This window comes from Kaistella soli, from assembly GCF_019038595.1.
Lineage (GTDB): Bacteria > Bacteroidota > Bacteroidia > Flavobacteriales > Weeksellaceae > Kaistella > Kaistella soli.
Genome location: NZ_JAHOPF010000005.1, coordinates 173,014 through 230,684, shown reverse-complemented (window position 1 = coordinate 230,684; position 57,671 = coordinate 173,014). Strand labels below are relative to the sequence as shown.

Annotated in this window: 51 protein-coding genes and 3 tRNA genes (2 of these 54 only partly in view); 28 read left to right on the top strand and 26 right to left on the bottom strand. The window is 39.3% G+C overall.

Annotated features, from left to right (window positions below; genetic code table 11):
* The 10 genes from murC to mraZ form a co-directional block, all read right to left on the bottom strand.
* On the bottom strand, window positions 1–1,039 hold the 5' portion of the coding sequence (gene murC, locus KSK37_RS11465) for a UDP-N-acetylmuramate--L-alanine ligase (RefSeq protein ID WP_217201641.1). The gene continues 320 nt to the left of window position 1, outside the view; the window shows 1,039 of its 1,359 coding nt (coding positions 1–1,039); its start codon is at window positions 1,037–1,039; the stop codon falls past the left edge of the window.
* Between the two features lie 7 nt (window positions 1,040–1,046).
* On the bottom strand, window positions 1,047–2,159 hold the full coding sequence (murG, locus tag KSK37_RS11460; RefSeq protein ID WP_217201639.1) for an undecaprenyldiphospho-muramoylpentapeptide beta-N-acetylglucosaminyltransferase: 1,113 nt from the start codon (window positions 2,157–2,159) through the stop codon (window positions 1,047–1,049).
* A gap of 39 nt (window positions 2,160–2,198) precedes the next feature.
* On the bottom strand, window positions 2,199–3,428 hold the full coding sequence (locus tag KSK37_RS11455) for an FtsW/RodA/SpoVE family cell cycle protein (protein ID WP_088359168.1): 1,230 nt from the start codon (window positions 3,426–3,428) through the stop codon (window positions 2,199–2,201).
* A 24-nt stretch (window positions 3,429–3,452) separates the two neighbouring features.
* Window positions 3,453–4,778, bottom strand: a complete 1,326-nt coding sequence (murD, locus tag KSK37_RS11450) for a UDP-N-acetylmuramoyl-L-alanine--D-glutamate ligase (protein WP_217201637.1) — start codon at window positions 4,776–4,778, stop codon at window positions 3,453–3,455.
* 50 nt (window positions 4,779–4,828) lie between these two features.
* Entirely contained in the window at window positions 4,829–6,070 is a 1,242-nt protein-coding gene (mraY, locus tag KSK37_RS11445) for a phospho-N-acetylmuramoyl-pentapeptide-transferase (RefSeq protein WP_217201635.1), read from the bottom strand.
* Window positions 6,071–6,098: 28 nt separating this feature from the next.
* The gene (locus KSK37_RS11440) at window positions 6,099–7,559 is read right to left on the bottom strand and encodes a UDP-N-acetylmuramoyl-L-alanyl-D-glutamate--2,6-diaminopimelate ligase (protein WP_217201633.1); all 1,461 of its coding nucleotides are present in this window, start codon (window positions 7,557–7,559) and stop codon (window positions 6,099–6,101) included.
* Window positions 7,560–7,622: 63 nt separating this feature from the next.
* On the bottom strand, window positions 7,623–9,614 hold the full coding sequence (locus KSK37_RS11435) for a penicillin-binding transpeptidase domain-containing protein (protein ID WP_088359172.1): 1,992 nt from the start codon (window positions 9,612–9,614) through the stop codon (window positions 7,623–7,625).
* On the bottom strand, window positions 9,598–9,963 hold the full coding sequence (locus tag KSK37_RS11430; RefSeq protein WP_088359173.1) for an FtsL-like putative cell division protein: 366 nt from the start codon (window positions 9,961–9,963) through the stop codon (window positions 9,598–9,600). Before KSK37_RS11430 ends, KSK37_RS11435 begins: the two co-directional genes overlap by 17 nt.
* Window positions 9,964–9,986: 23 nt before the next feature.
* A complete protein-coding gene (rsmH, locus tag KSK37_RS11425) occupies window positions 9,987–10,880 on the bottom strand; it encodes a 16S rRNA (cytosine(1402)-N(4))-methyltransferase RsmH (protein WP_217201631.1) in 894 nt (297 codons plus the stop codon).
* Between the two features lie 64 nt (window positions 10,881–10,944).
* Window positions 10,945–11,412, bottom strand: a complete 468-nt coding sequence (mraZ, locus tag KSK37_RS11420) for a division/cell wall cluster transcriptional repressor MraZ (RefSeq protein WP_088359175.1) — start codon at window positions 11,410–11,412, stop codon at window positions 10,945–10,947.
* Window positions 11,413–11,657: 245 nt separating this feature from the next.
* Here mraZ and KSK37_RS11415 point away from each other — a divergent pair, with 245 nt between their 5' ends.
* From KSK37_RS11415 to KSK37_RS11390, 6 genes are all read left to right on the top strand, one after another.
* Window positions 11,658–12,422 (top strand): alpha/beta fold hydrolase, encoded by a 765-nt coding sequence (locus KSK37_RS11415; RefSeq protein WP_088359176.1) that lies wholly within the window; start codon window positions 11,658–11,660, stop codon window positions 12,420–12,422.
* A gap of 58 nt (window positions 12,423–12,480) precedes the next feature.
* Complete coding sequence (yihA, locus tag KSK37_RS11410; RefSeq protein WP_217201630.1) at window positions 12,481–13,101, top strand: ribosome biogenesis GTP-binding protein YihA/YsxC; 621 nt, start codon at window positions 12,481–12,483, stop codon at window positions 13,099–13,101.
* Window positions 13,101–13,553 (top strand): GNAT family N-acetyltransferase, encoded by a 453-nt coding sequence (locus tag KSK37_RS11405; RefSeq protein WP_217201628.1) that lies wholly within the window; start codon window positions 13,101–13,103, stop codon window positions 13,551–13,553. Before yihA ends, KSK37_RS11405 begins: the two co-directional genes overlap by 1 nt.
* 186 nt (window positions 13,554–13,739) lie before the next feature.
* On the top strand, window positions 13,740–15,086 hold the full coding sequence (locus KSK37_RS11400; RefSeq protein ID WP_217201626.1) for a T9SS type A sorting domain-containing protein: 1,347 nt from the start codon (window positions 13,740–13,742) through the stop codon (window positions 15,084–15,086).
* A 112-nt stretch (window positions 15,087–15,198) separates the two neighbouring features.
* A complete protein-coding gene (locus tag KSK37_RS11395) occupies window positions 15,199–17,337 on the top strand; it encodes a S46 family peptidase (RefSeq protein ID WP_217201624.1) in 2,139 nt (712 codons plus the stop codon).
* 93 nt (window positions 17,338–17,430) lie between these two features.
* Window positions 17,431–17,997, top strand: coding sequence for a DUF3267 domain-containing protein (locus KSK37_RS11390; RefSeq protein WP_217201622.1), 567 nt, complete (start codon window positions 17,431–17,433; stop codon window positions 17,995–17,997).
* Between the two features lie 28 nt (window positions 17,998–18,025).
* Here the strand turns inward: KSK37_RS11390 and msrA are convergent, their stop codons facing one another.
* Window positions 18,026–18,676 carry a peptide-methionine (S)-S-oxide reductase MsrA gene (msrA, locus tag KSK37_RS11385; RefSeq protein WP_217201620.1) on the bottom strand — a complete coding sequence of 217 codons (651 nt, stop codon included), beginning with the start codon at window positions 18,674–18,676 and terminating at the stop codon, window positions 18,026–18,028.
* A 207-nt stretch (window positions 18,677–18,883) separates the two neighbouring features.
* Between msrA and KSK37_RS11380 the strand changes: the two genes are divergently transcribed.
* On the top strand, window positions 18,884–19,369 hold the full coding sequence (locus KSK37_RS11380; protein ID WP_088359182.1) for a M14 family metallopeptidase: 486 nt from the start codon (window positions 18,884–18,886) through the stop codon (window positions 19,367–19,369).
* An 880-nt stretch (window positions 19,370–20,249) separates the two neighbouring features.
* Here KSK37_RS11380 and KSK37_RS11375 read toward each other — a convergent pair.
* The 4 genes from KSK37_RS11375 to KSK37_RS11360 form a co-directional block, all read right to left on the bottom strand.
* A complete protein-coding gene (locus tag KSK37_RS11375) occupies window positions 20,250–21,218 on the bottom strand; it encodes an ROK family protein (protein ID WP_217201618.1) in 969 nt (322 codons plus the stop codon).
* Window positions 21,219–21,321: 103 nt separating this feature from the next.
* Complete coding sequence (secA, locus tag KSK37_RS11370) at window positions 21,322–24,393, bottom strand: preprotein translocase subunit SecA (protein ID WP_088359185.1); 3,072 nt, start codon at window positions 24,391–24,393, stop codon at window positions 21,322–21,324.
* A gap of 118 nt (window positions 24,394–24,511) precedes the next feature.
* Entirely contained in the window at window positions 24,512–24,733 is a 222-nt protein-coding gene (locus tag KSK37_RS11365) for a DUF2795 domain-containing protein (protein WP_088359186.1), read from the bottom strand.
* Window positions 24,734–24,829: 96 nt separating this feature from the next.
* Window positions 24,830–25,858, bottom strand: a complete 1,029-nt coding sequence (locus KSK37_RS11360; protein ID WP_217201616.1) for a GDP-mannose 4,6-dehydratase — start codon at window positions 25,856–25,858, stop codon at window positions 24,830–24,832.
* Between the two features lie 66 nt (window positions 25,859–25,924).
* Between KSK37_RS11360 and KSK37_RS11355 the strand changes: the two genes are divergently transcribed.
* Both KSK37_RS11355 and KSK37_RS11350 read left to right on the top strand, forming a co-directional pair.
* Complete coding sequence (locus tag KSK37_RS11355) at window positions 25,925–26,722, top strand: DUF2797 domain-containing protein (RefSeq protein ID WP_217201614.1); 798 nt, start codon at window positions 25,925–25,927, stop codon at window positions 26,720–26,722.
* A 66-nt stretch (window positions 26,723–26,788) separates the two neighbouring features.
* Window positions 26,789–29,461, top strand: coding sequence for an AsmA family protein (locus tag KSK37_RS11350; protein ID WP_217201612.1), 2,673 nt, complete (start codon window positions 26,789–26,791; stop codon window positions 29,459–29,461).
* A gap of 15 nt (window positions 29,462–29,476) precedes the next feature.
* Here the strand turns inward: KSK37_RS11350 and KSK37_RS11345 are convergent, their stop codons facing one another.
* The 4 genes from KSK37_RS11345 to KSK37_RS11330 form a co-directional block, all read right to left on the bottom strand.
* On the bottom strand, window positions 29,477–29,818 hold the full coding sequence (locus tag KSK37_RS11345; RefSeq protein WP_217201610.1) for a hypothetical protein: 342 nt from the start codon (window positions 29,816–29,818) through the stop codon (window positions 29,477–29,479).
* Between the two features lie 107 nt (window positions 29,819–29,925).
* Window positions 29,926–30,009, bottom strand: a tRNA-Leu gene (locus tag KSK37_RS11340).
* A 9-nt stretch (window positions 30,010–30,018) separates the two neighbouring features.
* A tRNA-Gly gene (locus tag KSK37_RS11335) sits at window positions 30,019–30,091 on the bottom strand.
* Between the two features lie 7 nt (window positions 30,092–30,098).
* Window positions 30,099–30,180 (bottom strand) — tRNA-Leu (locus tag KSK37_RS11330).
* A 156-nt stretch (window positions 30,181–30,336) separates the two neighbouring features.
* Here KSK37_RS11330 and KSK37_RS11325 point away from each other — a divergent pair.
* The 8 genes from KSK37_RS11325 to KSK37_RS11290 all read left to right on the top strand — a co-directional run bounded on the left by KSK37_RS11325 (window position 30,337) and on the right by KSK37_RS11290 (window position 36,631).
* Window positions 30,337–30,714: a DUF3127 domain-containing protein gene (locus KSK37_RS11325; RefSeq protein WP_088359191.1), complete on the top strand. Its 378-nt coding sequence runs from the start codon at window positions 30,337–30,339 to the stop codon at window positions 30,712–30,714.
* A gap of 69 nt (window positions 30,715–30,783) precedes the next feature.
* Entirely contained in the window at window positions 30,784–31,434 is a 651-nt protein-coding gene (gene aat, locus KSK37_RS11320) for a leucyl/phenylalanyl-tRNA--protein transferase (protein WP_217201608.1), read from the top strand.
* Window positions 31,424–32,308, top strand: coding sequence for a DMT family transporter (locus tag KSK37_RS11315; protein ID WP_217201606.1), 885 nt, complete (start codon window positions 31,424–31,426; stop codon window positions 32,306–32,308). Before aat ends, KSK37_RS11315 begins: the two co-directional genes overlap by 11 nt.
* A gap of 171 nt (window positions 32,309–32,479) precedes the next feature.
* Entirely contained in the window at window positions 32,480–33,133 is a 654-nt protein-coding gene (locus KSK37_RS11310; RefSeq protein ID WP_088359194.1) for a CBS domain-containing protein, read from the top strand.
* 2 nt (window positions 33,134–33,135) lie between these two features.
* On the top strand, window positions 33,136–34,002 hold the full coding sequence (locus KSK37_RS11305; RefSeq protein ID WP_088359457.1) for an NAD kinase: 867 nt from the start codon (window positions 33,136–33,138) through the stop codon (window positions 34,000–34,002).
* Between the two features lie 72 nt (window positions 34,003–34,074).
* Complete coding sequence (gene fbaA / locus KSK37_RS11300; RefSeq protein ID WP_088359195.1) at window positions 34,075–35,145, top strand: class II fructose-bisphosphate aldolase; 1,071 nt, start codon at window positions 34,075–34,077, stop codon at window positions 35,143–35,145.
* Window positions 35,146–35,217: 72 nt separating this feature from the next.
* Complete coding sequence (gene accD, locus KSK37_RS11295; RefSeq protein WP_088359196.1) at window positions 35,218–36,066, top strand: acetyl-CoA carboxylase, carboxyltransferase subunit beta; 849 nt, start codon at window positions 35,218–35,220, stop codon at window positions 36,064–36,066.
* Between the two features lie 52 nt (window positions 36,067–36,118).
* Window positions 36,119–36,631 (top strand): DUF6973 domain-containing protein, encoded by a 513-nt coding sequence (locus tag KSK37_RS11290; RefSeq protein WP_217201604.1) that lies wholly within the window; start codon window positions 36,119–36,121, stop codon window positions 36,629–36,631.
* A 9-nt stretch (window positions 36,632–36,640) separates the two neighbouring features.
* Here the strand turns inward: KSK37_RS11290 and KSK37_RS11285 are convergent, their stop codons facing one another.
* Window positions 36,641–37,876, bottom strand: coding sequence for a PQQ-dependent sugar dehydrogenase (locus tag KSK37_RS11285; protein ID WP_217201602.1), 1,236 nt, complete (start codon window positions 37,874–37,876; stop codon window positions 36,641–36,643).
* 661 nt (window positions 37,877–38,537) lie between these two features.
* Between KSK37_RS11285 and uvrB the strand changes: the two genes are divergently transcribed.
* Window positions 38,538–40,526 (top strand): excinuclease ABC subunit UvrB, encoded by a 1,989-nt coding sequence (uvrB, locus tag KSK37_RS11280; protein WP_217201600.1) that lies wholly within the window; start codon window positions 38,538–38,540, stop codon window positions 40,524–40,526.
* 127 nt (window positions 40,527–40,653) lie between these two features.
* On the opposite strand, the gene KSK37_RS11275 is transcribed toward uvrB, so the two are convergent.
* The 4 genes from KSK37_RS11275 to KSK37_RS11260 all read right to left on the bottom strand — a co-directional run bounded on the left by KSK37_RS11275 (window position 40,654) and on the right by KSK37_RS11260 (window position 43,588).
* Window positions 40,654–40,914: a DUF3820 family protein gene (locus tag KSK37_RS11275; RefSeq protein WP_217201598.1), complete on the bottom strand. Its 261-nt coding sequence runs from the start codon at window positions 40,912–40,914 to the stop codon at window positions 40,654–40,656.
* A gap of 1 nt (window position 40,915) precedes the next feature.
* On the bottom strand, window positions 40,916–41,998 hold the full coding sequence (locus KSK37_RS11270; RefSeq protein WP_217201597.1) for an AI-2E family transporter: 1,083 nt from the start codon (window positions 41,996–41,998) through the stop codon (window positions 40,916–40,918).
* A gap of 62 nt (window positions 41,999–42,060) precedes the next feature.
* Window positions 42,061–42,795: a beta-carotene 15,15'-monooxygenase gene (locus KSK37_RS11265; RefSeq protein WP_217201595.1), complete on the bottom strand. Its 735-nt coding sequence runs from the start codon at window positions 42,793–42,795 to the stop codon at window positions 42,061–42,063.
* Between the two features lie 70 nt (window positions 42,796–42,865).
* On the bottom strand, window positions 42,866–43,588 hold the full coding sequence (locus KSK37_RS11260; protein WP_217201593.1) for a DUF2189 domain-containing protein: 723 nt from the start codon (window positions 43,586–43,588) through the stop codon (window positions 42,866–42,868).
* A gap of 77 nt (window positions 43,589–43,665) precedes the next feature.
* On the opposite strand from KSK37_RS11260, the gene KSK37_RS11255 reads away from it, so the two are divergent.
* From KSK37_RS11255 to KSK37_RS11245, 3 genes are all read left to right on the top strand, one after another.
* Entirely contained in the window at window positions 43,666–44,643 is a 978-nt protein-coding gene (locus tag KSK37_RS11255; RefSeq protein ID WP_246566533.1) for an aminodeoxychorismate synthase component I, read from the top strand.
* Entirely contained in the window at window positions 44,627–45,253 is a 627-nt protein-coding gene (locus KSK37_RS11250; RefSeq protein ID WP_217201592.1) for an aminotransferase class IV, read from the top strand. The genes KSK37_RS11255 and KSK37_RS11250 overlap by 17 nt, the downstream gene beginning before the upstream one ends.
* A gap of 84 nt (window positions 45,254–45,337) precedes the next feature.
* A complete protein-coding gene (locus KSK37_RS11245; protein ID WP_217201590.1) occupies window positions 45,338–47,887 on the top strand; it encodes a DUF5686 family protein in 2,550 nt (849 codons plus the stop codon).
* On the opposite strand, the gene menD is transcribed toward KSK37_RS11245, so the two are convergent.
* The gene (gene menD / locus KSK37_RS11240) at window positions 47,888–49,552 is read right to left on the bottom strand and encodes a 2-succinyl-5-enolpyruvyl-6-hydroxy-3-cyclohexene-1-carboxylic-acid synthase (RefSeq protein ID WP_217201589.1); all 1,665 of its coding nucleotides are present in this window, start codon (window positions 49,550–49,552) and stop codon (window positions 47,888–47,890) included. It abuts the gene before it with no gap.
* A 101-nt stretch (window positions 49,553–49,653) separates the two neighbouring features.
* Between menD and KSK37_RS11235 the strand changes: the two genes are divergently transcribed.
* The 7 genes from KSK37_RS11235 to KSK37_RS11205 all read left to right on the top strand — a co-directional run bounded on the left by KSK37_RS11235 (window position 49,654) and on the right by KSK37_RS11205 (window position 56,103).
* A complete protein-coding gene (locus KSK37_RS11235; RefSeq protein ID WP_217201588.1) occupies window positions 49,654–49,905 on the top strand; it encodes a hypothetical protein in 252 nt (83 codons plus the stop codon).
* The gene (locus KSK37_RS11230; RefSeq protein WP_217201587.1) at window positions 49,902–50,177 is read left to right on the top strand and encodes a type II toxin-antitoxin system RelE/ParE family toxin; all 276 of its coding nucleotides are present in this window, start codon (window positions 49,902–49,904) and stop codon (window positions 50,175–50,177) included. Before KSK37_RS11235 ends, KSK37_RS11230 begins: the two co-directional genes overlap by 4 nt.
* 44 nt (window positions 50,178–50,221) lie before the next feature.
* Window positions 50,222–51,169 carry an isopenicillin N synthase family dioxygenase gene (locus KSK37_RS11225; RefSeq protein ID WP_217201585.1) on the top strand — a complete coding sequence of 316 codons (948 nt, stop codon included), beginning with the start codon at window positions 50,222–50,224 and terminating at the stop codon, window positions 51,167–51,169.
* A gap of 109 nt (window positions 51,170–51,278) precedes the next feature.
* Window positions 51,279–52,241 carry a YpdA family putative bacillithiol disulfide reductase gene (locus tag KSK37_RS11220; RefSeq protein ID WP_217201583.1) on the top strand — a complete coding sequence of 321 codons (963 nt, stop codon included), beginning with the start codon at window positions 51,279–51,281 and terminating at the stop codon, window positions 52,239–52,241.
* A gap of 306 nt (window positions 52,242–52,547) precedes the next feature.
* The gene (locus KSK37_RS11215; protein ID WP_217201582.1) at window positions 52,548–54,671 is read left to right on the top strand and encodes an elongation factor G; all 2,124 of its coding nucleotides are present in this window, start codon (window positions 52,548–52,550) and stop codon (window positions 54,669–54,671) included.
* A gap of 90 nt (window positions 54,672–54,761) precedes the next feature.
* Window positions 54,762–55,532, top strand: a complete 771-nt coding sequence (locus tag KSK37_RS11210; protein ID WP_217201580.1) for a CE1 family esterase — start codon at window positions 54,762–54,764, stop codon at window positions 55,530–55,532.
* 85 nt (window positions 55,533–55,617) lie between these two features.
* Window positions 55,618–56,103 (top strand): hypothetical protein, encoded by a 486-nt coding sequence (locus KSK37_RS11205; protein WP_217201578.1) that lies wholly within the window; start codon window positions 55,618–55,620, stop codon window positions 56,101–56,103.
* A 1,338-nt stretch (window positions 56,104–57,441) separates the two neighbouring features.
* Here KSK37_RS11205 and tnaA read toward each other — a convergent pair.
* Window positions 57,442–57,671: the 3' portion of a tryptophanase TnaA gene (tnaA, locus tag KSK37_RS11200; protein WP_217201577.1), read on the bottom strand. The gene runs 1,147 nt beyond the window's last position; 230 of the gene's 1,377 nt are visible here — the last part of the coding sequence; its start codon lies beyond the right edge, outside the window; it ends in the stop codon at window positions 57,442–57,444.

Sequence of the window (57,671 nt, the reverse complement as noted above, 5' to 3'; positions counted from 1 at the left end):
GCTGCGGATAAAAAGTTTTTATTGAACCGATCACCGCATTCAGTTCGGTGGGATGATGTGCGTAATCATCGATATAAATTTTTCCGTTTTCGAAACTGTGCTTGGTATATCTTCTTTTAATTCCTTTAAAATTGGCGATTCCGCGTTTTAAAGTTTCGAAATCAACGCCTAAATTATTGAGGATAGCAATAGCAACCGTCGCGTTTTCGACATTGTGGATTCCCGGGATTTCCCAAACAAAATCATCAACTTCCTCTTTTGAAGTATGGAAATCGAAATAGATTTTATCCCCGATTTCCCGGATATTATCTGAATAATAGTCGGCTTCTTCGTTTACAGCGTAGGTTTTTGCGTCTCTTCCAATGCTGATTCCTTTACGGACAAAAAGCTGGTTGTTCGCCGGAACCAAATCTGCAAAATCTCTGAATCCCTGTTCTATGGTTGCTTTATCACCATAAATATCGAGATGATCAGCATCAGTTGAAGTAATTGCCGCCCAATCAGGAGAAAGGTTTAGGAAACTTCTGTCGTATTCATCGGCTTCAACAACGGATATGTCGCTTCCGTTAAAATGGAAATTTGATTTAAAGTTTTCAGCAATTCCTCCGAGAAATGCGGAAAATGAAAGATTGGCTTCTTTGCAAAGATGTGCCACGAGCGACGAGGTCGTTGTTTTTCCGTGGGTTCCCGCGATCGCTATGCAATCGGTGTTTTCGGTAATCATTCCGAGAACTTTTGCTCTTTTAAGGACCGTGAAACCATTATCATTAAAATGATTTAAAATATCAAGTTTCTTAATCGCAGGGGTGAAAATAACAAGCGTATTTTGTTTGCTTAAATTCTGAATCTTTTCTGACAGACTATCTTCAAACACAATATCGATTCCTTCCGAGATTAAGGCTGAGGTTAATTTGGTTACGGTTTTATCATAACCCAGAACATTTTTCCCGGATGCTTTGAAGTAGCGTGCGAGAGCACTCATTCCGATGCCGCCGATGCCTACGAAGTAGAAATTCTGATATGTTGATAAAGGGTTCATCTTTTGGTTATGATTTGATGTTTAATGCTGATAATATTTCTTCTACAATTTCTTCTGCAGCTTTTGGTTTTGCAAAAAATTCCAGGTTTGCAGACATTTCCTTTCTTAGGTTTTCGTTTTCACAGATTTCTGTTAAAGTCGCCCAGAATTTTTCTTTCATTTCGGTATCTTTTACCATTCTTGCGGCATTTTTTTCCACCAGGGTGAGCGCGTTTTTGGTCTGATGATCTTCCGCGGCAAAAGGAAAAGGAACCAAAAGCACTGGTTTTTTAGCGACCGCCAGTTCAGAAATTGCGATTGCTCCTGCTCTGGACACAATAATGTCCGCCGCAGAATAGGCCATTTCCATGTTTTTAATAAATTCAACGATCTGCAGATTTCTGCACTGTTTCGTCTCTGTCTCGCTGATGATATTTTGGTAATCAGTTTTTCCGGTTTGCCAGATGAGCTGATAATCTTTTTCTAAAAACTGATTGAGGTTTTCTTTCCAGGCGTTGTTCAGTGTTCTTGAACCTAATGAGCCGCCAACGGAAAGCACAGTGAGTTTATTCGGATCTAAGCCGAGTTTTTGCTTTGCTGATGCAGTATCTGTTAAATCGGTTATAATATTTTTCCGGATCGGATTTCCAAGAAACATCGTTTTTGTGCGGTGGAAAAATTTCTCCATCTCAGGATACGCGGTGAAAACGGCTTTTGCTTTTCGCGAGATAAACATATTGGTTTTTCCGGGCAGCGAATTCTGTTCCTGAACAAAAACAGGGATTCCTAAATTGGATGCAACATACAGTGCAGGCCCGCTTGCAAAACCGCCGGTTCCAACAGCAAAATCCGGTTTGAAATTTTTAATCGTCTTTCTCGCTTTTGCCAGACTCGTAACCACTTTGAAAGGCAGCCCGAAATTATTCATCAGGTTTCCTCTGTCGAAGCCCGCGATATTTAATCCAACAATATTATAACCTGACTGCGGAACTTTTTCCATTTCCATTTTTCCGGTGGCACCAATGAACAGAAACTCAGCATCCGGAAATCTTTTTCTGATTTCATCGGCAATGGCAACCGCCGGGAAGATATGTCCTCCTGTGCCGCCTCCGCTTAATAGTATTTTTAGTTGTCTGTTCATTTTGTTCAGTTATTTGTGTTTTGAATATGCTGAAGTATTTTATGCGATATCGTTTATTTCTTCCAGATCCTGTTTCTTGCCGATGCCTTCTTCATCGTAAACCTGAATTCTTGAGCTTACACTTAATATTATTCCTAACTGAATATAGGTTACCAACATGGATGTTCCTCCATAACTGATCAAAGGAAGCGGCTGTCCTGTTACAGGAATCAGATTTACCGCTACCGCGATATTCACGGAAAGCTGCACGAAAATCATAATTCCAAGACTCAGCACCAGTAAACTTCCGAAAAAAGCGGGCATTTTACTGGCGATCATTACGATTCTGATGATCATTATTAAATAGAGTGCTATTAAAAACAGTGCGCCAAAAAAGCCATATTCCTCAACGATAATGGCAAAAATAAAATCGGAAGCAGATTGCGGAAGCATTTGTTTCAAAGCGCTTTTTCCGGGTCCCATTCCGGTAATTCCGCCGTGAACGATGGCTGCTTTTGCCTGCATGACCTGATAGTTTTTGGCTTTCAGGGTTTCGTCTTCTACTTCTGTAGTTTTTTTAGAATTGGTAAATGTTTCCACACGGCTCATCCAGGTATGGACACGGTTGCTGCCAATTAAATCGGTTTTTAAGGCCAGAAACATGAATATTCCTATCGCTACTCCCGAAAGACCTACAAACCCGAAAATGTACTTCTTGTTAAGCTGTCCCACGAGCATTATGGCAAGGGAAACAATAAGAATCATTAAAGCTGTGGAACCGTTATCTTTTGCCACCAGTCCGAAAACAATGAGCACCGGTCCGAAAATGTACAGTATGTTCTCAATCGGAAGTCTTTCTCTTTTAATGCTTTTGGTTAAATATCGGCAGAGATAAACGACCAGAAGCAAATAAGCGAACGAGGAAGGCTGAAATGAAATCGGAGTTCCCGGAATTTTCAGCCAGCGTGAGGCCGAAGCTCCGTCAATTTTCTGTCCGGTAAACATCGTGAGTACAAGAAGAAGTACCATTACGCCCAGCAGAATACTGCTGAGTTTTCCGATGTATTCATATTTAACAACACCTACACCGCGCATAATTGCCAAGCCAAGCACTACGAAAAACAAATGCTTCAGAAGGTGAGAAGTAGTGGTGCCGTTGTTTACAATATACTCCAGATTAGAACTTGCGGAATACACTGGAAACACGGAAAAGAACGAAATCAGTAAGATTACGCTCCAAAGCACTTTGTCGCCTTTCAGTAATTCGAATTTGTTTTCTGTATCCTGCATTTTGTGTTCCTTCGTTTCTGGTTTTTATTTTAAAACTTCTTTTTTAAACTGATTTCCGCGGTCTTCATAACTGTTGAATAAATCAAAACTTGCACAACATGGAGACAGAAGTACAGTATCTCCTTTCTGGGCAAGAGATTTTGAAACCCTTACCGCTTCTTCCATGCTTGACGTGCTGTAAATGAGGTCTTTTTTCCCCTGAAAGAAATCGATGATTTTTTGGTTGTCAATTCCCAGACATACAATTGCTTTTACTTTTTTCTTTACCAAATCTTCAATTTCGGTATAGTCGTTTCCTTTGTCTTTTCCTCCAACGATCCAGACTGTTGGCTGTTTCATACTTTCTAACGCATAATAAGTTGCATTCACGTTAGTTGCTTTGCTGTCGTTGATGAATTTTACTCCATTTATTTCTGCAACCTGCTCTAAGCGGTGTTCTACTGCCTGAAAAGTCATCAACGAATTCCTGATGCTTTCATTTTTGATATTCAGTATTTTACCCGCAATGGAAGCGGCCAGGCTGTTTGCAATATTGTGATTTCCAACCAAAGAGAGTTCGTCAAGTTTCATTGAAAATTCGTCGTTGAAATTAACCACCATGTTATCACCATTTATAAAACCGCCTGTTTTCAGTTTTTCTTTAATGGAAAAAGGAACCATTTGCGCTTTAATATTAAGTTTCTGCAAAAGATCCATACTCATTTCGTCATCTTTATTGTAGATGAAAAAATTGTCGTTTTCCTGGTTTTCAGCAATCCTGAATTTTGCCAGCGCATATTCTTCGTAATTGTAATTATACTGATCTAAATGATCCTGACTTAAATTCAGCAGCATTGAAATGTGCGGTCTGAAATTCTGAATATCATCCAACTGAAAAGAACTCACTTCCAAAACATAATAATCGAAATTTTCGTCAGCTACCTGTTTTGCGAAGCTTTTCCCAATATTTCCGCCTAAACCAACTTTCAGATCATCATTTTTCAAAATATGATATATAAGAGAAGTGGTTGTGGTTTTTCCGTTGCTTCCGGTGATGGCAATAATTTTTGCATTCGTAAATTCCGCTGCGAACTCGATCTCAGAGGAAAGTCTTATTCCCTTCTGATTGATTTTAAAAATAATATCGGCTTTCTTCGGGATCCCGGGAGATTTTATTACCCAATCTGCAGCAAGAATTCTTTCTTCATCGTGGTTTCCTTCTTCAAACTCAATACCGGCATCATTCAAAAGTTTTTTATAGTCATCCTTAATCAGACCTTTGTCTGACAGAAAAACATCCATCCCTTTTTTCTTCCCTAAATATGCTGCACCAAAGCCACTTTCTCCGCCTCCTAAAACAACTATTTTCATGCTTTCTTTTTTAATTTTACCGGAATATTTTCCAATTCCTGCGGAACTTTTTATCTTACTTTCAATGTGATTAAACAGATAATCGCAAACAAAACACCCATAATAATCATCCGGTTTACGATTTTGCTTTCATGGTAACCTTCTTTCTGATAATGATGATGAAGCGGGGACATTTTGAAGAGCCTGTTATTCTGAGCGTATTCCAGCCCGAATTTTTTCTTCCTGTACTTAAATACTGCCACCTGTAACATCACGGAAACATTTTCGATCAGGAAAATTCCGCACAGCACAGGAATCATCAATTCTTTTCTTAAAATAATAGCTAATACAGCGATCACACCGCCCAGCATTAAACTTCCGGTATCTCCCATGAAAACCTGTGCCGGATAGGTATTGTACCAGAAAAATCCGATCACAGCTCCGACCAGCGCGAGCGCGAATATTGTAGTTTCACCCATATTCGGCAGGAACATAATGTTGAGGTAATCCGAAAAGATGATGTTACCCGAAATGTACGCGAAAAATGCCAGCGTAAGTAGGATGACGACGCTGGTTCCGGCAGCGAGACCATCAATTCCGTCCGCGATATTGGCACCATTTGAAACTGCTGTCACAATAAAAATGACGATGGGAATAAAAACAACCCATGCCCATTCGTGTGCTTTTTCGGGAGTCATCCAAAATAAAATACCGCTATAATCGAACTCATTGTTTTTCACAAAAGGAACAGTGGAAACGGTTGATTTCTCTGTAGGCATAAAATTTTTCTCTACATTATTTCTGCTTACTTCCGTTGCGTCAGCGTACTTTCTTTTCACGGTAACGTAGGGATGGAAGAACATTGTGATTCCCACAATCAGACCTAAACCAACCTGACCGATTACTTTGAATCTGCCGCTTAAACCGTCTTTATTTTTTTTAATTTTCTTTAAATAATCGTCTATAAAACCGATGGCTCCCATCCAAATTACAGAAGTGATCAGCAAAACGATGTAGACATTGAAAATTCTGGTAAAGAGCAATACCGGAATCAAGGTTGCCATAATAATAATGAGGCCTCCCATCGTTGGCGTTCCTTCTTTCTGTTTTTGGCCTTCAAGTCCTAAATCGCGAACCAGTTCGCCCATCTGTTTTTTCCTCAGATAGTTGATGATTTTCTTTCCATAGACCAATGCGATAATCAAAGAAAGCAAAACTGCCATTCCTGCACGGAAAGAGATAAATCTAAACATACCGAGGCCGGGAACGTGAATTCCGTGGCTGGTGAAATATTCGTAGAGATAGTATAACATAGCTGATGGTTTAGTTTTTAATTCAAGATTATTTAGACATTAATCTGGCCAGTTCAATAATCATTTCTTTGTCATCAAAATGGTGTTTTACGCCATTTATTTCCTGATAATCTTCGTGCCCTTTTCCGGCTACGAGGATAATATCTTTTGGCTCAGCAAATTTGATCGCCATTTTAATTGCTTCTTTTCTGTCCGGAATTGAAGTGTATTTGCTGAAATACTGCGGTTCCACGCCGGCTTCGATTTCTTTGATGATATCTGCCGGATTTTCCGTCCGCGGATTATCAGAAGTAATGATGGCAAGTGTAGATTTTCTTGTAGCAATTCTTCCCATTTCAGGGCGTTTTGCATGATCCCGATCGCCTCCGCAACCGAAAACTGTAATCAGTCTTTCGTTTTTAGTACGGATTTCGTTAATGGAATCTAAAATATTTTCTAATGCATCAGGCGTATGCGCATAATCGACAACGAAGAAAATTCCGCCTTCGGATTTCAAAGTTTCGAATCTTCCTTTTACTCTTTTCAAATTCGAAATGGCTTTCAAGATATCTTCTTCATGAAAACCGCATTCCACTGCAATTGCAAAAACCAAGAGCAAATTATATACGTTGAATTTCCCCGTCAAAGTTGTCCAGAATTCTTTTCCGCCGAAGTTGAGAAGCATTCCGTTGAAGTCGGCTTCCATAATTTTTCCATGGAAATCAGCCATTGTTTTCAAAGCGTAGGTTTTCTTTGCCGCTTTGGTATTCTGAAGCATGACGTTCCCGTTTTTGTCATCAATATTGGTGATGGCAACGGCTTCGGGATTCAGTTCATCAAAAAATCTTTTTTTGGTTTTGATGTATTCATCAAAAGTTTTGTGATAATCTAAATGATCATGGGTAATATTGGTGAAGCCTGCAATTTTAAACTGCAGACCTTCGGTTCTATTCTGATGGATTCCGTGGGAAGAAACTTCCATGAAAGCATATTCGCAGCCTTCTTCCACTGCTTCTGCCAATATCTGATTCAGGCGAATCACATTCGGAGTGGTATGCGTGGACGGAATGCTTTTCTCTCCAATCCGATATTCAACCGTTGAAATTAAAGCAGATTTAAAACCTAAGTTTTTGAAAACATCAAACAGCAGCGTCGTTACAGAAGTTTTCCCGTTGGTACCGGTAATTCCTATTAAATTCAGTTTTTCAGACGGGTTTTCGTAAAAATTAGAAGCAAGCTGGCCTAAAGTTTTAGAAGCGTCTTTTACTTTAATATAGGTAACGTTTTCATTTAAATTTTCATTTAAATTTTCACAGACAATTACGGAAGCGCCTTTTTCAATGGCGGAATCAATAAAAGAATGTCCGTCAGAAACCGTTCCCTTAATCGCTACATACAGGGAATTTTCAACACTTTTACGGCTGTCGAAAACAATTTCTGAAACTTCACGGTTTTCAGGTCCGGAAATTTCTAAAACTGGGATTCTGTTTAATAATACTTCTAAATTCATTTTGTATGTCACCAGGATTTTCTCCTACTCTTTATTTTAGCCGCCCCCTGCGGCACTTTGTTTCTAATTCTGTAAGCTCAGATAAATCCTTTGATTTTTACCAATAATGGCACCTTCCAGAGGAAACTGTTCTTTAATTCTTCCAACACCTTTATAATCCACGCGATAACCCGAGTTTTCCAACTGCGGAATCACATTTTTCCCAATCAGGCCAACAACATTTGGCATTTGTCTGCCGTTAACAGCGATTTTCACATTGGGTTCCACCATTTTGCTTAAATCCACTTTTTTATCAACCAACATTTCGTGTTCTACGTTTTGCGGGGTTTTAAGAAATGTTTTACCTGCAATTTCTTTGAAAACCGGAGCTGCTACCGTTGATCCGTAAAAACTTTTGGAATTATCGGGCTGGTTGATCATCACAATACAGGTGTATTTGGGATTGTCAGCGGGATAAAAACCTGCGAAACTTGCCTGGTATTTTGCCGGTCCCGGTTTCCAGTATTCGAATCTTGCGGTTCCGGTTTTGCCGGCCATTTTCAGATTCGGGGTGAAAATACTTTTTGCAGTACCTTTTTCAACGGCTTTCGTCAGCGCGTTGGTCATCATCGTAATCGCTTTTGTTGAAGCCATTTTGCTCACCATCACTTCCGGTTTTGCAGTGTATAAAACCTGTCCGTCTTTCATTATTTTATCAATGAAAAGAGGTTTCAGCATTTTTCCTTTATTTGCGATACCGTTGTAGAAAGTGGTCAGCTGCAAAAGATTAAACCTTGACGAATAACCATAAGCGAGTGAGGCCAGAGTTGCTGCATTCCATCTTTTGCTTTCAGGAGTTACGATAAAAGGTTTGGTAATTCCTGGGAGTTCAATATCCATTTTATCGAACATTTTCCATCTTTTCAAATGATCCAGGAAAACCTTTGGTTTATCTGCATAATACTGTGTAATCAGCTTAGCTGAACCAACATTACTCGATTTTGCCAAAACATCAGCAATTTCATAAATCCCCCCGCCATGTCCGTCGGAAATTCTCTGTTTAGCGTAAGTCCACACGCCGTTTCCTACGTTCACTGTGGTGTTTTCATCAATAAAGCCGTCGTCCATCGCTGCAAGAAGAGAAACGGTTTTGAAGGTTGAACCCGGTTCTGTAGCATCTTTCAGTGCGTAATTGTAGGCATCCACGTAAATTCCCGGCTCCGTTCTGCGGAGATTGACCATTGCTTTTACCTTTCCTGTCGCCACTTCCATCACCAAAACGCAGCCATGATCACCGTTGAAATTAATCAGTTGTTTTTCTAAAGCAGAGTGTGCAATATCCTGAATTCGTAAATCAATTGTAGTGTAAACGTCCTGTCCATCGATAGGTTCATTTACTTTCCAATAATCGATTGGTTTCCATTGGCTGGAGTTCACCCGCTGTTCTAAGCGTGTTCCGTCCGTGCCGGTCATATATTTCGAGAAAGCACCTTCCAGTCCTGATTTTGTAACGCCGTCATCCATTCCGATCGTTCCGGAACCAATTTGTGTGGTGGCGAGTTCTCTTTTAAAATTTCTGTCGATAATGAAGCCCCCTTTATTTTTACCTTTTTTGAAAATCGGGAATTTTCTGATTCTGTCATAGTCATCAAAATCAAGACCTTTAACCAACGAATAATACTGGTTATTGGCTTTTTTCTGCTGATCGAGCCGGTCCCTGAAGTAGCTTCTCGGTTTGCCGAACATTTTCGATAACGAATCGGTCAATGGACCGATATTATTGCTGTAAACAGTATCTTTTATCGTTTTGAAATCGAGATATACATCATAACGCATCACGGTTGTTGCCAAGATAGATCCATCTGAAGCGTAAAGATTTCCGCGGGCAGCTTTTAATTTAGCTTCGCGGTAATTTTTGTTGATATAATCATCTTTAATTTCCTGAACGTTAGTATTCTGTAAAATAAGAATTCTTCCTAAAAAAACCACAAAAAGGATGAAGGCCGACCCTGCAAAAAGGTAGCCCCATCTCAATGTTTTTGAGCGTTTATTTTCGAATTCATTTTGAACCGCCATCTGTGCTGTCTAATTTTATCAATAATTTGTGCGGATGATTTTCTAATGATAACAAGGAGTCTTCCACCATTTCCTTGCCCAGTTCCGATTCCAGTTTTACTTTTATTAACCGGCTTTGTGCGTACGCATTCCGGGATTTATATTCTTCCGTCTGTTCTTTGAGGTCATTTACCTGTTCAATTTTTTGGCTGACCAGGTGATTGCTGAAAATCATAATCATCAGCAAGAAAAACACCAGCATAAAATATTTGTAATGAATTTTTACTTCATCACGGTTTAGAAAATTCCCTTTTATGATATCAATAAAAGTGAGTTTCTTCTGTGGACGGTATGTCTGTTTTTTTGCCAACGGCTTATTGTGTTTTACTCTCGTTAATTTTTAATTCCTACCCGCATTTTTGCGCTTCTTGCTCTTGAATTTTCAGCGATTTCCGCATCATCCGGAATAATTGCTTTGCTCTGAAGAAGATTAAATGCTTTCGGGTAATTTCCATAAATATCTCTCGCCGGTTCGCCCTCGAACATTCCGTTCTTTAAAAACCGTTTTACCAGACGGTCTTCCAGGGAATGGTAAGAAATTACCACCAATCTGCCGCTAGGCTTTAAAATGTTATAGGACTGAAGAAGCATTTCCTTTAAAACCTCAAGTTCCTGATTTACTTCTATTCTTATAGCCTGAAAAACCTGAGCAAAAAATTTATTCTGCTTAAACTGCGGAATATAACTGAACAGTTTTTTCAGATCTTCCGTGGTTTCGATAGGTTTAAGCTTTCTGTGATGAACAATTTCTCTCGCCAGTTTCCGCGACTCGCGCAGTTCGCCGTAGTAATATAAAATATGAGCTAACTGTTCCTCTTCATATTCATTCACGATTTTTTTGGCGTCCAGGTGCTGCATCACGTTCATTCGCATGTCGAGAGGCGCATTGCTTCTGGTAGAAAATCCGCGTTCTGCAGCATCAAACTGATGAGAGGAAACTCCGAGGTCAGCTAAAATCCCGTCCACCTGATTCACTCCGTATGCCATGAGGGAATTTTCTAAAAACCGGAAATTCTGATTAATCAATGTGAATCTTGTGTCCTCAATTGTATTTTTAAGTGCATCTAAATCCTGGTCAAAACTGTAGAGTTTTCCCTTCTCTGAAAGTCTTTTCAGAATTTCCCGGGAATGGCCGCCACCGCCGAAAGTTACGTCCACATAAATTCCGTCAGGATTTGTCACCAGATCATCTACACTTTTCTTCAGCAAAACAGGATTGTGATACATTATTTTATTATTTGTTGATGTTTTGAAAAGGACTCTGTTAAAAAGTTCCTCTTTACACTAAGGATTAATTTTCATCATCAAAACTGATGTCGCCCATCACTTCTTCGGCAAGCTGTGCAAAATCTTCTTCAGAAGTTGCAATCACCATTTCGTAATCGTCTTTATCCCAAATCTCAAAGAGCTCTCCCGCGCTGGTAATAACAATGTCTTTCTTAAGGTTTGCAAAGAGCGTAAGATCTTTAGAGATTTGTAGTCTTCCGGCATTGTCAGGTTCCACGGTTTTTAAGCCTGCCGTAAAACGTCTGATAAAATCTGCATTTTTCTTTTGGAAGCGATTCAGCCTGTTGATTTTCTCCATCAGTTTTTCCCAGCCCGTCATTGGATAAACCTCCAGACAGGACTGAAAAACAGAACGCTTTACCACAAAGGAGTCACCGCCAAAATTCTCCATCTGTTTTACCAGTGATGAAGGCAGTTTTATGCGACCCTTGTCGTCTATTTTGCATTCGTATGTGCCGATGAAATTCTTCATTTGGGACAAATTTATATAAAAATTTCTAAAACCTCCCACTTTTTCCCACTTTTTGACTTAATGTTAATAAGTTTTGATTTTAAGCATTAAATATTTGATTAAAAAGCAGTTATGATTGCTTTATCATTTTTTTAAAAAAAGTATTTGAAGCATAATTAAAATGCTTAATTTTATTGAAAATTCAATCAATATAAATTAAAGTTGGTCTTTAATTTGTATTTTTGCAAGGCTGATAAAGCAATTTTATGAGATTTATTACGAAAAAAGAAAAGAAATTCTCTTTCATTGAGGCTGGAGAAGGGCATCCGTTGATTTTATTACACGGATTAATGGGCGGTTTGAGTAATTTCGACAAAACAGTAAACTTTTTTTCCGAACGTGGATATAGAGTTTTTGTTCCCGTGCTTCCCATCTACGATTTACCGATTCTTAATACCAACTTAACAACAATTGCGAAATATGTTGCGAAATTTATTGAAGAAAAAGTTGATGAGCCTGTAACTGTTGTTGGAAACTCAATGGGAGGACATATCGGTTTGATTTTGACTTTAGCAAGACCTGAACTTGTATCTGATCTTGTGTTGACCGGGAGTTCCGGGCTTTATGAGAGAACATTCGGAGACAGTTTCCCGAGAAAATCCGATAAAGAATATATCAGAAAGAAAACAGAAGATGTTTTCTATGATCCGAAAGTGGCAACTGATGAGCTGGTGGATGAGGTTTTTTCTGTTGTGAACGACAGGATGAAAGGAATTAAAACGGTAATGCTTGCACGAAGCGCCATCAAACATAATATGTTGAATGATTTGCCGAAAATTACAAAACCCGTTTGCCTGATCTGGGGAAGACAGGATAATGTTACTCCGCCGGAAGTGGCGATAGATATGAACAAATTTTTACCGAACTCAGAACTTTATTGGATTGAGCATTGCGGACACGCTGCCATGATGGAAAAACCCGATGAGTTTAATGAGATATTATATAGTTGGTTAAAGAAAATCGAAAAATAAGTGAATGGAAGTTTAAGCTTCCATTTTTTATTTAATTAAATTTGAAAAAAATTCAGAAATGGTAATCAAAACAGCAGAATTTGTCAAAAGCAGCGGGAGATGGCAGGAGTGCCCGGAACCGAATTTGCCCGAATATGCATTCATCGGACGGTCGAACGTGGGAAAATCATCCTTAATCAATGCGATGCTGAATCATAAAGATTTGGCAAAGACATCGCAAACCCCGGGTAAGACACAGCTCATCAATCATTTTCTGATCAATGAAAAGTGGTATCTTACCGATTTGCCAGGTTACGGTTATGCAAGGGTCTCCAAAAGTATGCGGCGGGATTTTGAGAAAATTATTACAAACTATATATTGAACCGGAAAAATCTGGTTAATCTGTTCGTTTTGGTGGATGCCCGTCACACTCCTCAGAAAATTGATATTGAATTTATAGAGTGGTGCGGTGAAAACGGCGTTCCGTTTTCAATTGTATTTACGAAAGCGGACAAGCTGAAACCGAATACCGTTATCACGAATGTGGAAGATTATAAAAATGAACTTCTTAAAACCTGGGAAGATTTACCTGAAATTTATATTACCTCTGCAGAGAAAAAGGTTGGAGGTGATGAGATCTTAAAATTCATTTCAACAACTAATCAGTTTCTGTTTGAAAACAAAGTGAACTTTGAATAATGAACGGTATCATTTGGAAGATAAAATCTTTCCCTCAGCTTTCTACTGAAGAATTATACAGCATTCTGAAAATCCGTCAGGAGGTTTTTATTGTGGAGCAGACCTGTTATTATCTTGATGCGGACGGATATGACGAAAAGGCAGTGCACATCTGGGCTGAAAAAGAGGGGGAGGTTTTGGCATATTGCCGGATTTTTAATCTTGGAATTAAATATCCTGAAGCTTCAATTGGCAGAGTCTTGACCAATCCTAAATTCAGAAAATTAAAGTTGGGGAAATTCTTGATGACAGTCGCTTTAGATTCCATTGAAACGAGATTTGCCAGCCGATCCGTGCGTATTTCAGCGCAGGATTATCTTTTGAAATTTTATTCAGAATTTGGCTTTCTTGATACTGGACTTAAATATCTGGAAGATGATATTCCGCACACCGAAATGGTAAGAACTATTTAATAAAAGCTTTTGACTTTTTTAAAATGAATTTTAATCTAATTAAAGTTCATTTTTTTTTGCCTCATGTTTTATTTAAAATCCCAATTCGTTATTAAATCACGTGTTTAGTTAAAAAAATGATAATATAGTTTGCATATTATTTTTGAATTATATACTTTTACCGAAAATCATTAAACTTTAAAGATTATGAAAAAACTTTTACTTACTGGCGTGGCGCTGGTTTCAATGGCGACTCAGGCCCAGTCTTGGACCCCGCAGGGCACTAAATTCCCCTTAAATTTTGGGGTAGACGAAATAGCAATTGTTGATGCAAATACCGCCTGGACATTCGCATATGATGGTTCCGGAGCAGGGACTTATCCAAAGATTGTTTCAAGAACTACAAATGGAGGAACGACTTGGACAGCTTCTACAGTAGCTGGACCCGGTTCAAATGCGCTAATTTCTGATATTGCAGCTGTTGATGCAAATACTGCATGGATCATCACTGCTCCGTATGCGGCAGGAACAAACGGAAACAGAATCTGGAAAACGACTAATGGAGGCGCATCTTGGGCTCAGCAAACATCTGGATTTGCTTCAAGTTCATTCGGTAACCAGATTTACTTTTGGGATGCAAATAATGGATGGGCATGCGGAGATCCAGTTGCTGACGGAAAATTTGAAATGTATAAAACTTCCAACGGAGGTACAACCTGGACTGCTGTTGCAGGAAGACCTGCTGCTGCAGGGGATTATAGCTATGTAGCTATGAAAGAAGTTGTTGGGGACAATATCTGGTTCGGAACGGATTTGGGGAGAATTCTTCACTCAACTGACCGAGGTACCACTTGGACAGCTAACGTTTCTCCTGTGATCGATTTTGGGGGAGTAACTACCTCCGGATCTTCCGGAACTTTTGCATTTAAAGATGGAAGCAATGGTCTTCTTATAGCCGTGGATGGTGCTGGTTCTCCAGCAACAACAACTGCAGGATTGTATTCAACCAATGATGGTGGCGTAACATGGCTTCCTGTATCAACAACAGGAACTTGGTACTTTGGTGATGTTACTTATGTGCCTGGTACGCCTAATACCTATGTGTCTACAGGAATTAATTCAGGAAGCCCAGGATTCATGGGATCTGCATATTCCACAGATGGAGGTGTAACATGGACAAGCATTGATGCTGGGAATCAGAGAGGTAAAGTTGCTTTCCTTAATCCTACTACAGGATGGGCTGGTCAATTTAGCGATGGGCCTTCTGGATCAACAGGTATCTTAAAATTCAGCGGAAACCTTGCTTTAGGAACTTCTGATAATGCATTGAAAGCAAACTTAAAAGTATATCCTAACCCGGCTACCGATGTTGTAAACATCTCTGCTGATAAGAAAATTGAAAATATTACAGTTATTGATATGACTGGGAAGAAAGTTCAGTCATTCAAATCAGGTAACCAAATCAATGTATCTTCTTTAGCAAAAGGAACTTACATGCTTCAGGTGTACTATGGCGGAGGCGCTGTTGAAAATACTAAACTTATCAAAAAATAGTTTTAAGTTTAATAAATAATCAAATGGATGAGAGTTTCTCATCCATTTTTTTTTGGAAAAAGCCGTATATGAAATGATTTTCTTAAATTAGCCCCTATAAAATAATTTATAAATGAAAAGAATATTTTTACTGCTCACATTCATGCTGAGCTTTCTACAGATCAAAGCCGATGAAGGTATGTGGCTTCTGATGATGGTTAAAAGACTCAACGGAGTTGATATGAAAAAAGAAGGTCTTAAGCTTACTCCTGAAGAAATTTATTCAGTGAATAACTCAAGCTTAAAAGACGCAATCGTTCAGTTTGGCGGTGGCTGTACTGCAGAAATGGTTTCTAAAGAAGGTTTACTTTTTACCAACCACCACTGTGGATACGGAAACATTGCAGCATTATCAACCCCTGAGAAAGATCACTTAACAAACGGTTTCTGGGCAATGAAAAAAAGCGAGGAACTTCCGGCAAAAGGTCTTTCTGTGAGATTTTTGGTAAGAATGGATGATGCTACACAGCGTATCAATTCCAAATTAAACAACAGCATGTCTGCTGACGAAAGAAAAGCAGTTATCGATGCTGAATATAAAGCTATCCAGGCTGAAAATTCCGAAAACGGAAAATACAGCGTTGTGGTAAGAGATTTCTTTAACGGAAACGAATTTTATTATTTCGTATATCAGGATTTCAAAGATGTAAGATTGGTAGGTACGCCTCCTAACTCTTTAGGTAAATTCGGTGGAGATACTGATAACTGGGAGTGGCCGAGACATACTGCAGATTTCTCTGTGTTCAGAGTATATGCCGATGCCAACGGTAACCCTGCAGAATATTCTCCTAGCAATGTACCAATGAAGCCGAAGCACGCGCTTCCTATTTCCCTGAAAGGTTACAAGCCTGGAGATTTTGCAATGATTCTTGGTTTCCCGGGAAGAACTAACAGATATCTTACTTCTTACGGTATCGAGCAGATGGTTAACAAAGACTATCCGGCTTGGGTTGAGGCTTCCAAAGTTGCCATGGACGTAATGAAAAAATATATGGACAAAGATCAGGCAACCAAACTTGATTATGCTTCACAATATGCATCCGTAGCTAATTACTGGAAAAACAGACAGGGAACCATCGATGCCGTTAACAAAAATGGAACTATTGCGGACAAGAAAGCCCTGGAAGAAAAGTATATGGTTTGGGCACTTTTACCTGAAAATCAGGCTGCTTACAGCGGAGTTTTAAGTGATATTAAAGCCAACTACGCGCAGTTCTCCAACAGAAATGTTGAAAGAAACTATGCTTCTCAGCTTCAGAGAAATGCAAAATATATCTCGGTTGCATACCAGTTAGGTTCTTTATTGAAAACTTACGCAGATCAGGATGCGAACGGACAGGTTGCGATGAAAACCAAAGTTACCGATGCGATCGATAAAATGTACGACGGTTTCAATACCAAACTTGAAGGTGAAATGCTGAATTCAATGGTTAATCTTTATCAGCAGAGAGTAACCAAAGGAGATGCTTCCCCAACTTTGTTGGCAGCAGACGCAAAAAACCTTTCTACAATGGCCTTCTCTTCTGTATTTGCTACAAAAGAGTCTGCAATGAATTTTGTAAACAATCCGGACAGATTGAAGATTGATGCAGATCCATTAATGAAACTTGCAAACGGATTCATCAATGATCAGAAATTAGCAGGGGAGAAATATGCTAAAGTTGACGAAGCTTTCGCTAAAAACAGCAGAATATTCCTAGACGGTTTGAGAAAATCAATGCCGGGGAAAGATTTCTATCCGGATGCCAACTCTACCATGAGACTTACTTACGGTAAAATAAGCACCTTGCCGGAAAGAGCTGACAGAAACTATTACGGTATCAAACCTAAAAACAACTATTATACAGACGTAAACGGAATGGTTGCCAAATACAAAAAAGGCGACGAAGAATTTGATTTGCCACAGAGATTTATCGATTTGGTGAAGAAAAAAGATTTCGGTCAGTATAAAGACAAAAAAGGATTCATGCCTGCCAACTTCCTTTCGGATAATGACATTACAGGAGGAAACTCAGGATCTCCGATTCTTGACGGTCAGGGTAACTTACTTGGTTTAGCGTTCGACGGTAACAGCGAGGCGTTAAGCGGAGATATTATCTTCGACCCGAAAATGCAGAAAACAATCAATGTTGATGTAAGAATGGTTCTTTGGATTATTGAAAAGTACGGTAAAGCAGGTCACTTGATCAGTGAAATGACTTTAGTAAAATAAATATTTTCCGAATATGACAAAGCCCGCTGATTTTTCGGCGGGCTTTTTTTATGACATATATTTTAGTATTTTTGAGAAAACTGAAACTAAAACATGAATCTTGAAAACTTAGATAAAGAGGAGAAAAAAATCGATTTGGTGAAAGCTAATATTGTTGCATTAAAATATTTAGGCTTTTTTGCACTTATTTTTGCCGTACCGTTCTTCTTACTTTGGCAAACTGGTTCCTCAAAAAGTATATTCCAAACCGATAATGTTTTTATCAAATTACTTGCACCTGTTGTGGGGATGATCTTAGGAATTGTGGTTCATGAATTCATCCACGGAATTTTCTTTGCAAAGTATGCCTCAAAAGGCTTCAGATCCATCAAATTTGGCATCTTATGGAAAACACTCACGCCTTATTGCCATTGTAAAGAACCTCTGAAAATCAGGCATTATATCATCGCTTTACTGGCTCCGTTTATTTTCCTTGGAATTATTCCGGCAGTCATCAGTTTATTCACCGGAAGCCTTATGCTGCTCATTTTCGGAATCATATTTTCCGGGGCAGCGGCAGGAGATTTAATGATTTACCATTTAATTAAAAAAGAAAATCCTGAAGATTATGTTCAGGATCATCCATCGGAAGCAGGATATTATATTTACAGGCAAAAATAAAGCGGAGAATCTTTCTCCGCTTATTTTATTATTCAGTTTTCGTTTCCAGCATTCCCAGTTCGCCATAATGCTTTTTGAATTTGGCAATTTTAGGTCCCACCACCGCGCTGCAGTAAGGCTGGGTAGGATTTTCTCTATAATACCCCTGATGATACTGTTCCGCCGGCCAGAACTTCTCAAACTTCACCACTTCGGTTACATATTTTCCGTGCCATCTTCCGGAAGCTTCAGAAGCCTTCAAAGCTGCTTCTGCTTTCTGTTTTTCGGCATCGTCTTTATAGAAAATCACCGACCGGTATTGGGTTCCGATATCATTTCCCTGTCTGTTCAGTTGTGTAGGATCGTGCAGGAAAAAGAAAACATCCATCAGCTGTTCGTAAGAAATAATTTTCGGGTCGTAGGCAATCTGTACTACTTCGGCATGGCCGGTTTCTCCGGTACAAACCTCTTCATAGGTCGGGTTTGGCTTATGTCCGCCTGAATATCCCGAAACAGCTGCATCCACCCCTTTCAGCATATTGAAACAACTTTCCACACACCAAAAACATCCGCCACCGAAGGTGATATATTCTAAATTCTGTTTATCCATTTTTACATTTTTTGTTAAAGGTTTCTGCGTCTCCTGGCCGTTGCAGGAATACAAAATTAGACCCATCAAAAATACTAAAATCTTATTCATGTTTTAATAACGAATTTCTATGATAAAAATTTTAATTAATCATCATAATTAAATTTTAAGTTTCCTGCTGAAGACAACACACGATCCTTTTGCAAACAATTAATAAAAATACTGAAAACCGTAACAGACAAAAAAGGGTTCTTTAACGGTTGCTGAATACACCATTTTCTTTTATTTTCGAAACACTAACCATAAAAACACAATAGTATGCCTTTGACAAACTTAAACAATGTGCACCTTACCCCGGCACAGGTAACCGCTGCAAAAGATGCCGTAACTGAACTGGAAAACGCGCTGAGCGTGGTGAACGTTTCACTTACCCCGGAAGACCGCAAGAGGTATGGCAGCATCAACGAGCAGAACAAACTGCTGGTAAACAAAGTAAACGATTATCGCCAGAACGAGCCTACTCTCGCAGTAAATGATGTAGATTGGGCAGAGTTTGAGAAAGATTTTGCCAGCCGCGCCGTTTTTGAGAGCCTCATTTCACGTCTGGAAGCATTGATAACAAAAATGAAGAATTCCAAAACCCTGCACGATTTCGATAACTACCAGGCGGCACTGGCAGATTATGCCTACACCAGCTACCGCGCCGGCAGCGGAGCAGATGGTTTCGAAACCAAACACAGTGAGCTGAAACAGTTCTTCAACCGCACCGGCAGAAGCACCACGCCCGCAACGCCAACTACATAATTTGCCTTATTAGTTTTCGAGTCCGCCGATAAGGCGGGCTTTTTTAATGCTCCGGCGGGTTACTTTACCCCGACGGATCATTAAATCAGTGCATACATGGGGTATATTGCCGGAATCGTGAGGTTCAAAAGCTCAAATTTTCACTTGTGGGCCCCAAATTTTCTCTGAAAAACCCCAATGATGAGATAAATTATCCCACAGATGGACTGAAATGGAGATGTGGAACACTGAGGAACCTAAAGGATGGGGTAGAGGACGGGAAATTTCCGCGTATGGACTGTTATTTCCAGCAATTGGTTAAACGATTTAAACTGTTTTCAAGATTTTGTTTTTGGTTATTCTTGTAGTGATAAAGAATGCAAACCCTGAATATGTTAGATAGAATGGGAAAATCATTATTGCTTTTAATGGCCAGCCAATTCCCATTAAGCTCTTTTTTAACTCTGCTACTTTTTGAATATCAATTTTTTTTACGTTCTTGAAATTTTCGGTTTCGTTCGTTCCGTCAAAATTGTAATTGTACTGCGTAAGTAGTATTTGTGAAGAAAAATCAGACCACCACGCAGAAAAAATTAATAGTATCAAACTTAGAATAATTAACGCTGATCCCCCAATTATATATTTTGATTTTAGATGTAATTTAACTGTCAGTTTTGACAGAATTATTGGTAAAAAAATCAATAAGACGAGAGTAATGTAAGAAATTACGTTTATTAAAATGTCCATTTTTCACCGCTTTACTGGAGTTTATAGATTAAATTCTTACTTCAAAGATACTTAATTAATGTAATAAGTGATCTTCCAGATATGGCTTAAAAAAATGAACATCCCACTACTGAGATGCTCATTTATTTATTTAGTTATTTCCGTGCTTTGATATTTACTTTTCCCACACCAAAGCGCTTGCGCCAAGGATGGCGGCGTCTGCTTCGTCAAGTTCACTGAAAACCAGTCTTACTTTGTTTCTGAAGATCGGTAAAAGGTTGCGCTCCATGTGGAGTTTGGTGGGTTTTAAGATAAAGTCTCCGGCTTTGATCACGCCGCCGAAAAGAAGGATGGCTTCGGGTGAAGAAAACATCACGAAATTAGCCAACGCCTCACCTAATTTCTGCCCGGTATATCTGAATACTTCTATTGCAGTAGGATCGCCTTTTTTGGCACATTCGTGTACAACTTTAGAATTTATTTCCTCTTCAGGATATTCATTAAGCATCGAATCCGGAAATTCTGCACGCATTTTCTTAGCCGTGATAGAAATTCCTGTGGCAGATGCATATGCTTCCAGAGAACCTTCGGAGCCTGTGCTCCAGTGTTTTCTTCCGCCAGGTTTTACGATGGTATGACCAAGTTCTCCTGCGAAACCGTCGTGTCCGTAGATCAGGTTTCCGCCGGAAATTATTCCGCTTCCAACGCCTGTGCCGAGGGTCATCATGATAAAATCTTTCATCCCCCTTGCCGCGCCGAACATCATTTCTCCCAAAGCTGCCGCATTGGCATCATTAGTCATCGTGCAGGGCAGCCCAAATTTTTCGGTCATCAGTTTTGCGAAAGGTACAACGCCTTTCCAGCGAAGGTTGGGTGCCTGTTCTATCGTACCGGTATAATAGTTTGCATTGGGCGCGCCGACTCCTATGCCGTCGAACTGCCTTTGGCTGCAGTGTTTGGCCATCAGCGGAGCTATCGTGTTGTAAAGCGCATCGATGAAGTCTTCTACTTTTTCGTAATCGTCAGTTTTGATGCTTCCTTTTTCCAGAATTTCGCCCCGGTGGTTCACAAAGCCATATTTGGTGTTGGTACCGCCAATATCAATTCCTAAAGCAACCTGTTTTGACAAATCTATTAATGCCATTCAATAATAATTTAGAACACTAAAAATACAACAAATTCACATTAGGTTAACAAAAAAACTTCCCCAAATATTGGGGAAGTCTCATGATAACTTTCATCTCTGTTTATGCAGGAATTTCTCCTTTATATAAGAATGATACGATTTCTTTGTTTACTTTTTCAACCATTTCGCTGAAAAGATAGAATGACTCCTGTTTGTAAATTACCAAAGGATCTTTCTGCTCATACACCGCACCCTGTGAGGAACGTCTCAGATCATCCATTTCTCTTAAGTGAAGTTTCCAGTTTTCATCGATGATGGCAAGGGAAATATTCTTTTCGAAATCGTTGATCAGTGAATCGCATTTGGTTTCGTAAGCTTCCTTCAGGTCGGTAACAATGGTCATTGTTTTAATTCCGTCCGTGAAAGGCACCTGAATCATTTTGAACATTGAACCCTGGTTTTGGTAAACGTTTTCAATGATCGGGAAAGATTTTTCTTTCAGAAGAGTCAGTTTCATCTGATAATCTTCGGTGGCTGCCTTGAAAAGAATATTGGTAAGCTCAGGATTTTGTTTTGTTTTGAATTCACTTTCAGAAACGGGTGCTTCCATGGTGAAATTCTTGATGATTTCGTATTCAAAATCTTTATAATCGCCTTCCAGTTTCGCTTTGGTAACGATAGACTGTGCAACATCAAAAATCATGTTCGAAATATCATATTTCAGGTGATCCCCAAACAGTGCGTTCTTTCTTCTTTTGTAGATTACGTCACGCTGTTTGTTCATCACATCGTCATACTCCAGCAATCTTTTTCTGATACCGAAGTTGTTTTCCTCTACTTTTTTCTGAGCTCTTTCGATAGATTTTGAGATCATTCCGTGCTGAATTACTTCACCTTCTTTATGACCCATCCTGTCCATCATTTTCGCGATTCTTTCAGAACCGAAAAGACGCATCAGATTGTCTTCCAAAGAAACATAGAACTGTGAACTTCCTGGATCTCCCTGACGTCCGGCTCTACCTCTCAGCTGACGGTCAACTCTACGAGAATCGTGTCTTTCAGTACCGATGATCGCCAAACCGCCGTTCTGCTTCACTTCGCCCTGCAGCTTAATATCGGTTCCTCTACCTGCCATGTTGGTCGCGATCGTTACAACCCCCGGTCCACCGGCCATTGCTACGATTTCTGCTTCTCTGGCGTGTAGTTTTGCGTTCAGTACATTATGCTCAATTTTTCTTAACTGAAGTGCTCTTGAAAGCAACTGAGAAATTTCAACTGATGTAGTTCCCACCAATACCGGTCGGCCCACTGCTGTTAATCTTTCAATTTCTTCAATTACGGCATTGTATTTTTCACGGTTGGTTTTGTACACCAAATCCTGTCTGTCATCTCTCTGAATAGGTCTGTTGGTAGGAATTACCACTACATCCAATTTGTAGATTTCCCAAAGTTCGCCTGCTTCAGTTTCCGCTGTTCCGGTCATCCCCGCAAGCTTGTTGTACATCCGGAAATAATTCTGAAGGGTAACGGTTGCAAAAGTTTGGGTAGCCGCTTCAATCTTCACGTTTTCTTTCGCTTCAATTGCCTGGTGAAGACCGTCAGAATAACGTCTCCCTTCCATGATACGGCCGGTCTGCTCATCAACGATTTTTACCTCTCCGTCAATTACTACATATTCGTCATCTTTTTCGAATACGGTATATGCTTTTAAGAGCTGGCTTAAAGTGTGAACTCTTTCAGATTTTACTGCAAACTCGGAAAAGAGTTTTTCTTTCGCTTCAAATTCTTCTTCTTTCGATAAATTTTTAGCTTCAAGTTCTGCAATCTCGGTTGCAATATCATTCAGAACGAAGAAATCTTTGTCTTCGTTTCCTGCAGACATATATTCAACCCCTTTATCGGTAAGATCAATCTGATTGTGTTTTTCGTCGATAACGAAGTAAAGGTCTTTGTCAACAATCGGCATATCGCGGTTGTTGTCTGCCATATACTGTCCTTCAGTTTTTTGGAGAAGCGCTTTGTTTCCGCTTTCTGAAAGGAATTTAATTAAAGGTCTTGATTTTGGTAAACCTCTGTAAGCCTGCAATAATTTGAAACCGCCATCTTTTGTGTTTCCGTTGGCGATTAATTTTTTTGCTTCATTGAATATCGCTGAAACCGTTTTTTTCTGAATTTCAACAATTCGGTCAACAGAAGGTTTCAATACGTCAAACTCCTGACGGTCGCCCTGAGGAACCGGCCCTGAAATAATCAGCGGTGTTCTTGCATCATCCACCAAAACGGAATCTACCTCATCGACGATGGCGAAGTTTAATTCTCCCTGAACGAGTTCGTCAGGATTGGTCACCATGTTATCTCTTAAGTAATCGAAACCGAATTCGTTATTTGTTCCGTAGGTAATGCTTGATTGGTATGCTTTTCTTCTAGCGTCAGTATTAGGCTGGTGCAGATCGATACAGTCGATCGTTAAACCGTGGAACTGATAAAGCGGACCCATCCATGCCGAGTCACGTTTCGCCAGATAATCATTCACGGTAACTACGTGTACTCCTCTTCCCGGTAGAGCGTTAAGATAAATAGGTAAAGTTCCTACTAAAGTTTTTCCTTCACCGGTCGCCATCTCGGCAATTTTTCCGCTGTGAAGAACCACCCCTCCGATGAACTGAACATCATAATGTACCATGTCCCAAGTTACTGCTGTTCCGGCTGCATCCCACTGGTTTTTCCAGATGGCGGTATCGCCCTGAATCTCCACGAAATCTTTAGTGGAAGCGAGTTCCCTGTCCAGATCTGTAGCTGTTACGCGGATTTCTCCGTTCTGGGCAAGTCTTCTGGCTGTTTCTTTTACCAGTGCAAAGGCTTCAGGAAGAATTTCGTTCAGTACTTTTTCTTCGATCTGGTAAGAATCTTTTTTAAGCTGTTCTACTTTGGCAAAAAGTTCTTCCTTTTCATCAACGTTGGCAGAATTTTTAATCTGTTCTTTGGTTTGCTCAATCTGAGAAGTAATATTGGCAGTAGCCGTTTTTATTTTTTCTTTAAACGCTGCAGTTTTTTCTCTTAAACCATCATCAGAAAGTTCCTGAATTTTCGGTTCAGCAGCTTTTATTTTAAGAAGTACTTTTTTTACTTCTTTCAGGTCGGTAGCGTTTTTGTCGCCCAGAAAACCTTTAAGAACTTTGTCTATAAAACCCATAAGTATTCGCTTTCGGCCATTTGCATGTGCATAGCCATTTAAAAGATTTTAGTTTTTTTTAGAATTTTTCTAAAATATAAAAGCCGGTTGCCGTTGATGACCACCGACTGTTGTTTTTTTAATATTCGTCTTCGTTCCAGAGATAATCATCATCCGTAGGATAATCGCTCCAGATCTCGTCAATAGCGTCGTAAACCTCTCCTTCATCTTCGATAGCCTGAAGATTTTCAACTACTTCCATTGGTGCACCTGTTCTAATTGCATAATCAATAAGTTCCGCCTTTGTCATAGGCCAAGGCGCGTCACTTAAATAAGAAGCTAATTCTAATGTCCAATACATATATTTAATTTTTTGCAAAAGTATAAAAATAGGCGACATAAAAAAGGGTTTTTGTCGCTGATTTTCAATAATCTTTGATTTTTAATTCAATTTTTTTCAAGTTCCATTTCTCAAAAACCATTCCACAAATTTTTTTATGCCATTTTGGAAGCGGGTCTTTGGCTGATAGCCGATTAGTGACTTTGCCTTACCGATTCCGGCATTCGTTTTCTGTACGTCTCCGGGCTGCATCGGCAGCAGATTTTTTTCAGATTTTTTGTCCAGATTTTCTTCAATGGTTGAAAGCATCTGATCCAGATTAATCACCTCATTTTCACCGAGGTTAATGATTTCATAAACATGCCTGTGCTTTTCCAGATAATGGATTGATTTTATGATCCCGTCGATGATGTCATCGATGTAAGTATAGTCTCTGGCAGTGGAGCCGTCGCCGTAAAAAGGTACTTTCTTGTTTTCGGAAATAAGTTTGGTGAATTTATGAATGGCTAAATCCGGTCGCTGTCTGGGTCCGTAAACCGTGAAAAACCTCAGCTGAATCATATCAATACCATATAAATGATGGTAGACGTGACCTAAAATTTCTCCGCATTTTTTGGTGGCGGCGTAAGGGGAAATGGGGCGGTCGACATTGTCAGTTTCTTCGAAAGGAATTTTACTGCTGTTTCCGTAAACGCTTGAACTTGAAGCGCAAACAAATTTTTTGATTTTGAATTCTTTACACAGTTCCCATAGGTTCATGGTTCCTTTGATGTTCACTTCTTCGTATTCCAGAGGCTTTTCAATAGAAGGGCGAACTCCGGCCAAAGCGGCTAAATGAATGACAGCGTTGATTTTATGTTTAGCGAAAATCATCTGAAGTCCCTTTTTGTCTCTAATGTCCTGATAGTAAAGCTGGTATTTTTTAGTGGAAGTTTCAAAAATCAGCTTTTGGATATCATGCTCTTTTCCGTGGAAAGAAAATTCCAGAGTTTTACTGACAGATTCTAACGTATTTCTGATTTTAGTTTTATAATCATAAAAATCATCAAAATTGTCAATGTTAATGACAGAATGTCCGTTTTTAATTAAATGTTCGACGAGATGCGAACCGATAAATCCGCTTCCGCCGGTAACGAGATAGTTCATTTTTGATTTTTATTTATTACAAATTTAATTAAAATCAAATCATTATTTTTACTGAAATATTTAAATATGCACTTCTCCGGACAAATCCTGAAAATGACCACGCAAAATGCGCAGCCCATTCAATATTTCCTTAACCTTTCGAACGATTTAATTAATATGAATCAGCTGATCGGAAAAAAAATCACCTTAAAACATATCGGTTACGAGTGCGTGCACTGCTCAAAAGATGAGAAAGTTTACCGCATGGGATTCTGCAAAAAGTGTTTTTTCGAAAGTCCGTATGCCAGCGATACGATTATCAGACCCGAACTTTCAACTGCGCATCTGGGAATTGGAGAACGTGACCTGGAAATTGAGAAAGCTATACAGCTGCAGCCGCATATTGTATATTTGGCCTATACCGGTGACGTAAAAGTAGGAGTAACCCGCGAATCTCAAATCCCGACCCGTTGGATTGACCAGGGAGCCACTTTTGCACTTCCGATCGCGAAAACCGACAACCGTTATGAAGCCGGAATGATCGAGGTAGCCATGAAAGCGCATCTTGCCGATAAAACCAACTGGCGCAAAATGCTGGAAGACGATTTCGAAGACGATTTGGATCTGGCTGATTTCCGCGAAAAAATTAAAGATTATTTTCCTGAAGATTTCAAAAGCTTTTACTCGATGGAACATCAGATGATCCGGCTTGATTATCCTTACGAAGCACCGGAAAAAATCAGTTCGTTTTCTTTAGACAAAAAACCCGAGTTTGAAGGAGTTTTAAAAGGAATTAAGGGACAGTATCTTTCTTTCGAAGGCGGAGATTTCATCAATGTGAGAGCGCATGAAGGATATGTGATAGACTTTAGCGTTACCGACTAATTATTTCCGTGCTGTATTTTTCATTAAACTGAAATTTCTTGGCATAAAATTTTAATCCTCAGCAGAATGAAGAAAAACTACATCAGATTGTTTTCGGTTCTTGTGGGGATTTTATTTGTTATTTTCCTTATTGCCAACTTTGGACTGAATCTTTGGCTCAAATATCGGCTCCCCGAATTTATTAAAAACAATTCTGAATATAAAATTTCTTACCAGTCGCTGGATGTGCATCTGGGAACCGGGAATATCTTCGCTACGGGGATTACCATCAATAATAAAAATACAGGTAACCCTAAAATGATTGGTTTGCAGGGAACTGTTGATACGCTTTCTGTTTCTCAGTTGGGGATTTTTGATGCCGTATTTAATAAGAGAATCAATACTTCCGATTTGATTTTACGGAAGCCAAATCTCAACATCGTTCTCGCGAAACCGATTGACGGAAAAACGGGTACGAAAAAAAAACCAATTGTTCTGGAAAACATTACCATTACCAATGGCAAGATCAGTGTTTTCAAATACAACAAGCAGAAGTTATTGTCGGTAAACAGCCTTAACCTGAATGTTGAAAACCTTCAGCTCACCGAAAAATCAATGGTGAAGAAACTCCCTGTAATTTTTGATAAATATAAGATTAGCGGCACCAATTTTTTCTTCCGTCCGGATAATCTTTATGCGGTAACTGCACAGTCTGTCAATACCAAAGAGGGACAGATGAATCTGAAGGATTTTGCCGTTATTCCGCTGCTTTCCCAACGGAATTTCATCAGATTTTATCCGAAAAAAGCAAAACTTTTCAGTTTTAAAAGTTCTGCAATGGAATTTAAAGATATAGCGCTGAAAAATAACAGGGTCGCATTGAGCAATGTCCGCTTCCAAAATCCGGATCTTACGGTTTTCATGACAAATACTCGCCCCCGAGCCAGGGAAAAAGAATTTAATGATGACATCCGTCTCGAAAATATCCTGATAGATCATATGAAAGTTACCGTGTTGAAACCTGATGGAAGTCCGATGTTGAAGGCAGGTAATCTGAATGTAAATGTCAGCAAATTCTTAATGAACGGTGAAACCGTTAAGAACAGTCTTCCTTTTGAATATGGAAATTTTAAATTTTCCGGACAGCAGATTAATTATGTTACCAATACTGAAAACGTTAAAATTTCAGCTTTATCAGCCAGTCCTCAAAATTTGAATCTGCAGAGTTTTTCCGTGAAGCCAACGGCAGTAAATCCTGATAAAACACTTCTCGATTTAACCGGCAAAAACATTGATTTTAAAATAAATGAATGGAAATTCGTCGGGAATAAACTGAAAATAGACATTCAGAATGTCTTAGCAAGTAGCATAAACGGAAAAATTGTAGCATCAAAAAACTCCGGGAAAAAGAAATCCTCTTACAGTGGAATTTCATTTCCATTAACCGTCAGAAATTTCCAGCTGAAGAATTCAAACGTGGTTTTTGATAAAGGTAACAATCCGATGGTTTTTGAGGACTTAAACGGAAGACTTAAAAATATTGAAATGAATGCTTCGACGGTGAAAGAAGCAATGCCATTCAAAGTGGGAAGTTATCACTTAAGCACCCGAAATTTCCGCTACGGAACCGAATTTTACAATCTCTCGGCAGCGGTGATGAAATTCAGTGAAAATACGACGCAGCTTTCGGGTTTTATGATGCAGCCAAAAGTTTCCAGAGCGCAGTTTATAAGAATGATTCCTGCTGAGAAAGATCTTTATGACATCAAAGTGAATCAGGTTTCTGTAAATGGAAGTTGGGATTTTGTTTCTTCTCATCAGTTTCTGAATGCTTCACAAATAACCATGGACGGAGTAAATGCTAATATTTTCAGGAGTAAAATTCCAAAAGATGATTTAAGTGAAAAACCTTTGTATTCTAAATTACTGCGGACGGTAAAATTCCCTTTGTTTGTTCAGAATTTAGATATTAAAAATTCTGTGCTGGAATATGAAGAAGACACCAAGAAAAGTGACGGACCGGGAAAACTGACCTTTAATAATTTCAACCTGAATGCAAAAAACCTTAATTCCGGGAAGATGAAAGGAAAGCCTACCGTTGTTCCGATAAATATCAGCTGCCGTTTTATGAATGCATCCCCGATGAATGTCAAGTGGAGTTTTGATGTCGCAGACCGTAATGACGGCTTTTCTATCGCAGGGAATATCGCAGATCTGCCGGCTTCAAGAATTAATCCTTTTATAGAGCCTTATCTGAAAATCCGTGCAACAGGTTTGATTTCAGATTTAATTTTCAGTTTTAAAGGAAATTACAGCGGTCTTAATGGAAGCTTGAATATGAAACACCGCGATCTTAAAGTTTCTGTATTGAAAGAAACCGGCGAAAAAAACAAACTTCTATCAGCACTCGTGAATGTTTTCGTGCGAACGAATTCGGGAAATTATCCTGAATCCGTGGCTGTGGAAGAAGTGCAGCGGGATAAAACCAAATCTTTTTTTAATCTTTTCTGGCGCGGAATAGAGCAGGGGCTGAAAAAAACTTTGATCGGCAAAAATGCTCTTAAAAATGAAGCATCAGTTAAAAGTACAGTAAAAAACACCAAAGCAGCAATACAGGAAAATAAGAACGATCTTCAGGAAACTAAAGAAGCGGTAAAGGAAAAGGCAGTAGCCGCAAAGGAAAAAGTTCAGAACACCAAACAAAAGCTCGCGCAGAAAGGAGGTTTAAGGACTGTTTTTAAGAAAAAATCCGAAAAATAATTTTCGGATTGCTGTTTAATCAAGACTGAAATCTTCACGTTCATCTATGGGAATTTCCCGGAGGAAATTATCGAATTCCTCACCGCTATAATTACTGTTGGCTCCATAAGAATCAATAATTAAGGACTGCAGACCGTCCTTATCCTGCAGGATATAGAGTACAGCATTGTCATCCGGGCTGCTGTCGCCTTCGAAACGGTAAGATTTTACGATACATAAATCGGAAGGGCGGTAGGTAATTTCAGTGCCTTCCAGAATAAACTGTTTTTCTTCATTCATTCGGATCTCGCGGGTGATTCCCCGTCCACGAAGGGTATTAAGGACTTCAGAGAGTGGCTTTAAGCTGTTATTTTCCATAATGTTTTGTGGTTTTAATAAACATAAAGCAACAAAATGTTTGCCGAACAGGTTATGGCCAAAAACAAAAAACGCTGAAAATCAATTAAGATTTACAGCGTTTAAAGTACCTCGGACGGGACTTGAACCCGTACATCCTTGCGGATACAGGATTTTAAGTCCTGCGTGTCTACCAGTTCCACCACCAAGGCAAGTGGATGAGCGAAAAACGGGATTCGAACCCGCGACCCCGACCTTGGCAAGGTCGTGCTCTACCAGCTGAGCTATTTTCGCAATAAAGTGCGGATGAAGGGACTCGAACCCCCACGCCTCACGGCACCAGATCCTAAGTCTGGCGTGGCTACCAATTACACCACATCCGCTAATTAACTTCTTCTCTTTTTTTGTGAGTGCAAATATAGACACTTTTCCCTTTTAAACCAAAAAAAAATGCATTTTTTTATTTTTTTTAAATTTTTGAATTTACGCTTTCGTATTCTCTTCTTTATTTATTACTTTTACATCTTTAATTATCAATTATGGAATTACAAGGAACAATAAAAAAGATATCTGACGTTCAGACATTTGCAAGCGGTTTTCAGAAAAGAGAAATGGTGATCCTTACTGAAGAGCAGTATCCGCAACCTATTAATATTGAATTTTTGCAGGATAAAAGCGATCTTGTAAATAGTTATAAAGAAGGTGAAAAAGTTAAAGTCAGCATTAATATAAGAGGTAGAGAATGGACATCTCCTCAGGGCGAAGTAAAATATTTCAACTCTATCACAGGCTGGAGAATTGAAAAAGTAGAAGGTGGTTTTCAGGAAGAACCAACTGTAGCAAGACCTTCTTCAAATACCTCCTCTGCTGAAAAAACTGACGTTTTCGCTGAAGAAGACGACGATTTACCTTTCTAATTTCGGAAGTTTAAAATGTATAATACATCAATCCTGCTTTTTCTCAAGAGCAGGATTTAATTTTGAAAAATGGTTTTTCTTGATCCCAACGACATTTTCTTCCCAGATCCTGAATCTACAGATTCAGAAAGCGGCTTATTGGCGGTTGGCGGTGATCTGTCGCCGGAAAGGCTGCTGTTTGCTTATCAGTTAGGGCTTTTTCCGTGGTTTAACGAAGGGGAAGAGATTCTTTGGTGGTGTCCTGATCCAAGATTCGTACTTCTTCCGGAGGATCTGAAAATTTCAAAATCAATGAGAAAAATTCTGAGAGATGAGGTTTTTACTTTTACTGAGAATAAATGTTTCAGCGAGGTAATGAAGCAGTGTAAGAATGCTTACCGAAAAGATCAGGACGGAACCTGGATTTCGAATCAGTTTATTGAATCCTACACCAAACTCCACGAGCAGGGCTTTGCAAAAAGTTTCGAAGTTTGGCAGAACGGAGAACTGGTTGGCGGATTTTACGGGGTACAGATTGGGAAAGTTTTCTGCGGGGAAAGTATGTTCGCCAAAGTGAGCAACGCGTCAAAAGCGGGTTTCATCAATTTTATTTTAAATAATAAAGAAAAAACAGAGCTTATTGACTGCCAGATTCATTCAGAACATCTGGAAAGCCTAGGCGCAAAAATGATTCCCAAAAAAGAATATTTAAAAATTTTAAAAAGAAACAATGAATCCTGATAAAGAAAAGTGGGTTTTACTGGTGCTGCTCTCCGTTATCTGGGGTTCGTCATTTATTTTAATCAAGAAATCGCTGGAGCATTTCAGTCCTTATGAAGTCGGGGCTTTGCGCGTTCTGATTGCGGGGATTATTCTGTTGCCGCTTGCAATAATCAATATTAAAAAATTTCCGAAGAAACATTTAAAGTGGCTCATCCTCGCTGCGGTTACGGGAAATTTTATTCCGATGTTCCTTTTTCCGATTGCGGAAACTAAGGTGAGCAGCAGTATTGCGGGAATCATCAATTCGATGATGCCGATTTTCGTCATTATTGTCGGTGCGCTGTTGTGGAAGTTTCAGACTACAAAACGGCAGATTGTCGGAGTGGTAATCAGCTTTACCGGTGCGTGTATTCTTGCTTTTTCAGGAGGTGAAGGAGGAGAGTTCAAACTGATTCCGATTTTGCTTTTACTTTTGGCAACATTAATGTATGCAATCAGTACAACTACGGTGAAATCGCGGTTAAGTGACATTCCGGCAAAAATTCTGTCAGCTTTTGTTTTTTCATTTGTCCTGATTCTTCCTTCAATGATTGCACTGGTATTTGCCGGATTCTTTAATAATCTTGAAGTGAACAGCAGCTTATGGGAAGGCCTAGGCTTCGTGAGTTTGCTTTCGGTTTTCGGTACGGGTTTGGCGATGATGCTGAATTACAGGCTTCTGAGTGTTTCCACGCCATTGTTTGCCTCCACTGTTACGTTGCTGATGCCGATTGTTGCTATAGTTTGGGGGCTTTTAGATGGTGAAAAGCTTACCCTGATGCAGGGCTTTGGAGGAGTGATTATTTTGGCCGGTCTGATCTTTCTGCGCCAGATGCCTCCCGCTAAAAAATGAAAAACTGCAAAGTCCGATGGACAGTGCAGTTTGAAATAAATCTAATAAAAAGTAAAAATGAAAGGCGACAAAGATATATATTTGTTTTTATATCATGCAAGAGTTTTTTTAATAATTTCAAAATATTTTCAAAACCGCTTCCAATTTTTAATATTTTCATAAATTAGCCTCATGTTTATCAAAGACTATATTTCCAAAGATTATCCTGCTTTCAATGCGACCGATACTATTGAAGAGGCGAATGAAATGGCTAAAGAGTTCTGCTATTCCCATGTTTTTGTAAAGAAAAAAGGAATTTATCAGGGGGCGATCAGCCAGTCTTTTTTGGAGGAAAGCCCGGAAGGTAATTTGGCGAGTCTTGAGATCCATTATGAAAAATTCGCCATTTTGGATGACGGTAATTTATTAGATTCCATCAAGCTATTTCATACTTTTAATGCGAACGTAGTTCCGGTTATTTCAAAAGCTGAAAAATATACGGGTTATCTTTGCTGCGACGATATTTTCAATGAATTTTCAAAGTATCCGCTCTTTTCGGAAAACGGCGCGGTACTGATTATTCAGACCAGCGGAAAGCATTATTCCATGACAGAAGTCTGCAAAATTGTAGAATCGAACAACGGTAAAATTTACGGCTGTTTTATTAATCTTGTCGGGGATGATTTCATTCAGATTACCCTGAAAATAAACAGCGAAAACCCAAGTTCTATCGACGAAACATTCGAAAGATACGGATACAGCGTAGTACATAAATATTATGACGATGAAAAAGAAGACCTGTTGAAAGACAGATTCGGATTTTTCCAAAAATATATGGAATTTTAATGATGAAGGCAGCTATTTATTCTCAAAAAAATGATTTAGATACTTTTCTGTATTTGAGCAAATTCGTTTCAGAACTTGAAAAACGGGGAGTTCAGTCTGTGCTGTATGAGGAAATGGCAAACGCAATGCAGTTTTCTAAAATTTTTGAAACCTTTACCGGAAAAGAAGATTTAAAAGAGAAGAAAGTGGATTTGTTTTTCACTTTCGGCGGCGACGGAACGATTGTGAATTCTCTCCTTTTCGTGCAGGATTTAGAAATTCCGGTCGTGGGTGTAAATACCGGTAGACTCGGTTTTCTTGCCAGTTTCAGCAAAGAAGAGGTTTTCCTGGAACTTGATGAAATTATCAAAGGAGAGGTGAAGATCAGCCGGCGATCAGTGATTGAAATTGTTTCACCGAACAAATCGATGTTTTTTCCCTTTGCATTAAATGACATCACTATTTCCCGGAAAGAGACCACAGCCATGATTACGGTGGAATCCTATATTAATGGAGAATTTCTCAATATTTTCTGGGGAGACGGAGTTATTATTTCTACTCCAACCGGTTCTACAGCATATTCTTTGAGTTGCGGCGGACCGATCATTACTCCAAACAATGAAAATTTTGTAATCACTCCGATTGCTCCGCACAACCTGAATGTGAGGCCGCTGATCGTAAATGATGATGTGGAAATTCGCCTGAAAGTGGAAAGCCGTGTTCCGCAATATTCATTATCACTTGATTCCCGGTTGATACATATGGAGACTGATGTGGAGATTGTTTTAAGAAAAGCAAGGTTCCAGCTGCTGCTGATTTACCCGAATAACTTAAGTTTTTATGAAACAATCCGTCAGAAACTGCTTTGGGGAAAAGACAAAAGAAACTGATAGTTTTCGCATAAAATTCTTAACTTTACAGACCTTAATTTAAGATTAAAAAATCTTTTAAAAAATAAAAATATGAGCAGACGTTTTCCGGCAGGAGTTGCCACAGGTCAAATGGTTACCGACATTTTTGAATATGCCAAAGAAAATAATTTCGCGCTTCCCGCAGTAAACGTTATCGGTTCCAGTAACGTAAACGCAGTGCTGGAAACTGCAGCAAAATTAAATTCTCCGGTAATTATTCAGTTTTCAAACGGTGGTGCCGCTTTCAACGCAGGAAAAGGTTTAAGCAACGATGGTCAGAAAGCTGCTGTTGCAGGGGCTGTTGCCGGTGCAAAACATATTCATACTTTGGCTGAAGCCTACGGAGCAACCGTAATTCTTCATACCGATCACTGTGCTAAAAAATTATTGCCTTGGATTGACGGATTAATGGATGCCAATGAAGAATTCTTCGCGCAAACCGGAAAATCTCTTTATTCATCTCATATGTTGGATCTTTCTGAAGAGCCGATCGAAGAAAACTTAGACATTTCCTGCAAATATTTCGAAAGAATGGCCAAAATGGGAATGACTTTAGAAATTGAATTGGGCGTAACAGGAGGTGAAGAAGATGGTGTTGACAATTCGGGAGTGGATTCTTCCAAATTATATACTCAGCCTGATGAAGTGGCTTACGCATATGAAAGATTAAATGCAATTTCTCCCAACTTTACGATTGCTGCAGCCTTCGGAAATGTTCACGGGGTTTACAAACCGGGAAATGTAAAACTGACTCCTAAAATTTTAGATAATTCTCAGAAATACGTTCAGGAAAAATTCAATTTGGGTGAAAAGCCGGTGAATTTTGTTTTCCATGGCGGATCAGGTTCTACAGTGGAGGAAATCAGAGAAGCAATAAGCTACGGTGCTATCAAAATGAATATTGATACCGATCTGCAGTTCGCTTACACTGAAGGAATCAGAGATTATATGGTAAACAACGTAGAATATCTGAAAACACAGATCGGAAATCCTGAAGGCAGCGATAAACCAAACAAAAAATTCTATGATCCAAGAGTTTGGGTTAGAAAAGGTGAAGAAACTTTCGCTAAAAGATTGGTTCAGGCTTTTGAAGATTTAAACAACGTAGATACTCTTAAATAATTGAACGGTGCACAATGTATTGATGCTGAAATCATGAATACATTGTGCTTTTTTTACATAAATACTTAGCAAATGGCATTCGACTGGTTTAAAAGAAAGACAAAAAATATTACCACTTCTACGGAGGATAAAAAAGATGTACCGAAAGGACTTTGGCATCAGACTCCGACAGGGAAAATTATTGAGCATGAGGAACTTAAGGCCAATAGTTATGTTTCCCCGGAAGACGGTTTCCATGTAAGAATCGGAAGTAATGAATTTTTCTCCATTCTTTTTGATGATAACAAATATACCGAGCTTAACGCGGATGTGGAAAGTGTGGATATGCTTCATTTTAAAGACACCAAATCCTACACCGACCGTCTGAAAGAAGTAAAAGCGAAGACTAAGCTTACTGACTCAATACGGAATGGAGTTGGGAAAGTTAACGGCGTTGAAATGGTTATTTCCTGTATGGATTTTGCTTTTATCGGAGGATCTTTAGGTTCAGTGATGGGCGAAAAAATCCGAAGAGCGGTAGATTACTGTATCGAGCATAAACTTCCCTACATGATTATTTGTCAGTCGGGTGGTGCACGTATGCAGGAAGCAACGTATTCATTAATGCAGCTTGCTAAAGTTCAGGCTAAATTAGCGCAGCTTTCAGAAGCAGGTCTTCTTTATATCGCTTACCTGTGTGATCCTACTTTCGGTGGAATTACCGCATCTTTTGCGATGACTGCAGATATTATTATGGCTGAGCCGGGCGCATTGATCGGTTTTGCGGGACCTAGAGTTATCCGTGAAACGATCGGTAAAGATTTGCCGGAAGGCTTCCAGACTTCTGAGTTTTTGCAGGAAAAAGGTTTTGTTGATTTCATCGTAAAAAGAACTGAAATTAAAGAAAAAGTTTCGAAAACTGTGAAACTGTTGGTACACTAGAAATCAATAGCAATTAAATAAAAATCTCTCCTCTGAAGGAGAGATTTCTGTTATGACAAAAACCATAAAAATAGTATTCAATACCTTAAAGTCTTTGAGTTTCCCAAAGTTGGTAAAGCTTTTGAAACTTGCAGCTCCACATCCTTTATTTGCAGTAATGGGATTTTATGCAACGGTGAAAAGTTTTGCGCTTGCACAAAAAAACTTCCCGAAAACCAGTGCTGCGAGTGGAATAGGAAATGCCTTCAGGCACGCTTTATGGACGGCGCTCATTAGCATGTACTGCAGCAAGATATCGTCACCGGAAAAAGCACTTGATTTCTGTGAAAAAATGACTGATCTGCACGAAGAACTTTTCCCAAACGAACCCTTGGAGAAAAAGATGGATCTCCATAACAATCAGGTGGGAATGAATCTTTACAGGGAAATGCTTCCGGGAATTCACCGCCAGTTTTTTGAAACTGCTTTCTTCGTGGACAAACTTTTTGAAAAAACTAAAACAGCTAAAATTCTTACCAATCTTGATGAAGATTTCGGAAATGAGCTAGTTTACCTGGAGGAATAATTTCCTCATTTATTTTTTCGAAATTTTATAGAGTTTACCGCTGTCTGAGACGGCATAGAGATTTCCGTCCTGTCCGTTAAGTACGTCGCGGATTCTGTCATTCCTATCTTCCAGCAGCCATTCTTCACCCACCACTTTGTTGTCTTTTATTACCAGACGGATAATTTTCTCCCCGCTTAAACAGCCGATCATCAGGTTGTTTTTCCATTCTTCAATATTTCCAGTGTAAAAAGTGATTCCGCTCATAGAAACCGACGGATCCCAATAATAAACGGGTTGTTCCGTTCCTTCTTTTTGCGTGGTTCCGTTATTTATTTTTTTTCCGCTGTATTCAAGTCCGTAAGTAACATTTCCCCAGCCGTAATTTTTCCCGGCCTGAATTAAATTGATTTCATCACCGCCTTTCGGACCCATTTCCGCTTCCCAAAGCTGTCCTTTTTCATCCATTGCCAATCCCTGCGGATTTCGGTGTCCTGTAGAATAGATCTCGGGTTTCCAGCCCGCTATTTCCGGATTTCCCGGCGCAGGTTTCCCGTCCTTCGTGATTTTTAAAACTTTTCCTAAATAGGAGTCCTGTTTCTGAGCATAAGGTCTGGTTTCCAGATCTGAACGTTCACCGGTGCTTACGAAAAGGTTTCCGTCTTTATCAAAAACGAGACGGCTTCCGTAATGTTTATCGCCATCATAAGTGGGTGTTGCGCGGAAAATAACGACAGGGTTTTCTATATTTTTGTCGTCAGCTGAAAGTTTCCCTTTGGCAACCGCGGTATGATTTCCCCCGGAAACCGGTTCAGAAAAAGTCCAGAAAATCATTCTGTTATTTTTGAAATCCGGATCTAACGCGACATCCAGCAAACCGCCCTGCCCTTTATTGTCAACTTTGGGCAAACCTTCCACTTTAGAAACCGTTTTTCCGTCCTGTGAAACGATGTTTAAATAGCCTGGTTTTGAAGTGATTAAAAATCTTCCGTCCGGTAGACTGATAATTCCCCATGGGTTTTTTAAATCTGAATTAATAACTTCAACCTGATAAGGCGTTTTTGTTTTTAAACCCTCAATCCGGGTTTGTCCGGCAAAAGTGGGTTGATATTCGGGAGCGTTTTTATTGGCTGTTTCGGGGTTTGGCAGTTTTCCGTTTTCCAGGACCACTTCATTCTGCTGATTTGCGGTTTTGGAATTTCCGGTGCAGGAAAGCACAAGCACCAGTCCTAAAAGAGGCAGAGTTTTGATTGACAATGATTTCATAATGAGAATTTTGGCGGTTTAGTAAAGGTAAGAAACAAAAATTAAGCCGACAGAAATTCTGTATATTTGAGGTTGAACAGCACAGATTCTTGAAAATAATAATTCTGTTGAACTTAACCATAAAATAATTTATCCGACATGAAAGGCATCTCAGTTATAATTCTTTTGGCTCTATCTTGTTCATGTACTTCATTCAGTACATACTCAAAATTTAACAGTATTCAAAGTTGTGATGGGTATATATGTATTAACAATGATTCTTTAAACATTAAATTTACCTCGTTTGGTGCTTTCAAAATTGCAAACAGCAAAAGAGAGTTCAGAAATTTGAAGTTAAAAGGAAATTTGGAATTTAAGAATATTATCTTTTTCGGGACATCTTCAACGATAGAAACCATTACTATCTTCTTTTAAATAACAGAAAAAGGAAAGAAAATTTGTGTATCGGGACACAATAATTGACGGCAGAAAAATTACTGTGGCAGTAAAGTCTGCAGAGAAAAGCGCGCCTTCTAACCAGGAATTTCTTTTAAATGGCATTCAGAAATTGAAATAATTCAATTTTTCTTTTTTGTATTTTTGTAAAACCCAATCACATACCTTTTATTCTTTCGAATATTTAAGCTTAACAAATAAATAGTGCGTTTGGGAATTAAAAAAGATGCAGTTTAAACTTCAGTCAGAATATAAACCGACAGGCGACCAGCCACAAGCCATTGAGAAATTAATCAAGGGTATTGAAATTGGTGAAAAATACCAGACCCTTCTTGGAGTCACCGGCTCCGGGAAAACTTTTACGGTAGCAAATGTGGTGCAGAGTGTCCAGAAGCCGACTATTGTTTTGGCTCACAATAAAACTTTGGCCGCCCAACTTTTCATGGAATTCAAAGAGTTTTTCCCTGACAACGCGGTAGAATATTTTGTGAGTTATTACGATTATTATCAGCCGGAAGCTTTTATCGCTTCTACAAACACCTATATCGAGAAAGATCTTTCCATCAATGAAGAAGTGGAAAAACTGAGGCTTTCAGCGTCAGCAAGCTTGCTTTCAGGCAGAAGGGATGTATTGATTGTCGCTTCAGTTTCATGTATTTACGGTATCGGAAACCCCACAGAATTCAACAAATCATTAATTGAAGTTCAGAAAAATGCCAAAATAACCCGAACGGCTTTTCTTCATAAATTGGTTAATGCGCTGTATTCCAGAACGCTGAATGAATTTACAAGAGGAACGTTTCGCGTAAAAGGAGACGTGATTGATGTGTATCCTGCGTACGCTGACAATGCGGTGCGAATTCAGTTTTTCGGAGATGAAATCGACAAAATTCAAAGCTTCAATCCGCTTAACGGAAATGTGATGGCAGAATTTGAAGAGATGAACATCTATCCGGCCAATCTTTTTGTAACTTCTAAAGAAACGCAGGTCAACGCCATTCGGGAGATTCAGGACGATATGGTAAAACAGGTTGATTTTTTTAACGAAATTGAAAAACCTTTTGAAGCCAAACGGCTGCAGGAAAGAACTGAACTTGATTTAGAAATGATGAAGGAGCTGGGTTACTGCAGCGGTATTGAGAATTATTCCCGTTATTTCGACGGAAGATTGCCCGGCTCCCGACCGTTTTGTCTTTTAGATTATTTTCCGAAAGATTTTTTGATGGTAATTGATGAAAGTCACGTAACCGTTCCTCAGGTTCATGCAATGTACGGAGGTGACAGAAGCCGGAAGGAAGTTTTGGTGGAACATGGTTTCAGGCTTCCTGCCGCGATGGATAACCGACCTTTGAAGTTTGAGGAATTTGAAGCAATGCAGAATCAGGTAATTTATGTTTCTGCAACGCCGGCAGATTATGAACTGGAAAAAACCGGCGGCGAATATGTTGAACAGATCATACGTCCGACAGGATTGTTAGATCCTGTGATTGAAATCCGTCCTTCCATGAATCAGATCGATGATTTGATTGAAGAAATCCAGAAAAGGGCAGAAGCTGATGAAAGGGTTTTGGTAACGACTTTAACAAAAAAAATGGCGGAAGAACTTACCAAATATTTTACCAAATTTTCAATACGAACCCGCTATATCCACTCTGATGTGGAAACTTTGGAAAGAATTCAGATCATGCAGGATTTGCGTCTTGGTGTTTTCGATGTGTTGGTTGGTGTAAATCTATTGAGAGAAGGTCTCGATTTACCTGAGGTTTCTCTGGTGGCGATTTTGGATGCCGATAAAGAAGGAATGCTAAGGTCTAGGCGTTCGCTCGTTCAAACTATTGGTAGAGCGGCAAGAAATGTAAACGGGAAAGCAATTCTCTATGCGGATAAAATCACCGGATCTATGCAGAAAGCCATTGATGAAACCAATTACCGCCGGGAAAAGCAGATGGCTTACAACGAAGAACATGGACTGGTTCCAACGGCGTTGAATAAAAAAATATCAGAAATCCTGGTAGGAAGGTCTAAGGATTTCCCGGATCCTAAATATACCCAAAAGGAAATTTTAAAACAGGTAGCGGAAGAAAAAGCGAGTTACGGCAAAGACGCCACCGAACTGATTGCAGAAAAACAGAAAGCAATGGAAGCTGCAGCAAGGAATTTAGATTTCATCAAAGCTGCGAAATTAAGGGATGAAATTGCGGCGCTGAAGGCTTAAGTTGGAAAGGGTATAGGAGGTTCGTGGGAACCGAATGAGTGTAGGGAGTTAGTGATGTTTAAAAAAGGCTTTCCCCGAACGCTATATTTAAATAATAATCAAGTGTTCAAATAAATATTTTTTCATCTTAAAACTTATACACCTTCTTTTTCGGTTTTTCGTAACTTACTTTTCCACGGATTGGCGCCAGCAAATCCATAAGACCGTTCAGTTTTATTTCGTAGATCGTTGAAAGCTGCATACCGAGTTTTCCTTTCGGCATTCCCTGACGGTGAAACCATTCCAGATAATTGATGGGCAGATCTGCAAGGATGGAGTCTTTGTATTTGCCAAACGGCATTTTTTCGGTGCAGATTTCCTGCAGTATTTCCGGGTGTAAACCTTCCATCTTAAATACTTAAATCTATTTTCTTTTCAATTTCTTTAGGTTCGGGCATTATCAGTTCTCTGTCATCATCAGAAAACTCGTCGCGGTAAACCTGAATCAGCAAAACGGTAATCGAAATAAGAATCGGCCCGAAGATCAGTCCCATAAAGCCAAAAAGATTCATTCCTACAATAATCCCGAAAACGGTATTGAGCGGATGAATATTTTCAAGCCTTTTTAACAGCGTAAAGCGAAGTAAATTATCGGTTAAACCCACCACAATCAGGCAGTAAGCTGCCAAACCTAGTCCAGGACCTACATTTCCTTCAGCGATCATAAAGATACACACCGGAATATATACAATTGCAGCTCCTACGATAGGAATCATTGATGCAACCGCGGTTAACGCAAATAAAAGAACAGCACTTGGAGCATCAAAAATAAAATATCCTGTCAACGCAACAATTCCCTGTCCCATCGCAACAACCGGAATTCCGATTGCATTTGCGATAACCATTTTCCGGATTTTTTCTCCAATCAGGTTGACGTTGGCTTTTTTCAGAGGCGCAGACTCTTTCATAAGTCTCTCAAAAATCCGCGGTTTTTCAAGCATGAAATACAGGATAAAATACATTGACGCGACAATGGTAAGTGTATTGAAAGTGCTGCTGAGCGCTGCAGTGGAGTACTTACCAACATTTTCCTTAAGTTTCGCCAGATTTTCTTTGCTCAGAATATCAAAGTGTGTTTTAGAATAAACATAATCATGAATTTTGTCCGCGAATATGTTGAACTTTTCCATATAGGCGGAAGCATTTCCTAATTTGTCGATAAGCAGATCGATAATGAAATATACCGGTAATATTAAAATGATGAGCGTAGCCACAATCAGAAGCGTGGATGCCGCCCACGGTTTCCATTCTTTTTCTTCCTGAAGATAAAGGTTGTATTTCCGGGTAATAATGTACAGCGTAATGGCTCCCAAAACCGAAGGGATAAATAAAGAAAGATTAAAACAGATTAATCCGGCAAGAACGAGGATTAAGGCCAGGAGAAAAACCTGCTTTATTTTTACTTCGCTGATCTGATGCTTTTTATTGGGCATAAATGGGGTTTAAAACAACAGAAATGTCTGTTGTTTTCAAATGTACAACAATATTGATTAAATTAATTTTTAAATTCTAATTGACGTGGTGTTCCGCAGAACGCGCAATAAGCTGAATACATTACCGCAAAATAAAACGGCATGGTGGCGATAATTCCGAATCCGCAAAGTAAAACTCCTGCAGCACTGATGAGAAGTCCCAAAAATGAAGCTCCTAAAAACACCCCGTAATTTTCTTTTGCGATATTGAAAGATTTGCTCAAAGCTTCAGAAAAGCTGGCGTTTTCAAACAGTAACACAGGATAACCCAATAAGAAAAAAGGAAGAACGAAAAATTCGGGAATAAAACAAAGCATAAATGAAATGCCCATAGCGATGCTTGATATCAGGCTGTAAATTAATATGTTACCTAAATTCTGTCTGTAGCCGATAAATAGATCTGAAACCTGTAGCGGCTGTTTGAAATTGTATTTATTCGCCATATAAATCAGTCCGACATAAAGCGGAGCTATAATCAGACTCACTAATCCCGAAAGTCCGTAATAAACTTTGATACCGGGTATTGACCACATTTTCATCGCTGAAAAATCTCCGTCGGAAGAACTGATGACCTCACCGAAACTTTTAGATTCAAATCCCGAAATAGGCTGAATGACAAGAGAAACGATAAAGTAAATGCCCATTGCCAAAAGCGCATAAAGAAAAACGCCTTTGTAAATCTCGAAAGCGTGGGAAATAATATCTCCTGAGGCCTTTTGAGGCGCATTGTGTTGGTCAAAATCCTGAAAAGAATCCATAGTTTAATTTTTTTAATGTTTCTCAAATTTAAAATTTAATATTGAAAAACACATTTTTTAAAATTAAATTTTAATTGATTTCTTTAAACAGGTTTTGATAAAGGGTGTAGATCATCGCGTTCCAGAACGGGAAAGTAAGGAGAAAACCAATACCGCAAAGCAAAATACCCGATACGCTGAAAACCGCGGCAATCATTACGCAAACCAATACTGTAAGGAAATTATTGCGCAAGCTTTTGATTGTAAGAGTAATGCCTTCAAAGGTTTTCACATTCATGAAAAACATCAGCGGGATTGAAAACAGCGTAATGAAAATCCAGAAAATTCCCAGCAGGAAAAGTGCATTTGCATAAGTGAAAATAATCATCCAGAAGAGGTAGAAGCCGAAAAATTTAAAAAAATCTGCACCCTGATAACCTGCAAGAAGGTCTTTAAAAACAACGGGTTCATTCAAATCCATTTTGCGGAAAATTTTAAATAAACCAACATTTAAAGGATTGATTAATGCAAGAAGGAAAAAAAATGCGAGGCCAAAATTTCTCGCCTGCGGTAATTTGGAGATTTCTTCCACCTTTTTATTGAAAGCCGGAATATCTGTTCTCACCAAATCGCTGTATTTTACAATTTCGTCCCAAAGACCGAAATATTTGAAAAGAGCAAAATAGCCGATAAAAAAAAGGGAAATATATAAAAAACTGTACGCAAACTGATAGAGTAAAGTCCGGTTCCAGTAGGAAAAAGCGGTGCGGAGAATCTGTTCTATGGAAAGTTTCTGGAGGTCGTTATTATTCATGGCGCAAAATTAATGTTTTAGGATTTAAACAGCGTATTTTTACAGCTAACTTCACTCTTTTCGTTATTTTTGCGGAGATGAATTCCAAATTTCACCCGAATTTTGATAAGATGGATGAACTTTCTCAGCAGAAAGTTCCGTTCTTTTTTATGATCGATTTCTTAATGGAGAATGTGGATGTTTTCACTGAAAATGAAATTGATAAATCAGGTTTATTGGTTGATTTTCAAGGCTTTAAAACGGAGATTAAACCGTACACAATTCCTGAGAGAATTGAATTCGAATCTTTTCCCCAGACGAAAGAACAATACCAGGAAGGTTTCGAATTCGTGCAGAAAAATCTGAGATTGGGGAATTCTTATCTTGCAAACTATACCTGCAAAACCGAGATAAAAACAAATCTTACGCTGGAAGAAATTTTCTATCTTTCAGAATCGAAATATAAGGTTTTGTATAAAGACAGGTTTGTGTTTTTTTCTCCTGAAACCTTTATTGAAATAACTGATAATGAGGTTCTTACCCATCCTATGAAAGGAACCATTGATGCCTCAGAAGAAAATGCAGTGGAAATGCTGAAAAGCAACATTAAAGAAAAAGCAGAACATTATACGGTGGTGGATTTGCTGCGCAACGATCTGAGTATGATCGCCGATGAGGTAAAACTGAATGAATTTCAGCGGATTGACTTTCTTAAGACAAAACAGAAAAACCTGTACGCGATGAGTTCTGAAATTTCGGGGAAACTGAAACCGAAATTCCGGGGCAAAATAGGAAGTATTCTGAAAAAATTACTCCCGGCAGGATCCATATTAGGGGCGCCGAAACCCAAAACCCTCGAAATTATACTGGAAGCGGAAAATTATTCCCGGGGATATTATACCGGAGTTTGCGGCTGGTTCGACGGCAAAAATCTCGATTCCTGCGTGATGATTAGATTTATTGAAAAAGAAAACAACAAATTATACTTCAAAAGTGGTGGCGGAATCACTCATTTGAGTAATTTAGCTGACGAATACAAAGAAATGAAAAATAAAATTTATGTCCCAATTCATTGAAAGCATCAAAATTGAAGATCAGGAAATTTTCCTCTTAGATCTTCATCAAAAAAGGGTTAACGAGACGTTAGCCCATTTCGGAAAAGAAACTTCCATCGATCTGGCTAAGATTTTTAAAGAATTGGCGCTCGATGAAGACGGTCTGTTCAAGCTGAAAATTACTTACGATCTGAACAAAAATTATAGAACACAGCTTATTCCGTACGCCATTTCGGAAATAGACGATTTTCAGCTGGTGGAAAATAATGCCTATGATTATTCCTTCAAATTTGAAGACCGGAAAGAGCTGGAAAAGATGATTGCTAAAGCAAAAGCTGACGAAATAATTATTGTAAAAAACAACCATATTACGGATACCTCGTTTTCGAACATTCTTTTTAAGAAAGGGAAAGACTGGTTCACGCCGACAACATATCTTTTGAACGGCGTTCAGAGAACTCATTTGCTGAAGAGTAAAAAGATTAAAGAAGCAGAAATTACTTTACAGAATATAAAGGAATATTCTCATTTTCAGCTGATTAATGCGATGAACGATTTCGATGATATGTTTATTTATCCAATATCAAAAATCACCAATCTTCCTGATACATCAGGATATTTAGAAATTTAGCCAACAGCGGTTCCAATTCGTTAGTAATTGGTCTGTTTTTCGCTAGAGTAATTTCCACATTCGGAAATTTTGCAGAAGACTTTCATGAAGAAAAAATACCAGTTCCTGTTTCATTTTACCCAAAAATTGAGAATTTTACTTTTCTTGTTTTTTGGAGTTACCGTATTATCACAAACGAAAATTTCAGGATCAATCGTGGATGCCAACACCGGAAAGCCGGTTTCAGGCGTTGAAATTTTCATTAATCAAAAACAAAAGGCTGAGCTCACTACTTCCGGTTCGGATTTTCTCATTGTTTCCGATTCCGGAATTGCCACTGCGACTTTTATCAAAAAGAATTTTAAAACCGAAGTACACACTTTCAGCGATCACCGCTTTGAAAACCTGGTGGTGAAACTTCAGCCCGAAAATGTGGAAGATATCAAGGAAGTTGTTCTCGCAGGAAAAAGCAAAAAGAAATACAAAAACAAAAAGGAAAATCCCGCGTATGCCATTATGCAGGAAGTGTGGAAGCGAAAGAAAACCAATGGACTTGCGAATTACAGCGATTATCAGTTCAAGGAATATGAGAAAATTGAAATAGGACTCAATAATATCGACAGTGCTTTTATGAAGAAAAAAATCTTCAATGATATGGAGTTTATTTTTAAGTATGCTGATTCGGCGAACTTCGATAAAAAGCTTTCTCTTCCTGTATTTTTTAATGAAACTATTTATAAAACTTACGGTAAAAACAAACCTGAAAAAAAGGAAAACAAAACGATTGTTGCCAATAAATTTTCAGGATTCAGCGATAACGAGCTCATTGCTTCTACGGCAAAAAATCAGTTTAAAGACGTAAATCTTTATGACAATACGCTGAATTTTTTCAATATCGGATTTCCGAGCCCCGTCGCAAAAGACGGTTTCAGTACTTATGAGTATGAAATTACCGATTCTCTTGCTGTAAACGGAACCGACTGTTTTGTGATTAATTATTTCCCCAAAAGAAAGGAAGTTCTTGCTTTTCAGGGGAATCTCTACATTTCCAAAGGCACTTATAATATTGTAAAAGCCACGTTGAAATCAACCAATAAAATCAACGTTAATTTTGTCAACGGAATTTATTTGGAAACCGAATACGACTCGCCGAATGATTCTGTTTTCATTCCTAAAAGAACTTATACAGAACTTGAAATGTCGGTTTTCAAAAAGAAAAAAGATGCGAAAAGTATTCTTTTTAAGAGGACCGATATTTTCAGCGATTACCTTTTCAATCAGAATTTTGACGACCGGCTTTTAGTGGATAAAGAACAGACTTTAAGCGACGGAAATCTCACCAAACCCGATGAATTCTGGGAAAGAGAGAGAGATGAGCCTTTGGCTGATTCTGAGAAGAATGTATATACCATGGTTTCCGGTCTTGAAAAAGTTCCGAAATTTAAGAGAATCGTAAAACTGGTGGAAATCCTGCAGTCAGGATATGTGAATGCCTGGAAAGCTATTGATTTTGGTGATATTTATTCTGTTTACGGAAAAAATGAAGTGGAAGGAGACCGCATCCGCGTCGGCGCAAGAACCTATTTTTCGCCTAATGATATGTGGCGGATCGCCGGTTACACCGCATACGGATTTAAGGACAGAAAATTCAAATACGGAATTGAAGGGAAATATATGTTCAGCCGGGAAAACAGGGCGACAATTGGTTTTGGAAGCCGGAATGACGTCATTCAGCTCGGGGCTCAGCTCACAAATGACGACGGAATTATGACGCGCTCTTTCGCGTCTTCATCTGTATTTTCATCAGGAACAAATGCTTCGTTGAGTTTGGTGAAACAGAATAATTTCTTTTTTTCTCTGGAACCTGTAAAGAATTTTGAAGTGCGGATGGACGCTTCCTTACAGAATATAAAATCCGCGAATCCCCAGAATTTTAATCTTGATTTCTATAAAAATAATGAACTGAAATCTGAGCTGAATGATTTTCATACAACATTCAGCCTGATCGCGAAACCCGGTGCAAAATATTCGCAGTATGGCGTTGACCGTTATTCTTTTACGACGCTATCACCAACTTTCGTTTTGAAATTCACGCATGGTTTTGAGAACGTTCTGAATGGTGATTTTGACTATAATAAGCTACAGTTTCTTTATTCTCAGCCTGTGTTGCTTGGAAACATCGGAAAATCGATTATCAACTTTGAAGCCGGGAAAAATTTCAGCACCGTTCCGCTGGCCTTACAGAATGTGATTCCCGGAAATCAGTCCTACAGCTTAATTCCCAACACTTTTGCGCTCTTAAAATATTACGAGTTCGTTGCTGATGCGTACACAACTTTGAATTATGAACATCATTTCCAGGGCAAGCTTATTTCCTATATTCCGCTGATTAAAAAGCTGAAGTTCAGAGAACTCGTGTTTATCCGCGGCGCATACGGAACCTTAAGCGATGCGTCGAAAAACATCAATTTCGAAAACACTCTTTATTCAGCTCCGGATCAGCAGATCTATTATGAATATGGTTTTGGTCTCGAAAATATAGGTTTCGGGAATCTCAGAATTTTAAGGGTAGATTTCAACTGGCGGGGGAATTATCTCGACCGGCCGGATGTTTCAAAATTCGGAATTAAATTCGGGCTGCAGATGAATTTTTAATTATTTGATCGACTCAAAATATCCTTTCAGAATCTCCGAATTTTCAATCCCAGAAGTATCAACTTCAAGAATTTTTGCTTTTACATCATGTTTGAAGAAGTTGTCCAATACACGTGAGAGTGTATCTTCATCATCAATTTTCGTGTAAGAAAACCCGAAATGTTTTGCTAAATACTCAGCGTTTTTGTGATGCTTCGTAAGGATAAATTCATCGAGTGCGTTCGCAGTCCCCGGTCCCGGAATAATCTTAAAAATATCGCCACCGCCATTATTAAAAATAATAATCCTTGTGTAAGGCGGAATATAATTATTCCAAAGCCCGTTGATGTCGTAAAAGAAACTGAGATCACCCGTTACCAACACCGTCTGGTTTGCATTTTTCATTGCAAAACCCATCGCCGTCGAAGTAGAGCCGTCGATTCCGCTTGTTCCGCGGTTACAGTAGATGTGGTTTTTTTGGAAATCAAAAAGCTGCGCATATCGGATTGCAGAAGAATTGCTGAAATGAAGATTGATGTTTTCCGGCAGCTTTTCCGATAAAATCTCAAAGAATTTAAAATCAGAAAAAGGTGCTTTTACACAATAATCCACATGTTTTAAATCTCTTTTATCCCGAAGAACATCCCATAAATTAAAATAGGGTTGAGGTTCCAGGTTAATAAAATTCAGTAATTTCTTAAAGAAAACCTCGGGTTTGGTTTCAATTTTTTCCGTGAGCGAAAAGAAAGTGTCAGGCTGCCAAACTTCGTGGATGTGCCAGTGGTTTTTCGGTTTCGCTTTTCTCAGAAACTGTTTCACTTTCTTGGAAACAACGTTCTGTCCGATGGTTACTAAAAGATCGGGTGCGTAGGTCTTGAAATCCTCCTCAGAAAAATTAAAAATGTAACGGTCGATATGACTGAAAAATTTCGGGTGGTTGAGATTGGAAGTCGCTTCCGTTAAAACCACAACACTGTGATTTTTAACCAATTGAGTCAGCTGCATTTGCAGTTCTTCGCTGTAATCCCGGGTTCCGACCAAAATCAGAATTCTTTTCGAAAGATTCCATTCTGCTGCGAGATGTGAAGGCAGTTCATATTGCTTTTTCTGAAGTGTTTTTTCTACTGGAGGAAAATTGGGAAGCTCCGAAACCAATTGATAAAGAGGTTCTTCCAAAGGAATATTAATGTGCACCGGTCCCTGTTTTTCAAAACATAGTTCGATTGCTTTTTTAATTAAAGCAAAATTTTCATCATCGGCATTTTCTTTTCCGTCTTCCAGAAGCTGGAAATCGCCGTAAGAATGCTGCTCAAAAATCTCCTTCTGGCGGATGGTTTGTCCGTCAAAAATATCCACATAATCGGTCGGCCGGTCAGCAGTAAGAACCAGGAGCGGGACATTCTGATAAAATGCTTCAGTAATGGCAGGATAATAATTTGCAGAAGCAGAACCGCTGGTACAGGTTATTGCCACAGGTTTCTTTTCGCTTTTTGCCATTCCCAAACCAACAAATGCGGCACTTCTTTCATCCACAATGCTGTAACAGTTGAATTCATCAGTTTCGGAAAAATGTATTGCCAGCGGCGCATTACGCGATCCTGGTGAGATAACGATATTGAAAATTCCGTATTCTTTTAAGAGATATGCTAATATTTGGATGCTTCTTTTGGAAGAGAACTGTTTCATTTGAAAATTTTGACTAACCGCAAATTTACTGATAATTAAAATTTTAAACAGAAATATTTGATGGGGAGTTTATACGTATATTTACCGTAAAATTACCGGAAATGATACGTGAAAAAATCAGAAAAGAAGTGTCCTTAGATAAAATTACTTTAGAAAAACTTAAAATTAAAGCCCAGGAAGACGGAAGAAATCTCAAAAATTATCTCGAAAAAATTCTTACTGAAAAGGCCAATGATGATTTCGAAATCACTGAAGGATATATGAAAATGATAGATGAGATGCTGGAAAAGAAGGCGAAAGGCGAACTGAAATTTACGAATTGGGAAGATGTTAAAAAGAAATTTAACCGATGAATTATTTCGTGACGCTATCTGATCAGGCTGAAACAGATCTGGCAGAAGCTGACGAATTTTATTTAAAAATCAGCCCCGATTTGCTTGACCGGTTTTGGGATGACTTGAAACGTACGCTCACAAGATTAGAGGAGAACCCGCTGCAGTTTCAGGAAAGATACCAAGGGAACCGAATAGTTTTTCTCGAAGCTTTTCCATTTGGAGTCCATTACTTTTTAAATGGGAAAGAAATTGAGGTTTTCAGAATCCTTCACACAAAAAGAAATTTTTAATCTAAAAAACTTAATTTTGCAACGAAATATTTAATCTCAAAAATATGAAACAGATCCCAAGTGTGGATTTGCGTGATTTCCTTTCGGGTGACCCGGAACGCAAACAAAAATTTGTAAATGAAATCGGAAAAGCATACGAAGAAATAGGGTTTGTTGCTCTGAAGGGGCACTTTCTGGATGACAGTCTGGTAAAAAACCTTTACGGCGAAGTGAAGAATTTCTTCGATTTGCCGGTAGAAACCAAGCAGAAATACGAAATCCCCGGAATTGGTGGACAGCGTGGTTATGTTGGTTTCGGGAAAGAAACTGCCAAAGGGTTTAAAAAAGGGGATTTGAAAGAGTTCTGGCATTTCGGTCAGTATTTGGAACCGGGTTCGAAATATGCCGAAGTGTATCCCGACAATGTGGAAGTGGCGGAAACTCCAAAATTTAACGAAGTAGGTAAAGAAGCCTATAAAATGTTGGAAAAAACCGGTGTTTATGTATTGAGAGCTCTGGCTTTGCACCTTGGTTTGGACGAATTTTATTTCGACAAATTCGTGGGTGAAGGCAACTCGATCTTGAGACCAATCCATTATCCGCCGATCACGGAAGAACCTGATAATGCAGTGCGTGCGGCGGCTCATGGAGATATTAACCTGATTACGCTTTTAATGGGCGCTCAGGGTAAAGGTCTTCAGGTCATGAACCACGACGGCGAATGGGTGGATGCAATTGCTGAACCTGACGAGCTGATGATCAATGTTGGTGATATGCTCTCACGCCACACCAACAACAAACTGAAGTCTACCATTCACCAGGTGGTAAATCCGCCGCGTGAATTGTGGGGAACCTCAAGATATTCGATTCCTTTCTTCATGCATCCGGTAGGAGATATGCCGCTGAACGCTTTGGAAGGAACTTATGACGAAAACAATCCGAAATTATATCCTGATACAACAGCAGGTGAATTTCTCCACGAAAGACTCGTGGAATTAGGCTTAATTAAGTAATCCCAAGATTTTGGTATAGAACGGACAGATTTTTTCTGTCCGTTTTTTTTTGTTTAAATCCGCAGGAGTCAAATGTTTCTATAATATATTTGATTCGTAATTTTGTAACATGGAAATATTGGATGTACTGATTATCGGCGCCGGACCTATTGGTTTGAACTGTGCTTTGGAAGCCGAAAAGAACGGTTTAAATTATGTAATTATTGAAAAAGGTACTATCGTCAACTCACTCTATCATTATCCGTTGTACATGCGGTTTTTCTCGACTGCCGAAAAACTGGAAATCGCAGAAACTCCCTTTATAACGTCATCTCCAAAACCTGGAAGACAGGATGCTTTGGAATATTATCAGGGAATTACGCGCCGGCGTGGTCTGAGAATCAACCTTTATGAAAGAGTTCTGAAAATTTCTAAAAATGAAATATTTGAGATCGAATCTTCCAAAAGAAAATACCTCGCGAAAAACGTCATCATCGCAACAGGATTTTATGACATTCCGAATCTGCTGAATATTCCCGGTGAAAACCTGCCGAAAGTAAAACATTATTATACGGAACCTTATCCTTACGCCAACCAGAAAGTTGTGGTAATCGGTGCCAGCAATTCTGCCGTGGATGCCGCTTTGGAAACTTACAGAAAAGGAGCAGAAGTTACGATGATCATTAAAAATTCTGAGATTTCGAAATCGGTGAAGTATTGGGTGAAGCCGGATATTGAAAACCGCATCGCTGAGGGAAGTATCAAAGCCTTTTTCAATGCTGAGATCATGGAGATCAAAGAAGCCACCGCTATTTTCAAGGATGAGACGGGAAATATTCACGAGATTGAAAACGATTTTGTCCTCGCAATGACCGGCTATCTTCCGGATTTTGAATTCCTCAAAAACTCAGGAATTGATTTAAAAGGTGATAATCTCCGTCCGGTGTATAATCCGGAAACCATGGAGACGAATGTAGAAAACCTTTACCTGGCAGGCGTAGTTTGCGGCGGAAAAGACACGCATCATTGGTTCATTGAAAACTCCAGAATTCACGCGGAAATGATTGTAAAGAACATTTTAAATAAGAAATAATCTTTTTTGCACATAACTCACTTTTCTTCTTTTTAATTCTCACAAAACCTTTATTAAAAGAGATTTCAACACGGTTAACTGTCGTTAATTATTAAATTGAACCCTATCAATATTTGGTTCCGGTAATTCAATTTTTTACACTTAAGCATGAATGAAGGCAGGATACACTTAAATGCCAAATATCATGAATTTCATTTTTAAAAATATCAAAACCAGTTCAAATCTTTCGTAACTTTAACTACCTAAAAATCAAATGCAGGTCATTTCCTTTTTAGCATTCCCATAGAATAATTAAAACTATATATTATGAGTGCTAATACCCAAGATCTAAGAAATGTAGTCTTGCTCGGTCATTCCGACAGCGGCAAAACTACGCTGATTGAAACCATGCTTTACGAGGGAGGGGCGATCAAACGCCGCGGATCCGTCGAAGGACAGAACACGGTGAGCGACCATACAGATTTAGAACACGAAAAAGGAAAAACAATTTTCTCCCACCAGATGTTCGTAAACTGGAAAAACAATAAAATAAACATTATCGATACCCCCGGATTTGACGATTTCGTTGGCGAAGTCGTTTCTTCGTTAAAGGTGGCCGATACTGCAGTCATCGTGCTGAACGCTGCGAACGGTGTCGAAGTGGGAACCGAACTCGTTTGGGAGTATGTAGACAAATACCAGACGCCCGCCATCTTCGTCATCAACCAGATGGATCATCCGAAAGCCGATTTCGAGAAAACGCTGGAGCAGGCTAAAGAAAGGTTTGGTACCAAACTCATTCCTGTTCAGTATCCTTATAATTCCGGAGCGAACTTTAATGCGATCATCGATGCTTTAAGAATGGTGATGTACGAATTCCCTGCGAACGGAGGAAAACCTGAGAAAAAACCAATTCCTGAAAGCGAAATGGCAAGAGCCAACGAAATGCATAATGCTTTGGTAGAAATCGCTGCTGAAAATGAAGAAGGTTTAATGGAGAAATACTTTGAAGAAGGCAATCTTTCCGAAGACGAACTCGCCAAAGGAATCACCATCGCTCTTGCAAAACAGCAGTTTTTCCCGGTATTCGTCACCAGCGGATTAAAAGATATGGGAAGCGGAAGACTTATGGGCTTCATTGATGACATCGCGCCGTCACCTGCCGAAAGACCTGCAAGAAAAATGGAAAACGGGGACGAAATTTCTTACGACCCGAACGACAAAACCACCATCTTCATTTATAAAACCCTTTCTGAACCTCAGGTCGGAATGGTTTCTTACTTTAAAGTCCTGAGCGGGAAAATCAAACCCGGCGATGAACTGGTGAATGCCAATAATGGCGAAACAGAAAGAATTTCACAGCTTTTTGTAGCGGAAGGTAAAGAAAGAATTCCGGTGACCGAACTTGTGGCAGGAGATTTGGGCGTTACCGTGAAACTGAAATACGGCCATTCCAACAATACCTTAAATTCCAAAGGCATCGAAAGAAAAGTGCGTCCTATGGCATTCCCTGAAAGCCGCATCAGAAAAGCTGTCTCTACAGATTCTACCGCGGATATGGAAAAACTCGTGACCGCTCTGCACAAAATTGAAGAAGAAGATCCAACGCTGAAAGTGGAGCAGTCCGCAGAACTGAAACAGACGATCCTTCACGGGCAGGGTCAGCTGCATCTCGATTTGGTGAAACAGAGACTTCAGAAAGAATTCGGCGTAAACATGAATTTTGGAAATCCTAAGATCCCTTACCGCGAAACCATCACAGGGAATGCTGATGCAGATTACCGCCACAAAAAACAATCCGGAGGATCCGGTCAGTTTGGGGAAATCCACATGAGAGTTGAAAATTTCTACGATGATATGCCGGAACCTACCGGTTTTAATATCCGCCAGAAAGAAGTCGAAGATCTGCCTTGGGGCGGCAAGCTCGCATTTTACTGGTGCATCGTTGGCGGAGCTATTGATAACCGCTACATCGGTGCCATTAAAAAAGGAATCATGCAGCAGATGAAAGAAGGCCCGCTTACCGGTTCACATTGCCAGAATGTGAGAGTCACTGTTTACGACGGAAAGATGCACAGTGTAGATTCCAATGATATTTCCTTCCAGCTGGCGGCTTCTGGCGCTTTCAGAGAAGGTTTCCAGAATGCGAAGCCTCAGCTGCTCGAACCGGTTTATTCCGTGGAGATCCTTTGTCCGGACGAAGATACCGGCGATGTAATGGGCGATCTGCAGACGCGCCGCGCCATGATTTCCGGAATGGATTCTGAAGGACATTACCAGAAGATCCTTGCCGATGTTCCGCTGGCTGAGATGCACGATTACGGTTCCACGCTGCGTTCCATCACAGGGGGAAGAGCTAAATTCACCATGAAGTTCTCCGAGTACCAGCTTGTGCCGCCAAATGTGCAGCAGGAGCTTGTGAAATCGCACTCTGTTCTGCAGGAAGCATAAATTGTATAACTTTACAGAAAACCTCACCGCAAGTTGAGGTTTTCTCTTTTAACCCCCATTCTGCATTTGCATCAAAGCTAAAAATCTACCATGAAAAAAATCCTTTTGCTGCTGTCTGTTTTTGCATTCAGCTTTTTCTTTTCCCAGATTACCAAGACATTTGATATCAACGGTACCGCAAGGAAAGCACTGGTCTTCCAACCTCAGCTGAAATCTGAAAAAACACCGGTGATCTTTGTTTTTCACGGACATGGCGGCAATGCGCAGTTTGCTTCAAAGAAAATCGATTTCCAGAATTACGATAAGGAAACACTGGTGGTTTTCATGGAAGGCATCCCAGGAACCTCCGGCTACGTGGTGGATAAAAAAGGCCTGCTGAACGGCTGGCAAATGTTTCCCAACGATCACGGCAACCGCGATGTGCTGTTCTTCGATGAGGTTTTAAAAGATCTGACTAAAAATTATAACGTTGATGCTTCAAGGATTTATGCCGTAGGACATTCCAACGGTGCAAGATTCGTGAATGTGCTGTGGGTAGAGAGAGCGGATAAAATTGCGGCCATCTGTTCGGTCGCGGCGCAGGGCGGCAGGATGATCAAAGGTGCGAAACCGCTTTCGGTGTGGATGAGCATGGGAAAAAATGATCCTCTGGTTCCGTACGGGATGCAGAAACAGTCGGTTGCGATGGTGGAAGATAATCTGAAAGCAGATCCTAAGACCGCAGTGGTAAAAGGCGACAAAACTTTTTATACCGGCACTGATCATACAGAACTTGTCGTGGAAGAGCGCAGTGCCGGCCACGAATTCCCACATGAATCCATCCCCGAAATGGTGGCGTTTTTCAAAAGACATCACAGGTAAAAAATTAAATAAGGGTGTTTTAACGGGCATTTAATTGATTGGTTTATAGTACTTTCGAAATACTAACCATAAAAACTTAAATGTTATGCCTTTACCAAATCTCAACAATGCGCACCTTACAGAAGCGCAGATGAACAACATCCAAACTGCCGTTGCCGCGCTGGAAGACGCACTGGCCGTGCTTACCGTAACCCTTACCCCCGACGAGCGCAAAAACTATGGCAGTGTGAACGAGCAGAATAAGCTCCTCATCAACAAAGTGTGGGATTACCGCCAGAACAGCGCCCACCTTTCGCAGCCTGACCTCGACTGGAATGAATTCGAGAACGACCTGAAAAGCCGTCAGTTTATCGAAAACATTGCCCACCGCGTAAAGGCCATGGACGAAAGGCTGAAAAACTCGAAGATTCTGCACGATTACGATAACTACCAGGCGGCCCTTGATGATTATGCCTACACCAATTACAAGGCAGGCTCCAATGCCGCAGGTTACGAAACCAAGAAAAACGAGCTGAAGCAGTTTTTTCCGCGCAGCAGCAAACGCTCAGGTCCTCCTGTTGAAGGGGAATAGCAATGATATACTTCATCAAAGACAGCCCGCGGTTTCCGTGGGCTGTTTTTCTTTTATTTTACGGCAGTGTTTAGGTTGTTTTGAGAACCGTTTAGGTCAAAAGGCTAAAATTTTAGGTTCCAAGGCTAAACGATTAGGTTCCGGACCTAAAGTTTTGCGTTGCTGAGCTAAACATTTGGCTTCGGGAGCTAATGGTTTGGGTAAATGACCTAAAGATTTGGTAAAATGAGGTAATGGATGATGTAACGTTTGGATTATAGAGGCACGAAGTCAGGAGACTTCGCGCAGCGGGGCGTATTGGACCATAATATTTTAATATAGATTACGGTTAAATCTCTATAAAATATCTTACGATTGAATATAACGTGTAAATAATACTTCCAAATGCAAAGAAAAATAAGGTAATTGTTAAAATTGTAAATATAATTGTGGTTCTTTTATCATTATTTGAGTAATTATATTTAATAATTTCATGAGCCCAAAGTAAGGGATTATCTTCTCCGATTTTCTCTGCTAGTGGCGAGAAGTCATTCGGATCATATGGCATGTCGTTTTCAGTCATGAATTGTGAATAATTTTTATGCACATTAAAAAGCGAATAAAGAAAGTAAAAAAATAGTATCGTGAAGAAAATTGAAAAAAAATTAAGTAAATAGTTTATCCATAAGTGTTTGTAAGATATGATGGGTATATTTTCAAGAAGACTTGAATAAATAATTGAAGCACAATATACCGTGAAAGTCATAACAATTATTATAAGGAGCCGCGTTGTAAATAACGTTCCACGTACAATACTACTTCTGTCAAATAATCGGATAGGAAGCAAAATAGTTAGAAAAATAAATAGCCACGATGATGATATGTAGTGAATCACTGGGAATTTTCTGAAGTCTAAAAAGTTAGTTACTTCTTTTTGAGGAATTTTATATATATGATTGGGATCAAATTTAATCTCCGAAATTATATCTTCTTTTTTCTTTATAAGATAATTTGCAACATTTTTATCTAAGGTTTTATCCTTTAGCAGAGATTCAATACTTTTTAAGTTATCTATTTTTTTTCAAATTTATATTGATCACTAAAGCTAAATAGATAATTCACAAATAGTAATGTTGCAACAATAAATATTAAGCCCCAATAGCTGTTTTTTCCATCCTTTCTTTTAAAAAAACTCAAAACAAAATTTATAATTGCTTCCAATGATGAATATTTTATGAATTGTCTTTAGGTTATCTCAAATATCCAACTATTAACTCAATTCACCAAACAATAATTGTTTACAAACTAGCGAATTAGCACAAAAAATCCGCCCGGCAATGCCGAACGGATTTTGTTGTTTTAAGCTTCTTCCAGTTTCACCGTGAAGTGGCGCAGGATTTCGGATTCCCAGGTGATATGGTAGCCTTTCTCTATTTCGTCGCGTCTGTCGTAAACGTTTTTAATGGCGGCAGCGATATAATCCATGTGATTGTTCGTGTAGGTTCTTCTCGGGATGGCGAGCCTCACGAGTTCGAGTTTCGGGTAGCGGTTTTCCCTTGTCTGCGGATCACGGTCTGCCAAAAGCGTCC

What these genes read in the sequence shown, in the direction of transcription:
- KSK37_RS11275 (WP_217201598.1), bottom strand. Translation starts at nt 40,914, where the DNA reads ATGGAAGGTTTACACCCGGAAATACTGCAGGAAATCTGCACCGAAAAA.
- KSK37_RS11235 (WP_217201588.1), top strand. Translation starts at nt 49,654, where the DNA reads ATGATACGTGAAAAAATCAGAAAAGAAGTGTCCTTAGATAAAATTACT.
- KSK37_RS11390 (WP_217201622.1), top strand. Translation starts at nt 17,431, where the DNA reads ATGAATCTTGAAAACTTAGATAAAGAGGAGAAAAAAATCGATTTGGTG.
- KSK37_RS11305 (WP_088359457.1), top strand. Translation starts at nt 33,136, where the DNA reads ATGAAGGCAGCTATTTATTCTCAAAAAAATGATTTAGATACTTTTCTG.
- accD (WP_088359196.1), top strand. Translation starts at nt 35,218, where the DNA reads ATGGCATTCGACTGGTTTAAAAGAAAGACAAAAAATATTACCACTTCT.
- aat (WP_217201608.1), top strand. Translation starts at nt 30,784, where the DNA reads ATGGTTTTTCTTGATCCCAACGACATTTTCTTCCCAGATCCTGAATCT.
- msrA (WP_217201620.1), bottom strand. Translation starts at nt 18,676, where the DNA reads ATGAATAAGATTTTAGTATTTTTGATGGGTCTAATTTTGTATTCCTGC.
- KSK37_RS11225 (WP_217201585.1), top strand. Translation starts at nt 50,222, where the DNA reads ATGAAACAGATCCCAAGTGTGGATTTGCGTGATTTCCTTTCGGGTGAC.
- mraY (WP_217201635.1), bottom strand. Translation starts at nt 6,070, where the DNA reads ATGTTATACTATCTCTACGAATATTTCACCAGCCACGGAATTCACGTT.
- KSK37_RS11455 (WP_088359168.1), bottom strand. Translation starts at nt 3,428, where the DNA reads ATGCAGGATACAGAAAACAAATTCGAATTACTGAAAGGCGACAAAGTG.
- menD (WP_217201589.1), bottom strand. Translation starts at nt 49,552, where the DNA reads ATGAAACAGTTCTCTTCCAAAAGAAGCATCCAAATATTAGCATATCTC.
- KSK37_RS11350 (WP_217201612.1), top strand. Translation starts at nt 26,789, where the DNA reads ATGAAGAAAAACTACATCAGATTGTTTTCGGTTCTTGTGGGGATTTTA.
- KSK37_RS11325 (WP_088359191.1), top strand. Translation starts at nt 30,337, where the DNA reads ATGGAATTACAAGGAACAATAAAAAAGATATCTGACGTTCAGACATTT.
- KSK37_RS11345 (WP_217201610.1), bottom strand. Translation starts at nt 29,818, where the DNA reads ATGGAAAATAACAGCTTAAAGCCACTCTCTGAAGTCCTTAATACCCTT.
- KSK37_RS11360 (WP_217201616.1), bottom strand. Translation starts at nt 25,858, where the DNA reads ATGAACTATCTCGTTACCGGCGGAAGCGGATTTATCGGTTCGCATCTC.
- KSK37_RS11265 (WP_217201595.1), bottom strand. Translation starts at nt 42,795, where the DNA reads ATGGATTCTTTTCAGGATTTTGACCAACACAATGCGCCTCAAAAGGCC.
- KSK37_RS11435 (WP_088359172.1), bottom strand. Translation starts at nt 9,614, where the DNA reads ATGGCGGTTCAAAATGAATTCGAAAATAAACGCTCAAAAACATTGAGA.
- KSK37_RS11315 (WP_217201606.1), top strand. Translation starts at nt 31,424, where the DNA reads ATGAATCCTGATAAAGAAAAGTGGGTTTTACTGGTGCTGCTCTCCGTT.
- KSK37_RS11230 (WP_217201587.1), top strand. Translation starts at nt 49,902, where the DNA reads ATGAATTATTTCGTGACGCTATCTGATCAGGCTGAAACAGATCTGGCA.
- KSK37_RS11290 (WP_217201604.1), top strand. Translation starts at nt 36,119, where the DNA reads ATGACAAAAACCATAAAAATAGTATTCAATACCTTAAAGTCTTTGAGT.
- fbaA (WP_088359195.1), top strand. Translation starts at nt 34,075, where the DNA reads ATGAGCAGACGTTTTCCGGCAGGAGTTGCCACAGGTCAAATGGTTACC.
- KSK37_RS11380 (WP_088359182.1), top strand. Translation starts at nt 18,884, where the DNA reads ATGCCTTTGACAAACTTAAACAATGTGCACCTTACCCCGGCACAGGTA.
- rsmH (WP_217201631.1), bottom strand. Translation starts at nt 10,880, where the DNA reads ATGTATCACAATCCTGTTTTGCTGAAGAAAAGTGTAGATGATCTGGTG.
- mraZ (WP_088359175.1), bottom strand. Translation starts at nt 11,412, where the DNA reads ATGAAGAATTTCATCGGCACATACGAATGCAAAATAGACGACAAGGGT.
- KSK37_RS11400 (WP_217201626.1), top strand. Translation starts at nt 13,740, where the DNA reads ATGAAAAAACTTTTACTTACTGGCGTGGCGCTGGTTTCAATGGCGACT.
- KSK37_RS11365 (WP_088359186.1), bottom strand. Translation starts at nt 24,733, where the DNA reads ATGTATTGGACATTAGAATTAGCTTCTTATTTAAGTGACGCGCCTTGG.
- KSK37_RS11205 (WP_217201578.1), top strand. Translation starts at nt 55,618, where the DNA reads ATGCCTTTACCAAATCTCAACAATGCGCACCTTACAGAAGCGCAGATG.
- KSK37_RS11255 (WP_246566533.1), top strand. Translation starts at nt 43,666, where the DNA reads ATGAATTCCAAATTTCACCCGAATTTTGATAAGATGGATGAACTTTCT.
- KSK37_RS11260 (WP_217201593.1), bottom strand. Translation starts at nt 43,588, where the DNA reads ATGAATAATAACGACCTCCAGAAACTTTCCATAGAACAGATTCTCCGC.
- KSK37_RS11285 (WP_217201602.1), bottom strand. Translation starts at nt 37,876, where the DNA reads ATGAAATCATTGTCAATCAAAACTCTGCCTCTTTTAGGACTGGTGCTT.
- KSK37_RS11395 (WP_217201624.1), top strand. Translation starts at nt 15,199, where the DNA reads ATGAAAAGAATATTTTTACTGCTCACATTCATGCTGAGCTTTCTACAG.
- KSK37_RS11405 (WP_217201628.1), top strand. Translation starts at nt 13,101, where the DNA reads ATGAACGGTATCATTTGGAAGATAAAATCTTTCCCTCAGCTTTCTACT.
- KSK37_RS11210 (WP_217201580.1), top strand. Translation starts at nt 54,762, where the DNA reads ATGAAAAAAATCCTTTTGCTGCTGTCTGTTTTTGCATTCAGCTTTTTC.
- KSK37_RS11270 (WP_217201597.1), bottom strand. Translation starts at nt 41,998, where the DNA reads ATGCCCAATAAAAAGCATCAGATCAGCGAAGTAAAAATAAAGCAGGTT.
- murG (WP_217201639.1), bottom strand. Translation starts at nt 2,159, where the DNA reads ATGAACAGACAACTAAAAATACTATTAAGCGGAGGCGGCACAGGAGGA.
- KSK37_RS11250 (WP_217201592.1), top strand. Translation starts at nt 44,627, where the DNA reads ATGTCCCAATTCATTGAAAGCATCAAAATTGAAGATCAGGAAATTTTC.
- KSK37_RS11440 (WP_217201633.1), bottom strand. Translation starts at nt 7,559, where the DNA reads ATGAATTTAGAAGTATTATTAAACAGAATCCCAGTTTTAGAAATTTCC.
- KSK37_RS11415 (WP_088359176.1), top strand. Translation starts at nt 11,658, where the DNA reads ATGAGATTTATTACGAAAAAAGAAAAGAAATTCTCTTTCATTGAGGCT.
- yihA (WP_217201630.1), top strand. Translation starts at nt 12,481, where the DNA reads ATGGTAATCAAAACAGCAGAATTTGTCAAAAGCAGCGGGAGATGGCAG.
- KSK37_RS11310 (WP_088359194.1), top strand. Translation starts at nt 32,480, where the DNA reads ATGTTTATCAAAGACTATATTTCCAAAGATTATCCTGCTTTCAATGCG.
- uvrB (WP_217201600.1), top strand. Translation starts at nt 38,538, where the DNA reads ATGCAGTTTAAACTTCAGTCAGAATATAAACCGACAGGCGACCAGCCA.
- KSK37_RS11245 (WP_217201590.1), top strand. Translation starts at nt 45,338, where the DNA reads ATGAAGAAAAAATACCAGTTCCTGTTTCATTTTACCCAAAAATTGAGA.
- KSK37_RS11355 (WP_217201614.1), top strand. Translation starts at nt 25,925, where the DNA reads ATGCACTTCTCCGGACAAATCCTGAAAATGACCACGCAAAATGCGCAG.
- murD (WP_217201637.1), bottom strand. Translation starts at nt 4,778, where the DNA reads ATGAAAATAGTTGTTTTAGGAGGCGGAGAAAGTGGCTTTGGTGCAGCA.
- KSK37_RS11215 (WP_217201582.1), top strand. Translation starts at nt 52,548, where the DNA reads ATGAGTGCTAATACCCAAGATCTAAGAAATGTAGTCTTGCTCGGTCAT.
- KSK37_RS11375 (WP_217201618.1), bottom strand. Translation starts at nt 21,218, where the DNA reads ATGGCATTAATAGATTTGTCAAAACAGGTTGCTTTAGGAATTGATATT.
- secA (WP_088359185.1), bottom strand. Translation starts at nt 24,393, where the DNA reads ATGGGTTTTATAGACAAAGTTCTTAAAGGTTTTCTGGGCGACAAAAAC.
- KSK37_RS11220 (WP_217201583.1), top strand. Translation starts at nt 51,279, where the DNA reads ATGGAAATATTGGATGTACTGATTATCGGCGCCGGACCTATTGGTTTG.